Source organism: Leptolyngbya sp. NIES-2104, assembly GCF_001485215.1.
GTDB lineage: Bacteria > Cyanobacteriota > Cyanobacteriia > Leptolyngbyales > Leptolyngbyaceae > Leptolyngbya.
In genome coordinates this window covers 114486-167832 of the sequence record NZ_BBWW01000003.1, presented here as the reverse complement: position 1 = coordinate 167832, position 53347 = coordinate 114486, and the positions used below count along the sequence as shown (strand labels likewise).

The 53347-nt window shown below is 48.3% G+C and carries 75 protein-coding genes and 1 pseudogene (2 of these 76 only partly in view); 35 read left to right on the top strand and 41 right to left on the bottom strand.

Features of this window, described 5'->3' with window-relative positions:
- Positions 1–299, bottom strand: partial view of a cytochrome P450 gene (locus NIES2104_RS29690; RefSeq protein WP_059002596.1) — the beginning only. The gene continues 973 nt to the left of window position 1, outside the view; only the first 299 of its 1272 coding nucleotides appear in the window; it begins with the start codon at positions 297–299; its stop codon lies beyond the left edge, outside the window.
- A 266-nt stretch (positions 300–565) separates the two neighbouring features.
- Here NIES2104_RS29690 and NIES2104_RS29685 point away from each other — a divergent pair, with 266 nt between their 5' ends.
- From NIES2104_RS29685 to NIES2104_RS32790, 4 genes are all read left to right on the top strand, one after another.
- Positions 566–1183, top strand: coding sequence for a TetR/AcrR family transcriptional regulator (locus NIES2104_RS29685; protein ID WP_059002595.1), 618 nt, complete (start codon positions 566–568; stop codon positions 1181–1183).
- 71 nt (positions 1184–1254) lie between these two features.
- Positions 1255–2223 carry a proline dehydrogenase family protein gene (locus NIES2104_RS29680; RefSeq protein WP_059002594.1) on the top strand — a complete coding sequence of 323 codons (969 nt, stop codon included), beginning with the start codon at positions 1255–1257 and terminating at the stop codon, positions 2221–2223.
- Positions 2224–2247: 24 nt separating this feature from the next.
- Positions 2248–2610: a hypothetical protein gene (locus NIES2104_RS32795; protein ID WP_202815247.1), complete on the top strand. Its 363-nt coding sequence runs from the start codon at positions 2248–2250 to the stop codon at positions 2608–2610.
- Positions 2588–3154 carry a helix-turn-helix domain-containing protein gene (locus NIES2104_RS32790; protein ID WP_202815246.1) on the top strand — a complete coding sequence of 189 codons (567 nt, stop codon included), beginning with the start codon at positions 2588–2590 and terminating at the stop codon, positions 3152–3154. The genes NIES2104_RS32795 and NIES2104_RS32790 overlap by 23 nt, the downstream gene beginning before the upstream one ends.
- 33 nt (positions 3155–3187) lie before the next feature.
- On the opposite strand, the gene NIES2104_RS29670 is transcribed toward NIES2104_RS32790, so the two are convergent.
- On the bottom strand, positions 3188–4084 hold the full coding sequence (locus NIES2104_RS29670; RefSeq protein WP_059002593.1) for a LysR family transcriptional regulator: 897 nt from the start codon (positions 4082–4084) through the stop codon (positions 3188–3190).
- 128 nt (positions 4085–4212) lie between these two features.
- Between NIES2104_RS29670 and NIES2104_RS29665 the strand changes: the two genes are divergently transcribed.
- The 3 genes and pseudogenes from NIES2104_RS29665 (at position 4213) to NIES2104_RS29655 (ending at position 5562) form a co-directional block, all read left to right on the top strand.
- Entirely contained in the window at positions 4213–4776 is a 564-nt protein-coding gene (locus tag NIES2104_RS29665; protein WP_202815245.1) for an SDR family oxidoreductase, read from the top strand.
- A pseudogene (locus NIES2104_RS29660) lies at positions 4727–5077 on the top strand (ATP-binding cassette domain-containing protein); the annotation flags it as partial. The gene NIES2104_RS29665 and the pseudogene NIES2104_RS29660, both read left to right, overlap by 50 nt.
- A gap of 62 nt (positions 5078–5139) precedes the next feature.
- On the top strand, positions 5140–5562 hold the full coding sequence (locus tag NIES2104_RS29655) for a hypothetical protein (RefSeq protein ID WP_059002592.1): 423 nt from the start codon (positions 5140–5142) through the stop codon (positions 5560–5562).
- On the opposite strand, the gene NIES2104_RS32580 is transcribed toward NIES2104_RS29655, so the two are convergent.
- The gene (locus NIES2104_RS32580) at positions 5559–5867 is read right to left on the bottom strand and encodes a hypothetical protein (RefSeq protein WP_192843686.1); all 309 of its coding nucleotides are present in this window, start codon (positions 5865–5867) and stop codon (positions 5559–5561) included. The genes NIES2104_RS29655 and NIES2104_RS32580 overlap by 4 nt on opposite strands.
- Positions 5868–6002: 135 nt before the next feature.
- Positions 6003–6533 carry a MarR family winged helix-turn-helix transcriptional regulator gene (locus NIES2104_RS29650; protein ID WP_059002591.1) on the bottom strand — a complete coding sequence of 177 codons (531 nt, stop codon included), beginning with the start codon at positions 6531–6533 and terminating at the stop codon, positions 6003–6005.
- Between the two features lie 136 nt (positions 6534–6669).
- On the opposite strand from NIES2104_RS29650, the gene NIES2104_RS29645 reads away from it, so the two are divergent.
- The 6 genes from NIES2104_RS29645 (at position 6670) to NIES2104_RS29620 (ending at position 11920) form a co-directional block, all read left to right on the top strand.
- Positions 6670–7182, top strand: coding sequence for a DUF2269 family protein (locus tag NIES2104_RS29645; protein ID WP_059002590.1), 513 nt, complete (start codon positions 6670–6672; stop codon positions 7180–7182).
- A gap of 28 nt (positions 7183–7210) precedes the next feature.
- Positions 7211–8788, top strand: a complete 1578-nt coding sequence (locus NIES2104_RS29640) for an iron uptake porin (protein ID WP_059002589.1) — start codon at positions 7211–7213, stop codon at positions 8786–8788.
- Complete coding sequence (locus NIES2104_RS29635) at positions 8742–9113, top strand: DUF1348 family protein (protein ID WP_082690186.1); 372 nt, start codon at positions 8742–8744, stop codon at positions 9111–9113. Before NIES2104_RS29640 ends, NIES2104_RS29635 begins: the two co-directional genes overlap by 47 nt.
- Positions 9114–9191: 78 nt before the next feature.
- Positions 9192–9989 (top strand): class I SAM-dependent methyltransferase, encoded by a 798-nt coding sequence (locus NIES2104_RS29630; RefSeq protein ID WP_059002588.1) that lies wholly within the window; start codon positions 9192–9194, stop codon positions 9987–9989.
- 45 nt (positions 9990–10034) lie between these two features.
- On the top strand, positions 10035–10790 hold the full coding sequence (locus NIES2104_RS29625) for an SDR family oxidoreductase (protein ID WP_059002587.1): 756 nt from the start codon (positions 10035–10037) through the stop codon (positions 10788–10790).
- 182 nt (positions 10791–10972) lie between these two features.
- Positions 10973–11920 carry a GNAT family N-acetyltransferase gene (locus NIES2104_RS29620; RefSeq protein WP_059002586.1) on the top strand — a complete coding sequence of 316 codons (948 nt, stop codon included), beginning with the start codon at positions 10973–10975 and terminating at the stop codon, positions 11918–11920.
- 131 nt (positions 11921–12051) lie between these two features.
- On the opposite strand, the gene NIES2104_RS33675 is transcribed toward NIES2104_RS29620, so the two are convergent.
- The 3 genes from NIES2104_RS33675 to NIES2104_RS29610 all read right to left on the bottom strand — a co-directional run bounded on the left by NIES2104_RS33675 (position 12052) and on the right by NIES2104_RS29610 (position 13780).
- Positions 12052–12477 (bottom strand): zinc-binding dehydrogenase, encoded by a 426-nt coding sequence (locus NIES2104_RS33675; RefSeq protein WP_202815244.1) that lies wholly within the window; start codon positions 12475–12477, stop codon positions 12052–12054.
- Positions 12434–12982, bottom strand: coding sequence for an alcohol dehydrogenase catalytic domain-containing protein (locus NIES2104_RS33670; RefSeq protein WP_202815243.1), 549 nt, complete (start codon positions 12980–12982; stop codon positions 12434–12436). The genes NIES2104_RS33675 and NIES2104_RS33670 overlap by 44 nt, the downstream gene beginning before the upstream one ends.
- A gap of 159 nt (positions 12983–13141) precedes the next feature.
- Positions 13142–13780, bottom strand: coding sequence for a TetR/AcrR family transcriptional regulator (locus NIES2104_RS29610; RefSeq protein ID WP_059002585.1), 639 nt, complete (start codon positions 13778–13780; stop codon positions 13142–13144).
- A gap of 117 nt (positions 13781–13897) precedes the next feature.
- Between NIES2104_RS29610 and NIES2104_RS29605 the strand changes: the two genes are divergently transcribed.
- Positions 13898–15181, top strand: coding sequence for a glycosyltransferase (locus NIES2104_RS29605; protein ID WP_059002584.1), 1284 nt, complete (start codon positions 13898–13900; stop codon positions 15179–15181).
- 2 nt (positions 15182–15183) lie between these two features.
- Here NIES2104_RS29605 and NIES2104_RS29600 read toward each other — a convergent pair whose 3' ends face one another.
- On the bottom strand, positions 15184–15819 hold the full coding sequence (locus tag NIES2104_RS29600) for a TetR/AcrR family transcriptional regulator (protein WP_059002583.1): 636 nt from the start codon (positions 15817–15819) through the stop codon (positions 15184–15186).
- A gap of 104 nt (positions 15820–15923) precedes the next feature.
- On the opposite strand from NIES2104_RS29600, the gene NIES2104_RS29595 reads away from it, so the two are divergent.
- The gene (locus NIES2104_RS29595; RefSeq protein ID WP_059002582.1) at positions 15924–16367 is read left to right on the top strand and encodes a hypothetical protein; all 444 of its coding nucleotides are present in this window, start codon (positions 15924–15926) and stop codon (positions 16365–16367) included.
- Positions 16368–16578: 211 nt separating this feature from the next.
- Here the strand turns inward: NIES2104_RS29595 and katG are convergent, their stop codons facing one another.
- On the bottom strand, positions 16579–18774 hold the full coding sequence (katG, locus tag NIES2104_RS29590; RefSeq protein ID WP_059002581.1) for a catalase/peroxidase HPI: 2196 nt from the start codon (positions 18772–18774) through the stop codon (positions 16579–16581).
- Between the two features lie 260 nt (positions 18775–19034).
- On the opposite strand from katG, the gene NIES2104_RS29585 reads away from it, so the two are divergent.
- From NIES2104_RS29585 to NIES2104_RS29565, 5 genes are all read left to right on the top strand, one after another.
- Positions 19035–19379 (top strand): cupin domain-containing protein, encoded by a 345-nt coding sequence (locus NIES2104_RS29585; RefSeq protein ID WP_059002580.1) that lies wholly within the window; start codon positions 19035–19037, stop codon positions 19377–19379.
- 552 nt (positions 19380–19931) lie between these two features.
- Complete coding sequence (locus NIES2104_RS31435; RefSeq protein WP_059002579.1) at positions 19932–20834, top strand: element excision factor XisI family protein; 903 nt, start codon at positions 19932–19934, stop codon at positions 20832–20834.
- A gap of 53 nt (positions 20835–20887) precedes the next feature.
- Positions 20888–21754: a nucleotidyltransferase domain-containing protein gene (locus NIES2104_RS29575; protein ID WP_225895348.1), complete on the top strand. Its 867-nt coding sequence runs from the start codon at positions 20888–20890 to the stop codon at positions 21752–21754.
- On the top strand, positions 21742–22068 hold the full coding sequence (locus NIES2104_RS29570; RefSeq protein ID WP_156427167.1) for an O-methyltransferase: 327 nt from the start codon (positions 21742–21744) through the stop codon (positions 22066–22068). Before NIES2104_RS29575 ends, NIES2104_RS29570 begins: the two co-directional genes overlap by 13 nt.
- Positions 22034–22726: a trans-aconitate 2-methyltransferase gene (locus tag NIES2104_RS29565; protein ID WP_059002573.1), complete on the top strand. Its 693-nt coding sequence runs from the start codon at positions 22034–22036 to the stop codon at positions 22724–22726. The genes NIES2104_RS29570 and NIES2104_RS29565 overlap by 35 nt, the downstream gene beginning before the upstream one ends.
- 117 nt (positions 22727–22843) lie before the next feature.
- Here the strand turns inward: NIES2104_RS29565 and NIES2104_RS29560 are convergent, their stop codons facing one another.
- Both NIES2104_RS29560 and NIES2104_RS29555 read right to left on the bottom strand, forming a co-directional pair.
- Positions 22844–23332, bottom strand: coding sequence for a GNAT family N-acetyltransferase (locus tag NIES2104_RS29560; protein WP_059002570.1), 489 nt, complete (start codon positions 23330–23332; stop codon positions 22844–22846).
- 42 nt (positions 23333–23374) lie between these two features.
- Entirely contained in the window at positions 23375–23878 is a 504-nt protein-coding gene (locus NIES2104_RS29555) for a MarR family winged helix-turn-helix transcriptional regulator (protein ID WP_059002568.1), read from the bottom strand.
- Positions 23879–23986: 108 nt separating this feature from the next.
- On the opposite strand from NIES2104_RS29555, the gene NIES2104_RS29550 reads away from it, so the two are divergent.
- Positions 23987–24442: a DMT family transporter gene (locus tag NIES2104_RS29550; protein ID WP_059002565.1), complete on the top strand. Its 456-nt coding sequence runs from the start codon at positions 23987–23989 to the stop codon at positions 24440–24442.
- A 25-nt stretch (positions 24443–24467) separates the two neighbouring features.
- On the opposite strand, the gene NIES2104_RS32575 is transcribed toward NIES2104_RS29550, so the two are convergent.
- Positions 24468–24695, bottom strand: a complete 228-nt coding sequence (locus tag NIES2104_RS32575; protein WP_192843685.1) for an EamA family transporter — start codon at positions 24693–24695, stop codon at positions 24468–24470.
- Between the two features lie 6 nt (positions 24696–24701).
- On the opposite strand from NIES2104_RS32575, the gene NIES2104_RS31430 reads away from it, so the two are divergent.
- The 4 genes from NIES2104_RS31430 (at position 24702) to NIES2104_RS29530 (ending at position 26652) form a co-directional block, all read left to right on the top strand.
- Positions 24702–25112, top strand: coding sequence for an HlyD family secretion protein (locus NIES2104_RS31430; RefSeq protein WP_072218277.1), 411 nt, complete (start codon positions 24702–24704; stop codon positions 25110–25112).
- Positions 25113–25139: 27 nt separating this feature from the next.
- Positions 25140–25286 carry a hypothetical protein gene (locus tag NIES2104_RS32105; RefSeq protein WP_156427165.1) on the top strand — a complete coding sequence of 49 codons (147 nt, stop codon included), beginning with the start codon at positions 25140–25142 and terminating at the stop codon, positions 25284–25286.
- A complete protein-coding gene (locus tag NIES2104_RS29535) occupies positions 25273–25470 on the top strand; it encodes a hypothetical protein (protein ID WP_059002562.1) in 198 nt (65 codons plus the stop codon). Before NIES2104_RS32105 ends, NIES2104_RS29535 begins: the two co-directional genes overlap by 14 nt.
- Positions 25471–26085: 615 nt before the next feature.
- Positions 26086–26652: a hypothetical protein gene (locus NIES2104_RS29530; RefSeq protein WP_156427164.1), complete on the top strand. Its 567-nt coding sequence runs from the start codon at positions 26086–26088 to the stop codon at positions 26650–26652.
- 557 nt (positions 26653–27209) lie between these two features.
- On the opposite strand, the gene NIES2104_RS29525 is transcribed toward NIES2104_RS29530, so the two are convergent.
- The 3 genes from NIES2104_RS29525 to NIES2104_RS29515 form a co-directional block, all read right to left on the bottom strand.
- A complete protein-coding gene (locus NIES2104_RS29525; protein WP_059002558.1) occupies positions 27210–27578 on the bottom strand; it encodes a hypothetical protein in 369 nt (122 codons plus the stop codon).
- The gene (gene lexA, locus NIES2104_RS29520) at positions 27575–28243 is read right to left on the bottom strand and encodes a transcriptional repressor LexA (RefSeq protein WP_082690184.1); all 669 of its coding nucleotides are present in this window, start codon (positions 28241–28243) and stop codon (positions 27575–27577) included. Before lexA ends, NIES2104_RS29525 begins: the two co-directional genes overlap by 4 nt.
- Before the next feature lie 123 nt (positions 28244–28366).
- Positions 28367–28762, bottom strand: a complete 396-nt coding sequence (locus NIES2104_RS29515; RefSeq protein ID WP_059002554.1) for a hypothetical protein — start codon at positions 28760–28762, stop codon at positions 28367–28369.
- A gap of 161 nt (positions 28763–28923) precedes the next feature.
- Here NIES2104_RS29515 and NIES2104_RS29510 point away from each other — a divergent pair, with 161 nt between their 5' ends.
- The 3 genes from NIES2104_RS29510 to NIES2104_RS32775 all read left to right on the top strand — a co-directional run bounded on the left by NIES2104_RS29510 (position 28924) and on the right by NIES2104_RS32775 (position 30905).
- A complete protein-coding gene (locus tag NIES2104_RS29510; RefSeq protein ID WP_059002552.1) occupies positions 28924–29760 on the top strand; it encodes a hypothetical protein in 837 nt (278 codons plus the stop codon).
- 473 nt (positions 29761–30233) lie between these two features.
- Entirely contained in the window at positions 30234–30506 is a 273-nt protein-coding gene (locus NIES2104_RS29505) for a hypothetical protein (RefSeq protein WP_059002550.1), read from the top strand.
- A gap of 183 nt (positions 30507–30689) precedes the next feature.
- On the top strand, positions 30690–30905 hold the full coding sequence (locus NIES2104_RS32775; RefSeq protein ID WP_202815242.1) for a hypothetical protein: 216 nt from the start codon (positions 30690–30692) through the stop codon (positions 30903–30905).
- Positions 30906–31170: 265 nt separating this feature from the next.
- Here NIES2104_RS32775 and NIES2104_RS29495 read toward each other — a convergent pair whose 3' ends face one another.
- The 3 genes from NIES2104_RS29495 to NIES2104_RS32100 form a co-directional block, all read right to left on the bottom strand.
- A complete protein-coding gene (locus NIES2104_RS29495; protein ID WP_059002547.1) occupies positions 31171–31680 on the bottom strand; it encodes a hypothetical protein in 510 nt (169 codons plus the stop codon).
- Between the two features lie 82 nt (positions 31681–31762).
- On the bottom strand, positions 31763–32671 hold the full coding sequence (locus NIES2104_RS29490; protein WP_059002544.1) for a glycosyltransferase family 39 protein: 909 nt from the start codon (positions 32669–32671) through the stop codon (positions 31763–31765).
- A 192-nt stretch (positions 32672–32863) separates the two neighbouring features.
- Positions 32864–33034 carry a hypothetical protein gene (locus NIES2104_RS32100; RefSeq protein WP_156427163.1) on the bottom strand — a complete coding sequence of 57 codons (171 nt, stop codon included), beginning with the start codon at positions 33032–33034 and terminating at the stop codon, positions 32864–32866.
- Between the two features lie 227 nt (positions 33035–33261).
- Between NIES2104_RS32100 and NIES2104_RS29485 the strand changes: the two genes are divergently transcribed.
- Together NIES2104_RS29485 and NIES2104_RS29475 are read left to right on the top strand one after the other, a co-directional pair.
- Positions 33262–33519 carry a helix-turn-helix domain-containing protein gene (locus tag NIES2104_RS29485; protein WP_059002543.1) on the top strand — a complete coding sequence of 86 codons (258 nt, stop codon included), beginning with the start codon at positions 33262–33264 and terminating at the stop codon, positions 33517–33519.
- 420 nt (positions 33520–33939) lie between these two features.
- Positions 33940–34188, top strand: a complete 249-nt coding sequence (locus tag NIES2104_RS29475; RefSeq protein ID WP_059002541.1) for a hypothetical protein — start codon at positions 33940–33942, stop codon at positions 34186–34188.
- 77 nt (positions 34189–34265) lie between these two features.
- Here NIES2104_RS29475 and NIES2104_RS29470 read toward each other — a convergent pair whose 3' ends face one another.
- Positions 34266–34796 (bottom strand): hypothetical protein, encoded by a 531-nt coding sequence (locus NIES2104_RS29470; protein ID WP_192843684.1) that lies wholly within the window; start codon positions 34794–34796, stop codon positions 34266–34268.
- A 124-nt stretch (positions 34797–34920) separates the two neighbouring features.
- On the opposite strand from NIES2104_RS29470, the gene NIES2104_RS29465 reads away from it, so the two are divergent.
- The 5 genes from NIES2104_RS29465 to NIES2104_RS29450 all read left to right on the top strand — a co-directional run bounded on the left by NIES2104_RS29465 (position 34921) and on the right by NIES2104_RS29450 (position 37169).
- The gene (locus tag NIES2104_RS29465; protein WP_059002536.1) at positions 34921–35748 is read left to right on the top strand and encodes a hypothetical protein; all 828 of its coding nucleotides are present in this window, start codon (positions 34921–34923) and stop codon (positions 35746–35748) included.
- Positions 35749–35916: 168 nt separating this feature from the next.
- Positions 35917–36060, top strand: a complete 144-nt coding sequence (locus tag NIES2104_RS32570) for a hypothetical protein (protein ID WP_192843683.1) — start codon at positions 35917–35919, stop codon at positions 36058–36060.
- 34 nt (positions 36061–36094) lie between these two features.
- Entirely contained in the window at positions 36095–36355 is a 261-nt protein-coding gene (locus NIES2104_RS32565) for a helix-turn-helix domain-containing protein (protein WP_059002534.1), read from the top strand.
- The gene (locus NIES2104_RS32560; RefSeq protein ID WP_192843682.1) at positions 36316–36597 is read left to right on the top strand and encodes a winged helix-turn-helix domain-containing protein; all 282 of its coding nucleotides are present in this window, start codon (positions 36316–36318) and stop codon (positions 36595–36597) included. Before NIES2104_RS32565 ends, NIES2104_RS32560 begins: the two co-directional genes overlap by 40 nt.
- Positions 36594–37169: an IS630 family transposase gene (locus tag NIES2104_RS29450; protein ID WP_156427161.1), complete on the top strand. Its 576-nt coding sequence runs from the start codon at positions 36594–36596 to the stop codon at positions 37167–37169. The genes NIES2104_RS32560 and NIES2104_RS29450 overlap by 4 nt, the downstream gene beginning before the upstream one ends.
- Positions 37170–37515: 346 nt before the next feature.
- Here NIES2104_RS29450 and NIES2104_RS29445 read toward each other — a convergent pair whose 3' ends face one another.
- The 22 genes from NIES2104_RS29445 to NIES2104_RS29355 all read right to left on the bottom strand — a co-directional run.
- Complete coding sequence (locus tag NIES2104_RS29445) at positions 37516–38001, bottom strand: hypothetical protein (RefSeq protein WP_059002526.1); 486 nt, start codon at positions 37999–38001, stop codon at positions 37516–37518.
- A gap of 479 nt (positions 38002–38480) precedes the next feature.
- Positions 38481–38738, bottom strand: coding sequence for a hypothetical protein (locus NIES2104_RS29440; protein ID WP_059002525.1), 258 nt, complete (start codon positions 38736–38738; stop codon positions 38481–38483).
- Between the two features lie 6 nt (positions 38739–38744).
- Entirely contained in the window at positions 38745–39083 is a 339-nt protein-coding gene (locus tag NIES2104_RS29435) for a hypothetical protein (protein WP_059002524.1), read from the bottom strand.
- A gap of 2 nt (positions 39084–39085) precedes the next feature.
- Positions 39086–39373, bottom strand: a complete 288-nt coding sequence (locus tag NIES2104_RS29430; protein WP_059002522.1) for a hypothetical protein — start codon at positions 39371–39373, stop codon at positions 39086–39088.
- Positions 39374–39434: 61 nt separating this feature from the next.
- Positions 39435–40154 carry an AAA family ATPase gene (locus NIES2104_RS29425; RefSeq protein ID WP_059002521.1) on the bottom strand — a complete coding sequence of 240 codons (720 nt, stop codon included), beginning with the start codon at positions 40152–40154 and terminating at the stop codon, positions 39435–39437.
- 48 nt (positions 40155–40202) lie between these two features.
- Positions 40203–41219 (bottom strand): Mu transposase C-terminal domain-containing protein, encoded by a 1017-nt coding sequence (locus NIES2104_RS29420; RefSeq protein ID WP_192843681.1) that lies wholly within the window; start codon positions 41217–41219, stop codon positions 40203–40205.
- On the bottom strand, positions 41147–42886 hold the full coding sequence (locus NIES2104_RS29415; RefSeq protein ID WP_059002517.1) for a DDE-type integrase/transposase/recombinase: 1740 nt from the start codon (positions 42884–42886) through the stop codon (positions 41147–41149). Before NIES2104_RS29415 ends, NIES2104_RS29420 begins: the two co-directional genes overlap by 73 nt.
- A 15-nt stretch (positions 42887–42901) precedes the next feature.
- Positions 42902–43159, bottom strand: a complete 258-nt coding sequence (locus NIES2104_RS29410; protein WP_059002515.1) for a hypothetical protein — start codon at positions 43157–43159, stop codon at positions 42902–42904.
- A 40-nt stretch (positions 43160–43199) separates the two neighbouring features.
- The gene (locus NIES2104_RS29405) at positions 43200–43577 is read right to left on the bottom strand and encodes a hypothetical protein (RefSeq protein ID WP_059002513.1); all 378 of its coding nucleotides are present in this window, start codon (positions 43575–43577) and stop codon (positions 43200–43202) included.
- 261 nt (positions 43578–43838) lie between these two features.
- A complete protein-coding gene (locus tag NIES2104_RS33875; RefSeq protein ID WP_225895347.1) occupies positions 43839–43958 on the bottom strand; it encodes an AraC family transcriptional regulator in 120 nt (39 codons plus the stop codon).
- Between the two features lie 86 nt (positions 43959–44044).
- Positions 44045–44635: an FMN-dependent NADH-azoreductase gene (locus NIES2104_RS29400; RefSeq protein WP_263971079.1), complete on the bottom strand. Its 591-nt coding sequence runs from the start codon at positions 44633–44635 to the stop codon at positions 44045–44047.
- A 55-nt stretch (positions 44636–44690) separates the two neighbouring features.
- Positions 44691–44768 (bottom strand): SDR family oxidoreductase, encoded by a 78-nt coding sequence (locus NIES2104_RS33870; protein ID WP_072218286.1) that lies wholly within the window; start codon positions 44766–44768, stop codon positions 44691–44693.
- Between the two features lie 15 nt (positions 44769–44783).
- Positions 44784–45749 carry a zinc-dependent alcohol dehydrogenase family protein gene (locus NIES2104_RS29395; protein ID WP_059002511.1) on the bottom strand — a complete coding sequence of 322 codons (966 nt, stop codon included), beginning with the start codon at positions 45747–45749 and terminating at the stop codon, positions 44784–44786.
- 170 nt (positions 45750–45919) lie between these two features.
- On the bottom strand, positions 45920–46321 hold the full coding sequence (locus tag NIES2104_RS29390; RefSeq protein WP_059002509.1) for a RidA family protein: 402 nt from the start codon (positions 46319–46321) through the stop codon (positions 45920–45922).
- Positions 46322–46401: 80 nt separating this feature from the next.
- Positions 46402–47367 (bottom strand): MBL fold metallo-hydrolase, encoded by a 966-nt coding sequence (locus NIES2104_RS29385; RefSeq protein ID WP_059002507.1) that lies wholly within the window; start codon positions 47365–47367, stop codon positions 46402–46404.
- Positions 47368–47405: 38 nt separating this feature from the next.
- Complete coding sequence (locus NIES2104_RS29380; protein WP_059002506.1) at positions 47406–48239, bottom strand: alpha/beta fold hydrolase; 834 nt, start codon at positions 48237–48239, stop codon at positions 47406–47408.
- Positions 48240–48298: 59 nt separating this feature from the next.
- Positions 48299–49051: a glucose 1-dehydrogenase gene (locus tag NIES2104_RS29375; RefSeq protein ID WP_059002504.1), complete on the bottom strand. Its 753-nt coding sequence runs from the start codon at positions 49049–49051 to the stop codon at positions 48299–48301.
- Positions 49052–49089: 38 nt separating this feature from the next.
- Complete coding sequence (locus NIES2104_RS31130) at positions 49090–49263, bottom strand: BBE domain-containing protein (protein WP_082690182.1); 174 nt, start codon at positions 49261–49263, stop codon at positions 49090–49092.
- Complete coding sequence (locus NIES2104_RS29370; protein WP_058999241.1) at positions 49247–50563, bottom strand: IS4 family transposase; 1317 nt, start codon at positions 50561–50563, stop codon at positions 49247–49249. The genes NIES2104_RS31130 and NIES2104_RS29370 overlap by 17 nt, the downstream gene beginning before the upstream one ends.
- A 128-nt stretch (positions 50564–50691) precedes the next feature.
- Positions 50692–51957: an FAD-binding oxidoreductase gene (locus NIES2104_RS29365; protein ID WP_202815241.1), complete on the bottom strand. Its 1266-nt coding sequence runs from the start codon at positions 51955–51957 to the stop codon at positions 50692–50694.
- 75 nt (positions 51958–52032) lie between these two features.
- Positions 52033–52509, bottom strand: a complete 477-nt coding sequence (locus tag NIES2104_RS29360; RefSeq protein WP_059002502.1) for a VOC family protein — start codon at positions 52507–52509, stop codon at positions 52033–52035.
- 255 nt (positions 52510–52764) lie between these two features.
- Positions 52765–53347, bottom strand: the 3' portion of a protein-coding gene (locus tag NIES2104_RS29355; protein ID WP_059002501.1) for an NAD(P)H-dependent oxidoreductase. It continues 86 nt past the right edge of the window; the window shows 583 of its 669 coding nt (coding positions 87–669); its start codon lies beyond the right edge, outside the window; it ends in the stop codon at positions 52765–52767.

The following is a 53347-nucleotide window of genomic DNA, read 5'->3' as shown; positions in this document are numbered from 1 at the left end:
ATTGGGTGATCTAACCCTCCTAGCACTCGCAGCGCCTCCGGGGAAGCTAATGCACCCGACGAAAACGCTCCACCCGATGCAAACGTTCGATCGTCTTTCATGACTGTCTTCAAGTCATCATAGCGAGTCACCACCCATAGATTCATCACCGGACTGAAGAACACGGGTTGCTCTTGTCGCGCTGCTAGAAACGCAGCATGGGGGTTTTGATGAAATTGAGGTGTGAAGGGATTGAACTGATCCGGGGAGCGCAAATGCTCGATCGGACACTTTAGCGCTTCGGTATTTTCGGCAGACATGACAGGCTCCTAAAATTTAGACAAACGTTTTAACATTCAGCTTGAGTGACTCGCTTCAAGAAACTTCTCAAAATCCGTCTATACAATCGAAATCTCAAGAGTTAGACTGGAATCATTTATTGAATTCATTCAAACGAACGTTTGAAATGATTAAAACATACGTTTGAATTAATTGCAATGGGCGAATCTGATTTAGCTGATAAGCTGGATTCATTCGGCAACTGAGCCATTTTCGATTGATCAAATTTGCACCAACATAAGACACCGTGACTCCTTCAACCGATACCAAGACGCAAATTATTACTGTTGCCCAACGCCTATTTGCAGAACAAGGCTTTGCTGGAACCACGTTACGCAATGTGGTAAGTGAAGCGGGGGTGAACCTCGCAGCAGTTCACTACCATTTTGGGTCGAAGGAAGAGTTGTTTCGAGCCGTGGTCGCGCAATTGGCTCGTCCAGTCGTGGAGCGAGAGTTGAGTCTGTTAGCAGACCTGAAAGCAAAGCCTGAAGTGCCGTCAGTAGAGGACATTCTAACTGCGCTCTTGAAGCCGAATCTAGAAATGCTGTGCCAAGATGAAGAGACTCAATTCGTGCGATCGCAGTTTATGGGGCGATGTCGCACGGAACCGAAACCGATTCAGAGTATTGCTAACGAGGAATTTGCGGCGGCGACTGAGGCATTTTTAGACGTGCTGCAACGGGTGCTGCCGGAGCAGTCGCGATCGCACCTGAGATGGAAATTCGATTTGGTGATTGCTGTGTTAGTTCGAGTTCAGACTGAAGCGGGACAACCCCATGCGTTACTGAAAAGCAGCGACCCATCTGAGATTCAAGCTACGACCGAACAACTGGTTAAGTTTCTCAGTCCGGGGATGCGATCGTGAATGAATCTAATCAGTCGTTTGATTGAAGAAGAAATGTGAGAATCAATTGAGATGTTAATCGAGGAGATCTTATGACAATCGAGCATGAAGTCGCAGAAATCCTGAAGCAAATCGCATTGAACGAGGAGATCAAAGCTTACGTTCTTCAGCATCCCTCGCTTTATCAACCTTTGCTTCATGCCGCTCGGCGTTTTATTGGTGGAGAAACGTTAATCGAGTGCGTAGAAACTGCAAGATCACTCAATCAGCAAGGATTTGCTGTCACAATCGATTACATGGGCGAAAGTACTCGCGACAGCGACATAGCACAGCAAGCGACACAAGAATTTCTGAGAGTTATAGATGCGATCGCAACTCAAAATTTAGACTCGTCGATTTCTCTCGATCTGTCGCATATTGGTTTGGTAATTGATCCTGAGTTGGCATACCAGAACGCTTGCATTTTAGCTGAAGCAGCCGAGAGCGCAGGACTCGAAATGATGATTAGTATGGAAGGTGTCGATCGTACAAGCTTGATTCTAGAAATTCATCAGCGACTCTGCAAAACGTTTAACAATGTTGGCATCACGCTCCAAGCTTATCTTCATCGCACTGCGGACGATTTAGAAGCGGTGTTGCAGCGTCCTGGCAAAATTCGATTGGTCAAAGGCGCTTATGTGGCTCCGACTGAAGTTGCAAAACCTCGTGGGGCTGAACTTGACGAGTCTTACCGACAATTGATGGAACGACTGTTGACGAGTAGGCATCCTTGCTCGATCGCGACACATGACCCCGCATTGCTCGATCCACTCCCGCTCGAACACGCGCACCGATTGATTCAAGATCAGAAATTAGCTCAAAGCAGCATTGAGTTTGAAATGCTCAAAGGAGTTGCTCAGGAACGATTAGCAGCGATGCGGAATCAGGGGTATCGAACTCGTGTGTACTTGCCGTATGGTCAAGAATGGCATCTGTATCTGTGCAATCGGTTAGCGGAATACCCACCGAACATTTATCAAGCGATCGTTGATGCTGCAAAGCTAAATTTTGTAAGCTCCTAAACCATCTAATAAACTAACAAGCGTATGGAACCCAATTCAGCAGTAACGGATTTTGTCAAAGAGAAAGAGAGCGCTTACCAGCGAGTTTTTTCTCAACTACCGCGTTTGACCAGTCTAGAGGCGGGTTGGAGCGGGATTCATTTGGTGTACGATCGCTTACCGCCAAGCGTCATCCCAGAAGTTGCAGCAGAACAGCATGGCATTGCAATCTACACCGAAGTTTCTCCCTCAACTCAGATGGAGCATCGAGCGGAGCAGCATCAGCAAGCACAATTAAAGCCAAGTGACATTATCATTACGCCTGCACGATCGAGAACTCGTTCTCAGTGGGATGCCCCTGTCGAAGTGATTTTTCTAGAATTTGATGCGATTTGCACAAACGGCTGAAGAATCGTTTGGTGTGAAGTCGGTTGAACTGCGGCAGCAGTTCGCAATGACTGATCCCTTAATTCATCAAATAAGAATTGCACTGAGAGCTTCACTGCAACAGGACAAGCATGAGAGTCGGCTCTATGCTGAAACAATGGCAAATGCTTTGATTGTTCATCTCCTACAGCGCTATACCGCTCAACAGGCAATTACACTGATCTCGCTCGGTGGGCTATCGCATTACAAACAAAGACAAGTGATTGACTATATCCAAGCTCACTTAGAGAAAAACTTGGGATTAGAAGAACTTGCAACACTAGTTCAACTCAGTTCACATCATTTCTGTGAATGCTTTAAACACTCGATCGGGATGAGTCCGCGACAGTTCGTGATTCACTGTCGAATTGAACGGGCGAAAGAACTTCTGCTGCAACGAAAACAGTCGATCGCAGAAATTGCTCAAACGGTGGGATTTCTGGATCAAAGTCATCTCCATCGGCACTTTAAGCGTCTCGTCGGCGTGACCCCTAGACAATTTCAACAGGGCGCATCTATCAATTGAGAAAGTACAAGCGTCTCGCTCAGCCTCAACAGCTTAGTGTGTTGTACTCAATCGTGCAGCGGCTCTTGATTGCGCTAGAAATTGGTGGAGCACGGGCGAGGTGTTTGCACTTTGCCAAACCACTGCCAACTTGACATCGAGTGTTTGGTCTTCAAGCGGTTTGTAAACGATCCCGGCTCGTTGCAAAGTCTGGAGCGAAGATGGCACAAGCGCAACCCCTAATTCCGCTGCCACTAAGCTGATAATCGTTTGCATCTGAATCGCTTCCTGAGCGACCTGGGGACTAAATCCTGCTTGTTGACATAACCGGATAATCTGATTATGAAAGCCGCTTCCTAGATGACGCGGAGATAAAATGAAGGACTCCTCGGCGAGCGATGCTAATGACAGTTGGGTTTGGGTCGCGAGCGGATGTGCCTCTGGCAAGACCGCCACGAACGATTCTTGTAAAACCGTTTCTACGCTGAGTTCGTCATCACTGATGGGCGGACAGAGAAAGCCAAGTTGAATGCGATCGTCATGCAGTGCTGCAACTTGCTCGCTCGTGGTCATTTCATGCAGCAGCAACCGGACATCAGGAAACTGACGGCGAAATGACCGCACGACATCAGGTAGTAGGCTACACGTGGCAGATCCCACAAACCCGATCGCTAACCGACCCACTTCACCGCGACTGGCACGTTGGGCGATCTCGATCGCTTGCTCAGATTGCACGAGAATCTGTCGCGCCTGCTGTAAGAAGGCGAGTCCTGCTTCAGTCAGTCGGACGGTTCGCTTCGTTCGATACAACAACTCGACACCGAGTTCTTGTTCGAGTTGACGAATTTGCTGGCTGAGCGGCGGCTGGGCGATTTGGAGTCGTTGGGCAGCGCGACCAAAATGAAGTTCCTCAGCTACCGTCACGAAGTAACGCAAGTGTCGAAGTTCCATTGTTGATTAATAGGTTTTAAGTCTTAGTCTAAGACAAAAATCGTATTGGACATATTTATTGAAGCTGCTTAACGTGGAAAGTAAGTTACAGAATCACAGTCGTGCTTTAACTGCATTGGAGGAAACAAATGAACTTAGATAAAAATCGCGTCGCTTCTAAAGTTTGGTTGATTACAGGATGCTCAAGCGGATTCGGGCGTGCCCTAGCAGAAGCGGTGTTGAAGCAGGGCGACTTCCTACTTGCGACTGCTCGTGAACCAGAGCAACTTCGTGCTTTGATTGAACCCTATCCGGAAACCGCAAAGGCGGTTCGTCTAGATGTTACATCGCCTCAAGAGATTCAAGCAGCCGTTGATACTGCGATCGCGACCTTTGGTCGAATTGATGTGCTAGTCAACAATGCTGGACACGGACTTATTGCCGCACTCGAAGAAGTGAGTGATGATCAGATGCACCAATTTTTTGAAACCAACTTCTTTGGGGCACTTCGTCTGATGCGAACAGTCTTGCCTGTGATGCGTCAGCAAGGCAACGGTCACATTGTAAATATGTCATCTACAGCAGGATTAGTCGGATTTGGGGGAAGCAGCCTCTACTGTGGCGCTAAATTTGCCCTGGAAGGGACATCTGAAGCTCTGGCTAATGCTGCAAGCGGTAGGGCTACAGCAGCGAGTCGATTATTATGCGGATAGCTTATCAGGTGGACAAAAACAGAGAGTTGCGATCGCTCGTGCATTGGTAAGCCAGCCCAAAATTGTCTTAGCGGATGAGCCGACCGCAGCACTCGATAAGAAGTCTGGACGTGATGCGGTCGAACTCATGCAAAAGCTCGCTAAAGAGCAGGGCTGCACGATTTTGCTGGTGACACATGATAACTGAATTTTAGATATTGCCGCACCCGCAGGGACCAGCTTCGCTGCACGCATTGTGTACATGGAGGATGGGCGGCTTGTTAACGATGGGAGCGTTGATGCCATTGCCAAAGTTCACTGAATCAAGCTGAAGTCTAGCAATGGGATCTTACTTTGGAGATTTGGATTTCTCACAGAACCGTTATGGACGCAAAACTTAGTACACCATACAACTTAGAATATCCATGTATCAGAAATGAACTGCTCAGAACTTTTCATCAGATAGCGAACGCCGAAACCCAGTTGCAGGATTGGCTTGATCAGGAAACTTTGCCACGAACAGACGCGAATCGTTTAAGCGCATTACTTCAATGTGTTTATGTCAGTGCTGGTTTAGCCACAGAACCTTATTCTACGATCGGTCTTTTTCTCATGGATATAGCTGAAGTGCATTCTGTATGGGCTGTCTTCTATGCCGTTGACCAAGTATTTCAGATTGCAGGAGTGGATGCACCTTGTGAGCGATACATTGCTTGCTCTAAGTGGAGAAATCTTGTAGAAGCAGTTGATCGTGCTTTGCAAACGATGCAAAACCGCTGCAAGTTTTCTGAGTTTGTTGGAGCTTAGTTTTGGGGATATGTAGGATGGGCAATCAATGGCACAACTCTTGGCTTAGCAACAAACTCAGAATATTGTGGCAAGTACTCACAGATCGGCATGAACAGTGGCTTGAATTGGATGTCTTGCTGTTTTGCTGCATCCAACTTCCGCGATCGCTGCCAGGAAGATTTCTTTCGTCTACAGCCTGTTAGACTTTTCGATTTCACGGGAAAAGGACGCACATCTACACGAACAGAACTATTTCGCGGAAACTTATCTATCAGATTCACCGATCGCCAAGTTCTCTCTACAAGCCTCGTATGCTCGGTCAATAAGTGAATCTCCGCTACCGTTGAAGGTAATACGATCGCTCACTATTCCTCAAACTGCGATCGCTCAATTTTGTCCCTATCCCACGATGCGTCACAGCCGATGAGCAGAACAACTAGAGATAGTGCTTGCGATCGCTACTTTGATTCTGTTTCGTCTGCTTCAGAAGTATGCGGTTCAGAAAATGCTGAAGTCCCATCACAAAGTTTCTTTAGCAGCTTCACGAAGGTCTTCTTCTCAGTCTCGGACAGATTTGACATCAACTTCTTTGTGCGACAAAAATGGTCTGGCAACATCCGTTGAATCAAGTTGCGTCCTTTTTGTGTGAGGTGAACCGTCAACATTCGGCGATCGTTCGGATGCGGTTTGCGCTTCACTAATCCTTCCCGTTCCAGTCCATCCAGTAAACCCGTAATCGTGGCACGAGTCACGTTCGCACGTTCAGCAAACTCGGAGGGTGGAATGTCTTGATTGGCGCTGTAGAGCTGCATCAATATCGTGAATTTTCCCGCTGATAATCCATAGCGGTCGAAGTGAGCATCAAACGCTGCATAGACCTCTGCTGTCGCATTCAGAAACCCCAGACAGGTCTCGATCGAGGCTGCATCAAAGTCGGCAAACTCGCGCTCAAGCGACTCAAAAGAGTCTCGTTCGGGAAAGACTTGCATTGCATTTTCAGTAGTTAGCCACCTTATTGTAAGGCGCTAAAAAAAGATTGCCAACCCCTTGACAGCAACAAATGGGTTGCGCTTTGATTTTAATTAGGTAACTAACTATCAGGCGGTTAACTTTGGGGGATTAACAATGAAATTAAACGTCAAGCAACGTAACTGGCTGCTCAGCCTCCACATTGCTTCAGGCGGATTGTGGTTTGGAACCGCACTATGCTCGGTTGTTTTAGCGCTGAGTTTTCGCAGTCTGAACGATGGTGATGGAATCTACGGAATTAACACGGCTCGTAATCTGCTGGGCGAGTTCGTGATCGTTCCGTCCGCGATTCTGTCGGTGGTGACTGGGGCGCTGCTGTGTGCTTTTACGAATTGGGGATTCTTCAAGCACTTCTGGGTCATGGCAAAACAACTTGTGACGCTGATTCTGATCGTCGTAGGTTCCGTTTGGCTCGGTCCTTGGACAAAGGAAATGACTGCAATTTCAGAAGTGGCGCGATCGCAGGCTTTACAAAATCCGAGCTACCTATCGCTGCAAAGTGTCGTCGCGATCGGTGGAGCTTTACAGACACTCGCATTGTTAATCATCATTGCCATTTCAACAGTGAAACCTTGGGGTAAGCGCAAGACGACACGGACGACAACTTAACTTCTTAAACTCAAAATGAGATGTACCAATGAAGCAAACTTCTAGCTGGATTGCTCTAATCGCTTTGCTTTGGGTGCAGCCTGCGATCGCGCAATCTAATCGAATGGAACAAGCGAGTGAGCCGACTTTGACGGGACAAGTGACTTCGGTGAATCAGCTTGCGGATGTGCGATCAACGGATTGGGCATTTGAAGCACTGCGATCGCTAATTGAACGTTATGGCTGCATTACGGGTGACGCTGGTCGCGCAGCGCTGCCAGAGGCAGAACGTACCTTTCGCGGGAATCGTGCGTTGACTCGATACGAATTTGCGGCAGGTCTGAATGCTTGTCTAAATCGCATGGCTGAACTAATTGCAAGCTCAACTGCTAATGTTGTGAGTTTCGACGATCGCACAAGACTCGAACGATTACAGCAAGAATTTGCAGCAGAGCTATCCACGTTACGCGGACGAATCGATTCTCTTGAAGCTCGAACGACTCAACTTGAGAAGCAGCAATTTTCAACTACAACAAAATTGCGTGGACAAATTATCATGGCGCCCAACGCAGGGGGCTTTGAAGGGGAACAGATTGTCGATGCTCAAGGACGCAGGATTACAGAGCAGCAACCGAATGCAACAGTTCTATCACGGGTGGCGTTGGACTTAAATACAAGCTTTACCGGGACAGATTCGCTCAGGGTCTTGCTCGAAACCGGGAGCGGTGGACGAACGACGAATGCAACCGGATTTTTAGAACCCACATTTGGTAGTGTGTTAGATTTCTCGGTGAAGCCGCCGACTCGCGGTACGCTTGAAATGGGTCGCTTAGTTTACTCGTTCAATCCCACTTCGGATTTACGAGTGTCGATCGGTCCTGAAATCCGCACCAGTGATTATGTCGATCGCAATCGTTACGCCAATGTTAGTTTCCGCGACTTTAGCACCCAAGCATTTGTAAATAATTTACTTCTGTTATCCACGGATGGACCGAGCGCGGGGGGTGCAATCAATTGGAATCCGGGGGGTGGAGCTTTTAGCTTGCGGGCTGTGTACTCAGCGGTCGATGCCGCGAATCCGAGTAATCAGGGCATCATTCGGGGTGGGGCTTCATTTCTGCCGTTGCTTTACGCGAGTCAAGGCGGCGATCGCGGCATCTTTGGAGACACTTACCAATACACGGCTGAATTCGAGTATGCTCCTTCGAGAGCTTTTGCAGTTCGATTGCAGTACGCAGGCGGAGAGGTTTACAACAATCGCTTTGATGTATTTGGAGTGAACTTTGAATATCAAATTGCTCCGAACCTTGCTGTATTCGGACGGTATGGATCTGGCAGCTATGACCGTACAATCTTTGGCAAGATCAATCCGCATTATTGGATGGCAGGTGTTGCTTTTCCCGATGTTTTACGTCCAGGCAATCTTGCGGGCATTGCAGTCGGACAACCCTTTATTGCAGATGAAATTGGAAATGCAACTCAGACGAATTTCGAGGCATTTGTCAGCATTCCGATTAATCACAACATTCGAGTCACCCCATTACTTCAAGTTGTCACCAGTGCAGGCAATCAGAACAGCAATGGCACAATTTTTACTGGCACTCTGCGAACAGTATTCTCTTTCTAGCATTCTGGCAACCTCTTTCACAGTTTCTTTGCCGAATCAGTTTCTCGCCCGCAAGTGGAGCAAGGAGCTAGATTACCGTCTGATCAAAGAGCTATGGGCTTTTCATGACAATCGTATTGCTGTTCGATTTGCCTATGAGTGGCATGATGACTCTGGGCACTGGTATCGTTCTTACGGCAACGAGAACTGGGAGTTTGACGAACACGGCTTTATGCGTCGCCGGATTGCTAGCATCAACGATCTCCCGATCGCGGAAGCTGACCGGAAATATCACTGGTCGCTAGGTCGCCGCCCAGATGACCATCCAAGCCTTTCCGACCTATGACTTTAAAATTTTTTACTGAAAAGAGATCAGTCAAGCAGCGTTAAGGTAGTTTGAGAGTGCTATAAGAGGTTTGGCAGAATGGCAAAACGCAACTACTATGACATGATTGCTGATATCTACGATCAAACTCGCTGGTTGACAGAGTCAGTTGCTGAAGAAGTTGCGGACTTTATTATTGAATTAGTGAGTGCATCGCCTGAAACATCGTTTTTGGAAACAGGTGTCGGTACTGGCTTGAATGTCCTACCGTTCGTCAGACGGGGCTACAGTGTTACTGGCATTGATGTATCTCAAGAAATGCTGGATCAGCTTCGCCAAAAATTGCCAGAAGTTCCTCGAAATCTGAGCCTGATCCATGCTGATGCTTCGGAATTGCCGTTTCCAGATCAGAGTTTTGATGTCGTGTTAACAGTTCACATGGTTCATACCGTCTCTGATTGGAAGACCTTTCTCGATGAGATCGATCGCGTTCTGAAAATAGGAGGCTTTTATCTGAATGCACAATGGATTACGCCCCCTGCTCGGATGGAATTTGAGCAATATTTCCGAACGATTCTATCTAAGTATGAAGGGTTGCAAGAATCAAAGCCTGTAAACAAAGTAACCGAGGAGATCAATGTTGAGGAGTATTTTCATAGCAAAGGTTATCGATCGACTTGTAGAGTTGCAAAAAAATGGACGGTGAGCAACACGGTTGAGGAACTTCTAGGTTTTTTCAAATTGCGGGCATATGGACTTTGTTGGCGAGTAACCGATGAAGTCTTCGCTCTGGTCATGAAAGAGTTTGAAGCATTTTGTGCTGAACATTACGATTCGCTCGAAACTGAGTTATCGTCTGAAGCGAAGTTTGAGATCTGGTCGTATTCCGCCAGCTAACTTTATCATTAGACTGCCTCTTAATTCTTGCTCGTGGAGAAATGTATGACTCAACGACCAATTGTTCTTGTGACGGGTGCAAGTAGGAATATTGGCATTGGGTCTTCGATCGCCAAAGAATTAGCACAATCAGGTTGGGATGTCGCCCTGACCTATTGGCAGCCCTATGATGTGTCAATGCCTTGGGGCAGCAACCCAAAAGAAGTTCAGTTACTTCGCAACAAAGTTGAGAGCTTTGGTGTGCGCTCCACAGCGATCGAGGTTGATTTGTCCTTAGTCGATTCTGCTGAACAGATATTCAATGCGATTGAGCGTGATTTGGGAACGGTCAGCGCATTGGTCATGTCTCATTGCCATTCTGTGGATAGCGATATTCTGTCTACTTCGGTGGAGAGCTTTGATTTACATTTTGCGATCAATGCCCGTGCAACCTGGTTATTGGTGAGAGAGTTTGGTAAACGGTTCCAAGGAGAATTCGGAACTGGGCGGATTGTTGCCATTACCAGCGACCATACGGCGGGCAATCTTCCCTATGGTGCAAGCAAGGGTGCGATGGATCGAATCGTGCTGGCTTCGGCTCAGGAGTTCAGAGCGTTGGGCATCGCAGCGAACGTAATTAATCCAGGTGCAACAGATACGGGCTGGATGTCCACAGACCTCAAAACTGAAATGCAATCTAGAACTTTGTTAAATCGCGTCGGGATGCCGCAAGACTGTGCAAATCTGGTCAAATTTCTGTGTTCCAAAGAAGGAGGATGGATCAATGGACAACTGCTGTACAGTAATGGTGGTTTTCAGTAACCTACTCAATCTGGCGTTGGAGCTTTTTTAGCTCGGTCAGCAATAAGGCTTGATTTCCCTGACCCAACAACTCTGCTAAGTGCGAGAAGCTGTTTGCGGTGGGTGGGTCGGGACGCTAGCCTGCAATTTTTCCTAAACCCTTATGATAATATGTAAGTATTTACGTAATTGCTTACATAAATATGAATCTCTACTCTCAGATTGGTAAAGTAGCGCTAGGTAGTCGTTTGCGGCGATTGAGCGATCGATTGACCGAGGATGCCGCAAAAATCTACACGCTTTATAATGTTGCGCTCGATCCAAAATGGTTTCCTGTTTTCTACGTGTTGTCGCAGCAGGAGAGTGCAGCAGTGACCGAAATCGCTCAACTGATTGGACACTCTCATGCTTCTGTCAGCCAGATTGTGAAGGAGATGAGCAACCGAGGATTTGCAATCACTGAAAAGCACAGTCGGGACGCGCGAGTGAGCATTGTTAGACTCTCTGATGCTGGAAAGCAATTGATTCCTCACCTTGAACAGCAGTGTGTTGACGTGAACCAGGCGGTTGAGGAACTTTCGTTGGAATCACAACACGATCTCTGGAATGCGATCGCAGAGACTGAATTTCTACTGACTAACCAAAGCTTTTTCGATCGTGTCCAAGCAGTGCGAAAAGCGCGTGAACAGAAATCTGTTGAGATTATCGAGTATCTGCCAGAATTTCACCATGATTTCCAACGTTTGAACTACGAATGGATTGAAAAATACTTTCAGCTAGAAGAAGCAGATCACCAATCTCTCGATCGCCCAGATGAAAAGATTTTAAAGCCGGGTGGACACATCTTCATGGCACGGCATCACGACGAAATTGTTGGGACTTGTGCCTTAATTAAGCTGGATGAGAATCGCTACGAATTGGCAAAAATGGCAGTCACAGAAAAAGCTAAAGGCAAGGGGATCGGTTGGCTTTTGGGGCAAGCAGCGATCAATAAAGCGCGTGAACTAAGAGCAGAAACAGTCTTTCTAGAGAGCAATACAATCTTGGAGCCTGCAATTAAGCTTTACCAAAAGCTAGGGTTTCGGAAAATAGTCGGTCAACCTTCACCCTATCAGCGCTGTAATATTCAGATGGAGTTAAAGCTTGTTTAGGTTGATTTCAAGAAGCAATTGTACTAATAACCTGTCAATGCCCGTGAATGCTACCATTGACAGGCTATTGGTTGAGTCCGAGAACTATTCGCGGCGGGTTACGGGCATTGCTAGATTGCAATCCCAAGCATCTAAGCAGTTAATGTTACTTTGCCCGCTGCATTCCCAGATTCAGCGTGTCGATGTGCTTCAGCAACTTCGGCAAAACTAAACTCTTTAGGATCAAGCAACGGGTATAGTTTTTCTTCATCAACAAGCTGTGTCAATTCTGTCAATATTTGACCATGACGCTTTCTACCAATCCCAAGCAACATCGGGATCAACATATAGACAAGGTGCAACGTCAGCCCTTTCGCGTGCAGCAATGTGAGATCTTGCGATGATAAAGACACCACTGAGACGACTATGCCATTTAACTTTGCTGCCCTGAAAGCGTTTTGCAGTTTGTTGTTGCCAACCGTGTCGAAAACCACATCGAATCCCTCACCATTGGTCTGTTCTGCAACGTACTCTTCAACGGGTTGCCTTTGGTAATTGATGGTAACATCTGCCCCCAAGCTTTTTGCGAGTTGGCTTTCTCATCCGATGAAACTGTTGCAAAGACCTTTGCACCCGCCAGTTCCTCAAGTTGCATCCCCATGTGAGCCACACCCCCTGTGCCACCATAGACCAGAACACTCTGACAGATTGAATTGAAGTGCGATCGCGTAATCCTTCCCAGGCAGTAATGGCAACTAGAGGTAATGCTGCGGCTTCTCTCATGCCCAGCGATCGCGGCTTCTTCGCAATCAAATCAGCATCAGCCAGCATGAATTCTGCCAATGTGCCTCCCATACCTCTAACACCACCCGCACAACCATAGACTTCATCGCCAACGCTAAAACGCTGAACGCCTTCCCCAACTGCTTCGACCACTCCAGCAACGTCTCCATGCAGAATCGCAGGGAATTCAGGTGAAATATCCGGCACAGCACCTTGGCGAATTTTGCAATCCACTGGATTCACACTGGTTGCTTTGACTCGAATCAGAACATGATTTGGCAAGACTTCTGGCGGCGGCATATTGATTTCCTGAAAAATGTGTGGATAACAGTCGCTACAGTGCATAACGTGGAATCTAGATATGCCCTCATGTGCTCGATGCCATAGCTCACATGATAGGTTATGCTCAAAGCGATAAAAAATAAACCACCTGCTTAGAAAACCTTCAATTGCGCCTCGTCACCTTTTGACTAAATAAACTAACAACATACGCAGCAGTTCTTGTTCAAATTCCTCAGTTTTGAGTAACTCAGGACGATCGATCATCGCCCCATGAATCAAAGCTCGGATCGTGCGCTCCACCATAAAAACGGCTAATTCTAGATTTTTCGGTTGAAGCTGATCGGAGCGTTGCGCGAGAAACGATCGCAATAGATTCTCCATTTTTGCTTGATCTAGGCGTTGCATTATCTCGCTATGCGGAATCTGTTCGTGCAGCACGCGATGAAGTTTTGGATTGACGGCATGAGCTGCTAATGCTGCTTTGACGATCTGACTTAGTACCCCTGGAATCGTGCGATCTCTTCGAGATACCCGTAAGGGGTCGCTCAGCCCTTCTAAATGCTGTTGCGCCAACTGCATCATTGCATTGGCATGATGCTCTGCCAATGCAAAAATCAAAGCTTGCTTATTCGGAAAGTATTGGTACAGCGAACCGATACTCACCCCTGCTCGTTCCGCCACTCGATTCGTCGTCAATTGGTCATACCCCTGTTCCGTCAAAATGTGAGTTGTTGCGGTGAGAATCGCTTCAACCGTGAAGTGCGATCGCTCTTGTTTTGGAAGTTTGCGCGGGATTGCTGAGGGTTTAGAAGGCATGGGGAAGTCTCGTAGAAATGCGAGTTGTGGAGGGAAGCGATCGTGCTTAAAATGTGAGTAATAATTCATATCTTAGTCGCAAGTTCCACAGCGAGCAATCAAGAGGGAGTATCGTTCATGCGAATTGCAATCATTGCAATGGGAAGTCGAGGAGATGTTCAGCCTTACATTGCTCTAGGCAAGGGCTTGAAAGCAGTCGGTCATCAGGTACGACTGATCACGCATGAGAATTTTGAAGAGCTAGTCACTGCTTACGGGCTAGAGTTCTGTCCCGTGAAAGGGAATGTTCAAGCCTTCATGGAAGACCCAGAAAATCGTAAGTTGCTTGAGAGTGGAAATTTTCTTGCGATTAATGCTCGTACAGCAAAAGCGTCTCAACAAGCCGCCGTCGATTGGGCAGAGGGTGGTTTAGCTGCTTGTCAAAGCATGGAGTTACTGGTTGCGGGTGTCGGAGGACTCTTTCTTAGTCTTGCCCTTGCCGAAAAGCTGAAGATCCCTTTGCTTCAGGCATATATCTTTCCCTTTACACCGACAAACGCTTTTCCTGCGATTCTGTTTCCTCAGTCGATCGCGAAACTGGGTGGGGTTGTCAATCGATTATCCCATCACTTGTTTCGACAAATCATGTGGCAGGGTTCTCGTGCAGGCGACGAATTAGCTCGACAGCAAGTGCTCGATTTGCCGATCGCTCCATTTTGGGGATCTTACGATTCGGCTCAGTTTCAGCGTTATCCGATTCTGTATGGATTGAGTTCATCTGTGATTGCAAAACCCTCGGATTGGCAGCATACTCACATCACAGGCTACTGGTTCTTAGACGAAGCACCCGATTGGACTCCGCCCCCTGCCTTGCTAGAATTTCTACAGCGAGGGTCTCCGCCGGTGTTTATCGGGTTTGGGAGTATGGTCAGTCGCGACCCAGAAGAAACAGCAGAGCTAGTCTTACAAGCGATCCAACTCACCGGGCAACGCGCCCTCTTGCAGTCGGGGTGGAATGGTCTGAGAAAGAGTGACCTACCGGATACGGTTTTTATGGTCGATTCAATTCCGCATTCTTGGCTCTTTCCTCGTGTTGCAGCAGTGGTGCATCATGGGGGTGCAGGAACGACCGCTGTTGGACTTAGAGCAGGAATTCCGATCGTTGTGATTCCCTTCTTTGGCGATCAGCCCTTTTGGGGGCAGCGCGTTGCAGAATTAGGAGTCGGGACAGCCCCGATTCCCCGTAAAAAACTCACGGCTGAAAGATTGGCAGAAGCCATTCATCAGGCTGTAAGTGATCGAGCAATGCGTCAACGTGCTACCGAACTCGGAGCAAAAATCCAAGCCGAAGATGGGGTCGCGAATGCGGTTGCGATCGTACAAGAACTGGAGAAGTGTGGAGCTTTTTGCAACGAAAACTAGCATCAAGAGCGATCTGGAAAATACTGTCCTAAATAAGCAATGAGTAACTTCTTAGTTTCTATCAGGACTTGGTGTTGAAAGGTGCTATCGCGCGATACAGCGAGGATATCTAGCGTACAGGCAACTTCAACACTGATAGTCGCAATTAGCTCTCGATGACTTGGCTCTAAAGTCGGATTACGAACCGCAAAATAAACCGTGAACTGTTGTGCAAGCTCTTGATAGAAGGCTGCACTCATTGCGATCGTGGTCGGAATCAAGCGAGACTGAACAAACACGGTACGGAACCCAGGATTGGCACTGACAAACTGATCAAAGGCATCCACTAATTGATTCACATACACATCGAGCGTGACCTGCATCGCTTCTTCTGTGTGGAGCGCTGCCGATAGTTCTCTCAATTGGGTGAGATAGCGATCGAGCAACGCATGAAAAACAGCGAGTTTGTCCGGAAAGAATCGATATAGCCCGCCAACAGAGGTATTGGCTCTTGCCGCAATTTCGTCAGTTGTGACGGATTCATAGCCGATCTCGGTAAACAACTCAGCCGCTGCGTCGAGAATGCGATGGAAGCGTTCCCAGCTACGGGCTTGTTGAGGAACGCGCCAGATTGGAGTGGATTGGGGGCTGTCGGTCATTCGTTCAAATTGTGGGTTGACAAACGCGAGGTAGTTCTCGTATTTTATGAATGCGAGGTAATTCTCGTATTTATAGATTACAGGAGTTTTAAGGAGGAAGAACTATGACTCAGATGCTTCCAGCAACAAAGCCACTCAATTTAGCCTGGATGACAGGATGGTGTGTAGCGGCAGGCTTATTTGGAATGATTCTTGCCGGAGGTGGTTTTGAAGCCACAAGCGCTCCAGTGCGTATCTTGTTTGACGTGCTGAACGGTCCGGGAGAACTTGATCTCGACCCCTATATGCGCTTTAGCCTTGCAGTCCTGGGAGCCGTGACGATAGGTTGGAGTTTGACGGTGATGGCAGTGGTTCAAGTGGCAAATCAGCTTGAAAAGCAGGTCAGTCAACGGATTTGGCTTGGGATGACGGCATCGATCGTTATTTGGTACGTGATCGATAGCGGTTTGTCGATCGCTACAGGTTTCTGGCTTAATGCTGTTTCAAATACAGTCTTTAGTGCAACCTTCTTGATTCCAGTGATCCGCAGTGGTGTACTTCGTAGCTAAAGCTAAGGCGGTGTTTCAAGATAGTTGAAACACCGCCCTCATCTCTATGACTAGTTTCTACCCGCGTCAAGGGTTTCTACAAGTCTGTACCGCCTTAACCTGAGATCGTGAGACGATCGATCTCTCAGTTGGGCATCAGCGCTATGTTTCTACAAGTCTGTACCGCCTTAACCTGAGATCGTCCAATGACCATCGTCTTCACACGCTGAGGTTAGGCGAGATCGAAGCGATCGAGGTTCATCACCTTGTTCCACACACCCACAAAGTCATGCACAAATTTTGGCTGTGAGTTCTCAGAGCCGTAGACTTCTGCAAGTGCCCGGAGTTGGGAGTTCGAGCCGAAGATCAGGTCAACACGGGTCGCCGTCCACTTCTGTTCGCCGGTCTTGCGACTGCTGCCCTCGAACTCATATTCATCTTCAGTCGTCGCCTTCCACGTCGTACCCAAGTCGAGCAGGTTCACGAAGAAGTCATTCGTCAGTGTTTCTGGGCGATCGGTGAAGACACCGTGCTTAGACCCGCCAAAGTTCGTACTCAGGACGCGCATTCCGCCCAAGAGGACCGTCATTTCAGGAGCTGATAGGGTGAGCAATTGCGCCTGATCGACCAGCAACTCTTCGAGCGATTCGCTGTGCTTGCCGCTGGTGTAGTTGCGGAACCCGTCTGTGACTGGTTCGAGTACAGCAAAGGACTCAACATCGGTTTTCTCTTGCAACGCATCCGCACGTCCTGGATGGAAGGGAACCTTGACTTCAGAGCCAGCATTCTTCGCGGCTTGTTCGACTCCTGCACAACCACCGAGAACGATCAAATCCGCGATCGACACCTGCTTGCCGCCAGACTGCGAACTGTTGAACTCCTGTTGAATTCCTTCCAGGGTTTGCAGTACCGTTGCCAACTGAGTCGGCTGGTTGACTTCCCAATCCTTCTGCGGTGCCAGCCGAATGCGTCCTCCGTTCGCACCCCCGCGCTTGTCAGACCCCCGGAACGTCGATGCTGATGCCCAAGCGGTTGAAACGAGTTGAGAAACAGACAGTCCCGATGTCAGAATCTTCTCTTTAAGCGCGGCAATGTCCTGCTCATCAATCAATTCATGGTTGACTGCGGGAATGGGATCTTGCCACAAGAACTCTTCTGCGGGGACTTCTGAACCAAGATAGCGCGATCGCGGTCCCATGTCGCGATGCGTCAGCTTGAACCATGCCTTGGCGAATGCCTCAGCGAACTCATCCGGGTTGTCGCGGTAATGCCGCGCAATCGGCTCGTAGATCGGGTCCATCTTCATCGCCATGTCTGCGGTCGTCATCATCGGGGCATGGCGTTTCGACGGATCGTGAGCATCGGGAACGGTTCCCACGCCAGCACCGTTCTTCGGTCTCCATTGCCATGCACCCGCAGGACTCTTGGTTAGCTCCCAATCATAGTTGAACAGGGTTTCGAGATAGCTGTTGTCCCACTGCGTTGGTGTGGGAGTCCATGCGCCTTCGATGCCGCTAGTGATCGCATCGACCCCAACCCCTGTGTTAAAGGCGTTCTTCCAGCCGAGTCCTTGATCGACGATCGTCGCACCCCCAGGATCAGCCCCGACATGCGACGATTCGCCAGCACCATGACATTTACCAAAGGTATGCCCACCTGCGGTAAGCGCAACCGTTTCTGCGTCGTTCATCGCCATCCGACCAAAGGTCTCGCGAATATCGCGCCCTGAGCCAACCGGATCAGGTTCGCCGTCTGGTCCTTCCGGGTTGACGTAAATCAGTCCCATTTGAACGGCAGCGAGCGGATTCGAGAGCACTCGATCGCCACTGTACCGCTCATTGCCGAGCCAGGCTTTCTCAGACCCCCAGTAGATATCTTCTTCGGGTGCCCAAATGTCCTCACGTCCGCCCGCAAAGCCGATCGTCTTGAAGCCCATCGACTCCAGCGCACAGTTGCCCGCAAAAATCATCAGGTCAGCCCACGAGATTTTGTTGCCGTATTTCTGCTTAATGGGCCAAAGCAACATCCGCGCTTTGTCGAGGTTGGCATTGTCGGGCCAACTATTGAGCGGCTCAAATCGCTGGCTTCCTGATCCTGCGCCGCCGCGACCGTCGCCCGTTCGATACGTGCCTGCGCTGTGCCACGCCATGCGGATAAAGAGTGGACCATAGTGCCCGTAGTCAGCAGGCCACCAGTCCTGGGAGGTGGTCATCAACTCGAAGACATCTGCTCTCAAGGCAGCTAAGTCAAGGCTCTTGAACGCTTCAGCGTAGTTAAACGCTTCACTCATCGGATTAGACTGCGGGGAATGCTGATGAAGCACGCTCAGATTCAAATACTTCGGCCACCAGTCTCGGTTTGACGGCTTGTGGCGGGCGGTCAAAACCTGACCGCCGCTCGAAAATGGGCATCCGCTTGCACTGCTCATATAAACTCCTGTCTTTTCAAAAACGCTAATTTACGGTTGCGAATGAGAGCGACCGGGAAAAAGGTTTGAATTAGCGTGAAGTGGTTATGAGCTTAATCATAGTCGGTATGACTTTACTTTAGGTGTTTTTTAAGCAATTGTAACAAATGCGATCGTACTTACCACCTTTCCGAAGCCCAGATGCGAATTTGGATTGAACAGCGGTCTCGATCGTAAAGTGCCAAAAGATTACAATGAGCGCAGGGTAGAACTGAGGTCGCATGAACATTGTCGATGTGACGAATGCAGAGCAGTATCCTTGGGGCGAGGGATGTCGCGGGTGGCATTTATTAAAGCGCGACGACTTCAGCATCATTGAGGAATGTGTGCCGCCGGGTCAATCTGAGCAGCGCCATTTTCACGAGCATTCTCGTCAGTTCTTCTACATTTTGCAGGGTGAAGCGGTGCTTGAGATCGAGGGACACTGCTATCGATTGCGATCACATCAAGGTATTGAGATCCCGCCCAATGTTGCACATCAGTTCCGCAACGAATCGGAGTCAGAGGTGCGGTTTTTGGTGATTTCAGTGCCGAAAGCACAGGGCGATCGTATATCGAGGCAGTGAGGCAGTCTTCATGCAACTTCAATTCTGGCACAACGCAAATTTTGGTAAGCTTTGGGTCGGGCAAAGATGAGGAATCGCCAATTTCTCATCAACGGAGCGAGAAAAACTGATAGACTACTCATGAGGTCGCTGACCTACCTAGCCTCTCGAACAGACAGGTTACAGTAGCAGTCATATGCTTACCACAGCGAGATTGTCGCTAGGGAAGCCGAGTTGTCACTGGGAGCCATGAGCAAGCCATACGACAAGGACGAATAGAACTTAACTCCTTGGGGCGCAGGGAGTCTGCCCGGATCGTGCTTCGGTACGATGAGAGTCAAGACAGGATGGCTTGTCAAACCTCCGGACGCTGCGTAAGACCAACACCATTCTCGGATGGTAGAGGCAGCGGCGGATGAAATGGGAAGCCCGCTTCTATATGCGTAGCATCAGAGTCGGGTACGTCACAAACCATCTTTGGGCGCAGCGTTGATGTATTGGTCAAACCCCTGATCGAGCAAAGCGAAAACTGAATTCGACGCAAAGAAATTCTATCAACTGCACAAGTGATTTATGTCGAGAGATAGTGCTTCGCTGCTGGATATTTTCAAGGCGGCAGAGCAGGTCTTGCAGTTCGCTGAAGGTTTAACGCTCCAACCGCAACAAACGCAAGCCTGCATCACTCGCGCTCAGGAATTAGCCAAACAAGGACTAAGCGAAGCCCGTCGATCCGTTTGGTTGCTTTATCATACAGATTCTGCCGCCAATAGCCTACCAGATGCGATCGCCCGATTGATCGAACAAATGACGACTGGAACCACAGTTCAGATTGCGCTGAACGTAGAGGGAATGCCTTACTATTTAGATGCGCCCATCAGTTTGAATCTATTGCGGATTGCTCAAGAATCGCTCACGAATGCGTTGCGTCATGCCAATGCTCAAACGGTTCAAATCAATCTTAGCTACGCCCCTGAGCAAGTTCAGATTAGCGTCCGAGACAATGGCTGTGGCTTCGATCCTCAGACCATCCGACCAGGGTTAGGGCTGACGGGAATTCGCGATCGCGATGATTCCGATCGTCGCTCTCAAGCGCGGCATTGCCAAACCATAGAATCTTTCACTCATTCAATGGATACCCGAAGTGTATTAGATCAGTATCAGCAAGCTCTAAACCCGATTTTGCAAAGCTACTGTGAAATTCTGAATCGCGCCAATGACGGCACCACCAGCAAAGTCATTGTCAGCGACAATCACACCCGTTATCTGATCATCACCGAGGGGTGGAGCGGTAAAAAACGGATTCATGCGCTGGTGTTCGACGCTGAAATCCGTGGCGATAAACTCTGGCTCCACCACGATGGACTTGACCACGGCATCACGCCTGAACTTGTCGCCGCAGAGATTCCCAAATCCTCGATCGTGCTTGCCTTTCACCCGCCCCATGTGCGTGAGCATACAGAGTACGCGCTCTCCTAGTCATTCGCACAGCATCGGCTTTCTGCCCTCGCTAGTTCAGAAGCTTATTTCTTATGGATACTATGCCGAATCGAACTCAGTACTTATTGGAATTAGCCAAAGGCAATGTCAAAGCCTACATCGCGAACCCAAAAACGAAAGCAGTAATGGTGACAGGCTCGGTTGCAGAAGGGCTATGCGATGAATACTCGGATTGTGACGTGTGCCTTTACTATGACGAGTTACCTTTTGAAGCTGAACTACAGCTTGCGCGTCAGCAGAATCAAGGGGCAGAACTGATCGAGATTTTGGGAAATCGACAAGACGGTGCGTTTGGCGAGAGTTTTCTGATGAACGGCATCGAATTCCAATTTGCTCACGCCACGATCGCGCAATGGGAAGCGGAGATATCGAGCGTTTTAGAGCGGTTTGAGGTTCCTTCTCCAATTATGAAAATGCTACACGGAACCTTGATTGGGATTCCGCTACACGGTGAAACTTTGATTGAACAGTGGAAAGCGAAAGTCGCCAACTATCCCGATCAACTCGCGCAAACAATGGTGGAGAAGCATCTAAAATTCTTCGCTGTTTGGGGAATGCAAGAAAAACTTGCCAAGCGGGATACAACGCTCTGGTATCACCAAATTTTAGTTGATTCAGCCCAAAATCTGCTCGGTGTGCTGTCTGGGTTGAACCGCTTATATTATTCAACGTTCCAGTTCAAACGGATGAGTAGGTTTATCGAGCAGATGGAGATTGCTCCCGAGAATCTTGGCAGTCGTCTCGAAAGCTTGTTTCACGACGAGCCTTTTATTGCAGTGGATCAGCTTGAAGTATTAGTTCGAGAAACGGTGGAACTGGTCGAGATCCAGATGCCGCAAGTCGATACTGCCTCAGCAAAACGAAAATTAGGATGGAGACAACAACCGTGGAAACTTTAGACCAACAGAAAGATATTAAAATTCCCAAGACGATCGAGAAGACTTTAGCAGACACGAGTGCGATCGATTTTCAGATGACCTCTGAGCCACTCACAGGTGTTTTGTTGAGAACATTAGCAGCGAGTAAGCCTGCGGGACGTTTTCTGGAACTAGGTACGGGTACAGGCGTTTCTACAGCTTGGTTACTCGACGGCATGGATCAGGACTCAGAGATGATCACGGTTGAGCGCGATCGCAGCTTCCAAGTGCAGCATTCCAAAGCTATAATTGGGTTTTACAATGCGATGCCCTCGTTGCTTACAAAATGTCAATGAAACGGCTCAACGCTGTCACTGTGGGTTCGTGTTTGATGCAGTGACCCCATCAGAGCTAGGAGCTTGGTTCGATGAGCTTCAGCAAATTCTAGAGTGCGCCTACACAACTGCATCGACTCCTTGGCAGCAATCTGGAAAAAGCGGCACATTTGAGGAATGGACACAACTGCGAGTGGCAAACCTAGCAGCAGTTGACCGACCCGGACAGTATCTCGATATGGGTTGTGCAAATGGATACTTGCTGGAATGTTTAGTCGCCTGGTCACACTTGAAGGGAGTGGAATTAGTTCCTTACGGGCTTGATTACTCAGCGGAACTCGTTGCTCTAGCTCAGAAACGTCTACCCACCTATGCGAATAACTTCTATGTTGGGAATGCCTGGAATTGGACACCACCACACCGATTCGACTATGTGCGGACAGAACTTGACTATGTGCCACGCAACTATCAACAGCAATTTGTCGATCGACTGGTCAGAGAGTTTGTTGCCCAAAATGGACGGTTGATGATTTCTCAGTACCGCAATCGCGACGATGATTTGACCCAGGGTTGGATCGATCAAAATTTGGCTGTCTGGGGCTTTGAAGTGACGGCAGTACACTCAGGGTATAGCTCAGAGGGTTTAGAACTTTGTAGAGTCGCAGTCTTGCAGGTATGAGTCTTGCAATGAGTTGTTTTGCGATGAAATGCGAAAATCGAGTGCGATCGCAAAACGACATGGCAAATCCAGCACAGCTTTTTTGAACCACAGCGACGAACTTTTATTTTTCGTTTGTCATCTCTGCACTTCTCTCCATTCAAGCCGTAGAACACTGTAGATATAGTCGTCCCAAAGCTTTCCATCTAATTCATGATGTTCTCGCAACACTCCATCTCGGTGGAAATTTAGTTTTTCAAGCAGCTTGATCGATGCCAAATTGAACTCAGCCGTTTGACAATATAACTTGTTCAGTGTCGTTGTCGAAAACAAATGCGTGATGGCGATGTCTAGCATCTGTGCTCCGATTCCTCGTCGCCGCAATTTCGGATTGACCATGTAGCCAAACTCAGCCGATCGATTCCGGCAGTTGATATCAAAATAGGCAAACCGTCCGACTAATTCATCGATTCCATCCATCCTGAACGAAAATGTGATCACTTCATGGTCTGGAGGAACTCGCTTTCCATTCAGAATTGGGCGACAAGTTCGTTCTTCAAGACGACTGACTTGGTTCCATTCAGCGAATATACGCTTATGTTGATCGGATGCGAGTTCAAACTGCATACCTTTACCACTCCCTGTAAACGACTGCTCTGCCAATTCGCTTCAATCATCTTGCTGTACTTCAAACGAAATTAATAGCTTACGCAGCAGACCCGCGAGGGCTTCACGTTCCGACTGCTCTAAAGCACTCAGGGCAAGATGCTCGTTCGTCACGTGAGCTTCAACCGCTTTCTCAATCACATCAAAGCCTTTATTGGTTAGTTGAATCAGCGTTCCTCGTCGATCGTTTGGATCAGGAATCCGCTGAACTAGCTCAACTTTCTCTAAGCGATCGATCCGATGCGTCATCGTTCCAGAAGTAACCATCAGCGTCTGAAATAACTCAGTTGGCGAAAGTTGATAAGGCTGACCAGAACGCCGTAATGCTGCCAGCACATCGAATTCTGCGATCGTCAATCCAAATTCTGAAAACGTAACTTGAATCGCTCGTTCTAAATGCTTCGATAACCGTCCCATGCGTCCAATGATGCCCATTGGAGAAACATCCAAATCCGGACGCTCCCGCTGCCACTGCGCCAAAATTTGGTCAACCGGGTCAAGTTGCATCGTCTGCTTCCTGTGAATCTCTCGACATTCAATATCTTGACATCAAACTACTTGATCATAATCTTGATATTGAGTATCTTGATATCAAGATATACAAGAGGATTTTGTATGGAAGGACGATCCATTTACCTGCTGGCAGCACTTGCAGGCGGGGCAATTCTACCTGTTCAAGTCGCGCTGAACACGTTGCTGCGTCGATATGTTGGCGAACCGATGCAAGTGACGTTTGTTTCTTATTTGGCGGGGACTCTGGCATCGCTTGTGATTTGCTTGCTGTCGCGGTACTCACTGCCTGCAACGACTTCTTTGGCACAAACCTCGTGGTGGATGTGGATTGGGGGGTGCTTGGGCACGTTGTATGTTTGGTCAACGATTTTCGCCACACCGAGAATTGGAGCCGCACTTGCCTTGGCATTAACGATCGCAGGTCAGATGATTGCGGCTCTGTTTCTCGATCATTACGGTGCGATCGGGCTGACGAAATACGCTGCCAGTCCGACTCGAATTGCTGGAGTAGTGTTCGTTGTGTTAGGTGTTTCCCTAGTCGCTTATGTTAAGCGATGATGGATTAAGGATAGTTAGGGCTTTCTCATGCGGATGAGGAGCGCAGGCGATTCGCACAGTAAGAGGATGCGATCACAAACACAGCGCCAATCCATTGAACAAAACTTGGCTGTTCACCCATTAAGATCATTGCACTCGCAACACCAAAAACGGGAACTAACGCGACGTAAAACGCAGCATAGTCAATCAGCGACAGTATCAAGCTGCGATCGCTGCCGTCAAACAAGCTCAGGCACAAGTCGAAAACGCTCAACTGCAATTGTCCTACACCACGGTTACCACCCCGGTTGCTGGTCAGATTGGCAATAAAACGGCTCAGGTTAGGCAACGAGTTCAACCCGGTCAAACACTAATGTCTGTGGTCTCAACACAGCCTTGGATTGTCGCAAATTTCAAAGAAGCACAACTCGCAAAGATGCAGCCGGGACAGGAAGTCGAAATTAAGCTCGATGCCTTTCCCGATCAACTCTTCAAAGGCAAAATCGATAGTCTTTCTCCAGCCTCTGGAGCCAAGTTTGCGTTACTCCCTCCCGACAATGCGACTGGAAACTTTACTAAAATCGTCCAGCGCGTTCCGGTGAAGCTCGTGTTTGAACCGGACAGCATTCGAGGCGTGGAATCGCGCCTCATGCCGGGAATGTCCGCTATCGTTACGGTAGCTACTCGTTGAAGTTCATCATGATGCGCTCTCCTGCTGATGTCGATCGCTGTCTCGAAAACTGACAAGACGAAATCGGGCATTGCTTTTCTCTACCGAGCGCTGTCTCAAGCTGAGAAACAACCTGCCCTGGCTGAAGTTTATCGTCGCCTTGCGTTGACTGAACAAGCTCATGCCGAAGTTTAGGAAGAAAAACTACGACGTGCAGGTTATCCGATTCCACAGCGTCGAATTGGCTGGAGAACGCGGTGCCTTCGGCTCTCGCTTTGCGAGTCTGCTAGCATTGTTAGCCAAATGGTTTAGTCCACAATTTGTCTTGCCGACCATCAACGCAATGGAGCAGGTGGATAGTCATAGCTATGATGTTTAGCCTGATACTCATAGCACACGACTCTCGATCGAAGAACGCTCTCATGCTCGACGACTACAAGCGATTAGCAACAATTCATCGCAAGGCATCGAAGGCAGTACGATAGCTCCGCTACACGGGTACGTGCTCGCCCAGATCGAAGGAGACATCGTACTGCTGGAGGCAATACTCTCAGAGCGGCTGTGTTAGGAGCAAATGATGGCTTGATGTCCAATCTTAGTTTAGTTATGGAATCGAGCTAAGTGGAGAAAGCAAGCTCTGAACTATGTGTATTCTTCAAACACAGTTACTAAACAAGAGAAGCTCAATCAAGCTCTTGGTCGATTAGCGTGTCGTGCTTTAGATGAGGAAGCATCACCATTCCGTCTATCGTATGAGTTGGTATTTTCTGAACTCGGTGATCCTGATAAGGAGGGTTCTAATTTCTGGTTGGCTCTCAATCTTGGCTGGCTACAAGTCGCTAGAAATTCTGATAAGTTCTCTGAAAAAGTCTATACATTCTTTCACCCAACATTTTAGGAGTATTTTGCAGCACTAGCGATCGACGATTGGAGCTTTTTTCTAAATCATGTTCCTCATAATCCTCGCAAAGGAACTTATCAAATTTTTGATTCATTGTGGAAAGAAGTGATTTTATTATGGATGGGAAAAACAGAGATGCGGTCGAGCCAAGATGAGCAAGTGCGGCAATTTCAAGAAAGACTCATTGAATCTTTGATTGAATTTGAAGATGGATGTAATAGCTTCTATTCTTATCAGATATATCTTTTATTAGCTTATGCCTTGAATGAGTGGAAAAGTACTCATGATGGTCAACTTATTGAATACCTCTTGGAGATAGCTTTTGGGAAATTTGATGCAATAGGTGAAGTTGATAGTGTTTTCTCAAGAGAAGCGAGGAAGGTACTTAAGGAGTCTAATCTCAATAGAATTACAGAAACAATACTCAACATCCTTGAAACTATACGAGGCGAAAGAGCTTGCTTGAAGCTTGCTGATGCTTTATTAGAAGTAAATCCTGCTGCTCAAGACGCTGCCATGATTATTCTGGGGTCTAGTCTCGGTAGCAAGGATGATTATCTTACAGGCTATGCAAATCTAATTTTAGGAAAAACGGCGCGGACCAAACAACAAAAGGAAGTCGAGCAAAATCCTGAGAAGAAAGTTAAGCTTTTTCACTAAGGAAACGCCATTGAAGTAGAAGATTTCTTGATCAATGAGATTAAACAAAGTGTCGAAGAATTTTTACAGCAATCAACTTCATCTGTAGGTAATCAATTCAAGAGCCAATTGCTAACTCAAGATTTAGAATACATACTAAGCCACTACAGTCAGAACTGAACCTTTCGCTATCCAATTGTAAAAGTCTTCCGACAAATCTTCTACGGTGATTCAGATGTAGTATTTAGCCTAGCAGACATATTATGCCAAGGAGATATGAAACTATTTGAAGCAGTCACTCTCAGTCTGATGGAAATTACAATTACTGTGGATCAGTGCTCGCAATTGGTAAACAAATTAAAGTCATGTATGATTTGCCAGGACGATACTTTAACCTCTTATGAAAGAAGAAAATATGCCTGTGAAGTTCTCTGTTCTGTTGAATGGCTCGTTTGAAGAAATGCTGCTAGTTTGACTGTAATTCTTCAGTTTCTCGTGAAGCTATATTCTTGGTGAGAGCGGAGAGTGGAAGCGCGATCGATTTCATTTTCGTGTTCAAAGCTCTCTGCAAGCCTTTCCTACTCATCTAGCCACAAAGCATTCAGTTGTTGTGCAACTTGAATTACAGTTGATCGCTCGACAACGACAACTAAGACCGATATGCCCACCAGCAGCACTGTACTGCGCGACCAGCATCCAGGCTCTACTTCTGCCATCACTGTATCTCCAGGCAAAAAGCCGCCGCGTGCCTGAAACTCGTAATCGCTCACGATGCGATCGTGCCGTAATGCTAGTTCATCATCTGAAACCTGCTGGTAATACTCTGCAAGCTCAGAGTACTGCTCGGTCATCCAGTCATCATACTCAGCACAATCCCAATCTTCACGATCGTCTTCCAGCTCTACTTCGGATAGCTCTAAATCTACATTGCAAGTACTATACGTCATCGATAACTGTCCTCCCACAATTTCCGCACCAATCCTACATACACTCCTTGAATCTCGACTTCGTCAGCAGGAACAATCGTCGGAGGATAAGCAGCATTGGCAGGTTGTAGCGTCACCTGATCGCCCTGTCGATAAAAATACTTCAAAGTCGTTCGTGTTCTTTCCCTCGCAGCCACGATCGTCCCTGCTTTGAGGGTTCGAGCATTCGGTTCTGGACGTATGATAATCAAATCATTGTGGTCGATCAAAGCACCGATCATACTATCGCCGCGAACTTGTAGCACGTACCACGCATCGCTTCCCTTCGGTTTACGTCCAGGCAACTCTAGCCATTCAATCGGTGCATCTGGAAAAATTTCCACCAAGCGATGCGCCGAGATCGTTCCCAGAATCGGGAGCCGAAAGTTAGGAACGGTAAGACCATACCTTTCGCCGTTCTCGTGTCGCCATGCTTCAGTAAATCGAATCGTTCGCGAGATCTGTCCAACTTGAACCAACACGCCTTTTCTCACCAGGATTGCGACCAGCGATTGAACTGGATCTGGCGAGGTATAGTCCAACCCCACGATCATCTCCCGAACGACGGGACTGCATTGGAATCGGCGCAAATAGTTTGCCAACCAATCGACAAGACGCTGTTGCGCGGGTGTGAGAGGAACCATCATGTTCTCATATAGTAGTACAAATACTCTACAAGAAAAAAGCAGCTTGTCAAGCTCAGAAATTCGTGACGTGTGAGAGTGATCAGAAAGGATTCATTGCTCACTGAGCGATCGCGCTTCTGACACTTACGGAGTTTCCGGCAACAAGCGAATAGTCCAGAGGTCAGCTAAAGTGCCTCCGCCAGCAGTCACGCTCCCATTCAAAGCCGGGTCAGCACCAATGCCGATGCTCAACGAGCGTCCCAATGGAAGCTGTCCGACTTGTCCATACCCAATTATATTATTGGGGTCGCGAATGATCGGCTGACTCAGCCGAATGACGAGTTGACCGCCATTCACGAAGTAAATCGTTGCCCAATCTCGCTGGAACTTGACTTGAGCTTCAAACACGCCACCCGTCGCAGAGGAATAAACTTTGGCAGGGAGTTTTCTGCCGTCGATCGTTTTACCGTCGTATTCAGCTGCATGTGTAGGCGGCATCATTGCAATCAAAATGGATGCAGCGAAAGTCAATAATTTCATAGCTCAATCTTGTGCTGTTCCTTCTAGGGTAGTTCAGCGGACGAGAAGTGAGTCGGCTGTTGCCTGCTGCTAGCAATTTGAGGACTATCTATGGATTTTGTCTTCATTCATCGTTAGTTTTGCGTGAAAATAGACATGACAGGTTCATTTCTCTCTCACTCATGCCGCTGATTCCTGCGCTCTCACTTCCCCCTGGATATCGCGCTCAGTCCGAAGATACCAGTCCTGAAATTGACTGGATTCTGTTTGAGCGGTTGCGGCAACTCTCTTTGACCGAACGAGTCGATCGCTATTGTGCCTTTAACATTGCAATGCGATCGCTTGGAGTCACACCCCGAACTTGTCGAGCCGTCGCACTGAAAAGACTTGGTGCCGAGTGGATCAATTGTTTGAAATATCCAGAGGCAGAACCGATGATTCTTGACCCGATCGCGTTTAGCCGCAAAGTCATTGCGATTCTTGATGCTTTACAGATCGAGTACTACGTGGGTGGCTCATTTGCCAGTTCAATCTATGGCGAAAGTCGCAATACTCGCGACATCGATTTCGTGATTGAGATCAATCGTCCCCAAGTACCACCACTAGTCGATGCGTTTCTGGCTGAAGATTTCTACATTAGCGAAACTGCCGTGATCGAGGCGATTACAGACCCTGATCCCCGCAAGTCATTTAATGTGCTCGACCATCGCAGTATTGAAAAAGCAGATCTATTTATTCTCAAGAACGAACCCTTCGCCTACAGTCAGATGCAGCGGCGACAACTGCTCGACCTTCCAGGCATGCCGATCTTTGTCTGCTCTGCCGAAGACATTGTGCTGCAAAAGCTGGTTTGGCGATCCAGTACCAATTCAACTCAGCAGTGGCAGGACATCTTGGGTGTGTTGAAAGTTCAAGGCAACGCTTTGGATCAAGACTATCTCGCAACCTGGGCGACTCAACTGGGGGTCTTGCCCGAATTGAACCGTGCCCTGCAAGAAGCAGGATTCGGTTCGACATAATCAAGGCAACTCGTGATTTGCGATCGCACGAATTGCTTCAACCCGTTCGCCTCAAGATGGCTGGAGGCGAGTGATCACAATGATGAAACTGCACTACTAGGATCTAATTATCATGCAGCCGACGATCGGAGTATGCGCGAGACAAAAGAAGATTGACCTGACGCAGCTTTAAGTCATTTTGCTGCTTGCTATTGCTAGATCATCTATCGTTACGATCGCTCCTGCTTTGTTCCAATCCGATAGGACATCTGCGAGTCTCGAATTTTGGCGTTTTGCTCATTTTGGTGTCGAGAGTCTTAAACCATTCTGAACCTCAGCATTTTTCCTGAAAAGACTCATGTTAGACTCGCTCCACGTCGTGTTTGCAACTGCACTCGAACAACGAAAAAACCCATTTTTTGCCCTGTTCAACAATTGAATAATCTGGAAGACAATAGAATCACGTCACCTCATTCATCGCTGATCCCAATCCTATGCTGAATCGTCTCAAACAAACGGTCGTCGTTCAACCTGGTGGACTCATTCAAGTCCAATCTCCTGACCTTCCCGTCGGGATGACGGTCGAAGTGATTATCCTGATCCAACCCTCTCCGCAATCGGCTGAAGTTCCTCTTGCTGCATCTCGTAGCCAGTTTCAACATCGGCGGGATCAGATTATTGCAGCAGGCATTCCACTCCTTACAGATGAACAAATTGAACAAGAAGTCGCTGAGCGGCGGGGTGGTTACCGTGAGGATGCCCGATGATTCGCACCTTTATCGATACAGGGGTTTTCGGGTCTCAGCCAGCAACAGTCGATCAACCTCCTCAGAGACCCCAATCGTGAATTCTGCTGTAGCCCGTTTCTCAGACTAGAACTGCTTCCCAAAGCAGTCTATAACCCACAACAAGCGGAGGTCACGTTTTACGAGGCTTACTTTGCGGGCACGTTGTGTAGCGAAGCTATCGTTTCGCATTGGGCGATGGATCTCGATGCGATGCTACAAGCGGCTGAACGCGAGGTCGCTCAGTTCGGTTTGGGCGCGATGGATGCCCTGCATATCGCCGCTGCTGTTGCGCTGCAAGCAGATCAATTTATCACGAATGAAAAACCGGAAAAATCCATCCATCGCACTCCTAGCATTCCCATCCTCTCCCTCCGCTGAAATCCAAATTGAAATCGCGTCAAGCAACAGAAAGGACAGCTTGATTCTCAAACACACTCTAATGATCACGATGTAGACGACTCTCATGCAACTGAATCTAGCACAACAGACGTGGGCAATTTGACGCTTCATCATTTTCTCCGAGACACCTCCCTCGATCACCAAATGTGGACAAGTTCCTGTCATTGACGGGAGACAACTTTTAGCTTGCAGAATTCTATGATGTCGATCTTCACTGTTGTCGATCGCGCAAGGGACGACTCTATCAATGCGTTGAAGTCACAAACCATTCATCGCGGTTTAAGCTGCCACAACTCTCCTTGCAAACTCGCTTGTAAGCGCGACCATATTTTCGCCGCAACGACTCTAGCAAGGACTCAGACGGATTGTACAGAAAATACTGATAGCCCTCAGGCAGGATTGGAACTTGTGGCTCGACGACAAGCTGAACCCAGGTGGATGGCTCTAGCCGATGCAAGAGTGTGAACAGTACGCCGAGCGATCCATCTGTACCAGGAAGGCGATTGGGAGCGCGATTGATACTTCCGATCAACAGCGGATGCGGTGCTGCATTAATGATTTGGGCAATTCGGGGATGCTCTAGTTCCCGGTAGTAATTTAGACCCCCTTCGACTTGTACGTGAACTGCTCCCGTCACTACAGCAAACAAGAGTAAGCCAGAAATCAGACCGCACCTGTGGCGCGGTCGTCGTTTTGTCGCACTGAGCTTCACCGCCATCAAGTAGGCAATGGCAAGATGTAGCCCAGATAACAAGGCATCAGATAGCGATAAGCCGTGGATCGACGTGAATCGGTGAGAACATCGGGTAGAAAGAGGGCGACAAACGTGACTCCTATCAGAGACAACAGGAACCAGCGGGCGGTGCTTTGATCATTAGGAAATACAAGGCATCAGCACTGATCCAAATCGTTGCCAGGACGACGGGTGGAATGGTGAGCCATAGCCTGATCGCAATCTCAGCGTGAGGCAGCTTAGAAAAGGCATGCGGAATTGCCACAAAGGAGAGTGCCAGATTAAACCCATAATTGCCCCAGCGCTCAATCAGGGTCATTGGATAGCTCGACCAGAGATTCGTGTCGATAATCTGCTGCCGCGACTGCCAGATCACGAGTGCCCAGGGCAAAAACGCGATCGCAGCGCCACCGATGGCGAGCAGAAATGCTTTAACCGTTTTGCTTAGCTGGAAAGCTTCCATTTTCCCTAGATACAGGGCATGGCTGACTATAACGAAAACGGTCATGGGAAAGGTGTACAACCCGATTGTGCAACTGAAAGCATACGAGATCCAAGTTTGTCGCTGCGGGCGGCGCATTGCTCGCAGTAAGAGCAGCGACGAAAGTAAAATGGTCACCGTCCAGAATCCATATTCTCGAACTTCTTGAGCAGTGAGAACGTGAAGCGGAGATACACAGACCAGTGCCACTGCAAACCACGCAGCCAGGGGGAGCGCGAATAGTTCAAGGCTCAGCCAGTAAACGGCAGGCAACACCAAGAGGCTTAGGAGACTGGAGAAACTGCGAATCGCGGCGATGGAGTCTCTGAAGCGTTCGCTCCAGAAGCGTAGGAGAACATAATACAGCGACGGATGCTGAGCATCTTCGATCGCTAAACTTCGCACGGTATCGAGCCACGTCCTGTCATTGTGAACGCTTTGATAAAGGTTCAGATCCCAAATCTGCATCAGCGTCCCAGTAAACACATTGCTAATCAGTTCGCGTTGAGTGTAGCCGGAAAGTCGCAGCAACGAGAAGAATTCGTCGCCCCAGTAGGATGATGATCGAGGTTGAAAAAGCGGAAACAGATGCCCAGGATGATCAGTATCGCAAAGCCAGCGCGCCGATCAATGAGAAACTTCCAAAGCTGTCGCATTGTTGAAAGCGTTGATGATGTGAACTCAAAAGTCGCTGCACCCCCCGAACGAGTGTGAAAGGGTTTGTCAGAAGTCTCGTCGTCCACAATTTGGTTGTCGAATGTCAAAGTGATCCGCATCGTTGCGAGATTCACCCACTAGCACTCCATAAATCGTGAGAGCTTTGGCATCAACCCAGACTTTGCGATCGCTGAGCGGTTCTCGCTTTTCAGACAGGTCACTCACGGGCAAACTCATGCCATGCTCCTCAAAGGTTCAAGATCTGATGATTGCTCAACGCTAACCGGGATTGGACAAGTTGAAGGATCGACTCAGCACGACGGGTTTAAGCCAAGTGAGATCGATTGATCGTCCAGTCGGCAGCTCCAACTTAAGATTGCTGGGTATGGAAATCAGTCAGGAATGCCGTCCTCCTAAAATATCCGATTTTGGGATATTATGCTAGACCCTGTAGCTTGCTCGTCATGAGCGGCTCCGTGTATTCTGACCAGTATCAAGCCTTTTTACAACGACTGAAAGCGGCACGTCGCGCTGCTGGGCTAACGCAGCGGGATGTCGCCACCTGTCTGAACGTCCCACAATCTTACGTCTCGAAATGCGAATCGGGCGAGCGTCGGATCGATGTGATTGAGTTGACGAAATTTGCTGAGCTTTACCAGCAGTCTTTGGATTATTTTGCGTATGGGCACAACGATGCTGCGGATTCCCAAAAGCGGGATTGAATTCAACGAGGGGAGCAATGGATCAAGGATTGCTTTGCTCATGCCCATCGCCATTTGATTTAAATGTAACCTCCAAATTGTTCCGCTGATTGCAGCGATCGTTGCCAGATGAGCGACAACCCAATTCACAACTTGTCTCATACCCGATTTGCAGACAGATGATGTTCTCAATTGAGCCAGACTCGATGAATGAGTGCAAGCGATACTGCTCAATCGATGTCGTGACGACATGGATTTTGAAGGCTAGAGATCCTAGCTCATGGGTCATGCTATATTCGCAGCACAAGGAGCAAAGTTGCGCCCAAGCGTTCGCAAAGCGCCACGTAAACAAGCAGTGGAGGGAAGTTCGCGACAGCGATCGATTCCTGGTTGCTCCTAACAATAACCTGATGATTTTTGACAGATAACGAGGGAAGAACAATGGCATGTCAAGGAGCTATCCCGCCTACTGAGGCGGAGGTCAAACAAGTGGTGGCAGACGTAATGGCGCTACTGTCCTCGAAGTATCATCTCTATCGAGAACCATTCGAGCAGTACAAGGCACGAATGATGCCAACTTTGAGGAAGGAAGAAGTCCAACGACGGCAACAACAGCGCCAAGCTACAGATGAGGCACTGGAACGAGGGATTTATGAAGTGCTGTGGCAAGACCGCTTTGAGGCGTTTTAGCCCGCCTTTCAGAACGGCGCGACGTGAGTTGTTCCGGCTCATTGAACCCTGATGACCTCGATTTTACCGACACGCCATCAGGCACGAGCGAACCGATCGGGTTTGCCCTGAATTTTCTGCAATAGACCTTTGCGAACAGCATGATTTGCAGCAATCGCGACGCTCATTCTCGCTTTTTTTAGGTCAGCCGTATCGAATGGCTCATAGAGATCCTCAAGCAGTTGGTCGATCGATTTTGACTGTTTCGGTTTGATCGCTTTGACGATCGCATTCATCAGTTTCGAGGACTGGAAGGCTGGCTTAATCTTTGCGGCATCAAATCCAGCTAGCTCAGTTGACTTGGGTGCAGGTTGGGAAGGTTTGGCAGTAGAAGGCTTCGATTTTGGTTGAGCCGATTGAGCCTTGGAAGTTGGCTCGATCTGCGTCGGGACTCCGAGCAGGTGATCAATGTGCTGCACGAGCTGATCAATAGTGGCGGCAGTTTGCGAGGTCACAGTCTCAGTCAGACGATCGCGTTCTTGCTGTAAGCGAGTATGTTCTTGTTGTAACTGGACTTTAACGGCAGAAGTAAGCGGCATAATCGTTGAAGTGCAAGAATGACGGCTCATTGTACGTTAAATTCTGCAATGGGAACAGTTTTAGTTCAAATCTCTTCGATCAAACACTTTATCTTGCCTTGACGGCAACTCGCTTTAGCATTAGAAGTAGTAACACTGACTGCGAGGTTTGATCATGTCACGCCCATCCTTTACTCGCTTTGCTCAACACTACTGGGCGACCTTACTTGCCGAGTTTGGAACTGTCTACCTCGATGAACCCGTCCCCCGCGCTCCGACTCTGAGAGTGCATAAATATCCTTCGCGCTCCAATTTCGGGACGACGGTCTTAGAGACATTGACTGCAAATCAGCCCTCAGTGTGGGTCAGTCCTGAAATCGTTGCAGAAGCAGAACTAGTCGATGTGCTATTTGAACCTAATTTAGAGCAATCCAGAACAGCACTGGGACTTTTGGGAGCATTGATCACTGCACCGTGCATCATCGAGACGCTGCGCTCCATCCCCACGACTCGAAACTTCAGAAAATGTTTTGGCAACGGGTTGCGCTGGCAAGTCGAATCCGATGGTGGCATCCTTCCCATCGATGCAATGTCTGGCGATGACTCCATGATCGAGGACTCCAGTGAGGATGAAACTGAGGAACTCGAAAAGCAATTGATCGTAGTGGTTCCCAGTATGACCGAAAAGCAATTAGCAGGTTGGGGTGCGGAACCTAATCATCGCAATGTTGCAGGACTGTATGAGCTAGCACCAATTTGGTGTACGACGATCGTGCTAACCCGCGAACTTCCCCCCACTGCGGAGACATTGTGGTTGAGATTACTCAGTCGAGGAGCAGCCCAACGTGCGGCGATTCAAGAACTGATGCAGCTTGATTCCAGTCATCCATTCCGAGATGTAGTCCTCCGATCGTTGCAGCACTGGTATCAGCAGATGGGACGAGAACAGACTGGACGAGAAAGTCTGGAAACGATGCGGCTCCTCAGTCAGATTGAGATCTAATATTCAGGAGGAATCAGCGAAAGCTTTTTCAGTAGATCTGCATCGAATGCCCATAAATCTGATCTCGTGATTGATTGCGATCGGGCAGAGCCTCTACAAGTGTCATTTCAATCTATGCTGCTATGAAATACCCCTAAGATCTCGATCGCAGAATCCACCCCTTCGGTCATGACGCTGGTGACTAAAAATAACGGCATGATTTTGCTGACCTCGATTGATAGAATGTGGAATCGAACGACAATGACAAGTCTCCCACAACCGCGATCGCTGCATGGTGCTCATACCAAATTGAAAAAAGAGAGTGACAAATGAGATACTGAGTTCTGCCCTATAGAGAAAAGCAGCAATGGCAGGTGTTACCCGCATCGAAATCCGAGAAACCGTAGCAGAACTCGAAGCCTTAATTCAACAGCAACGCAATCCAAATCTAAAAGAGCGATTGCAAGTGTTGTACTTGCTGAAGTTACCAAATGCGATAAGCATTCGCGAAATTGCAAAAGTCGTCGGACGGAATCGAGGCAGCGTCCAACGCTGGTTGAGCCAGTACCGCAGAACGGACTCGCAGGCTTGCTCGAAACTCGGCACAGTCCGGGACGACCCCAAGTGATTCCGGCTTGGGCAGTGGACAGCTTAAAACGGCGCTTGGATGATCCGGAGACAGGCTTCGGCAGTTACACGCAAGTGCAGCAGTGGTTGTCCGAAACCTTGAACGTGGAAGCCGAGTATGCGACAGTGCATCATCTGGTGCGATATCGCTTGGGCGCAAAGTTGAAAGCCGCCCGTCCGGTTCATGCCAAGCAGAATTCTGAAGCCCTTGAGGCATTTAAGCAAACCTCAGCGACGACCTGATCCTGCTCAAACAGTATGCAGCAATTGTAAAACCGGAATTTAAGCAACTTCGCTACTTTGCCCAGGACGAAAGTCGGTTTGGGTTAAAGACGACAGTTGGACGCTTGATCACAAGTTTAGGCGTGAAACCATTGGGTATCTGGCAATGGCAGTTCAACGCCTTTTGGATCTATGGGGCAGTAGAACCAATCACTGGACAGCAGTTCTTCCTGCAATTCACGCATGTTGATAGCGAGTGCTACCAATTGTTTCTTGAACAATTCTCTCAAGCCTATCCCGATAGTCTCAACATTCTCCAAGTCGATAACGGGGCTTTCCATAAAGCCAAGGATCTGGTCATCCCTGACAACATTATTTTGCTCTTTCAACCGCCTTATTGTCCTGAATTGAATCCAATCGAACGGTTGTGGCAGCACTTGAAGAAGGATTTGCGCTGGGCACTGTTTCAGAACCTGATTCAACTGCAAAATAAAGTGGACGAACTCATTGCCGATTTAACTACGCATACCGTTGCTTCTGTAACTGGTTTTAGCTTTATCATAGATGCACTATCTGTCGCAGGTATCAGTTGATTTGGTAGCACAGGCAGACCAAGGGTTAGCTTTCGCTTGGGCAGTGGAGCGGTTGAAACAGCGATTAGCAGAGCCAATTAAGTTCAAATGCTATGGAGCTTGCAACAGTAGTTGAGCAAGACACTGGGGATTCAGGCGGAGTACGCTACAGTGCATCAAATCTATTATTGAACTGTTCTCTAATTACTTCAACAGTTTTGCTGGAGATTTTCTAGGGATTATTTGACATTAGAGTTAGTAAGTTCTGTGCCACCAGTAAACGTAATCTTCCCATCCAAGATAGGGAAAGTAGCCATAATAGCTCTCCCAAATTTCAGGATTCGGTTCCTTGAACTGAATAATCATGTTATACGAGTAGCCACCCTTTCTTTGTACCTGTTTCTGTTTTTCCTTCATCTCGAAATTTTGGTGAATCGCAAGTTCCCTGCACACCGCTGTAGAAAGTAGGACGGGTATAGCTATTCCCATAGCTACCTAGAAAAGCCGCGTAATATTTTGTTAAGTGAAAACCGTTACTCGTTAGCCAACCAGCCGGATTACTCATTTGATAATAGTTATACGGTGGATTGACATTAGGCTTTGGATAATTGTAAGTACCACACGCTTCTGCTGTATTTGCAGCATACAAGTTTGTGTCATAGGTAACAGTTGTTTCAGATTTTGCGCTCGGTTTGTCGCCGAGCGCCTTAGTCTTTTTTGCGCGTTCACTAGCACGATCACGAAACTTTCTGAATCGAGGGTATTTTTGCGGCTCAACTTCAAATTTTCTGTCACCAAAATAAGTTTTTTTACTCATTAAAGCTTCAGTCAGTTCATTCTGATGAGCCACCATCTCTGTAGAGATCGATGTAATTCGAGATCTCGATCTATGTCAAACCCTATCTTTGACCTCGCTTACAATTTCCAAGTCTCAATCGCTATAACCTAGACGGGGCAGAATTTTGAGAATTTCTTGATTGTTCACTTTATATCCTTTCAAGCTCAACCGAGAAGGCTGGAAAGGCTTGATTTCTTGTTCGGTGTGAAATAGTTTTGACCCCTTGTGGCACGATCTCAGGTCGCTCAATCCCCTACGATGTCTAGCTCTTCAAGCACATTCAACTGGAACGTAGACCCAAAAGAGATCGAACTCTATCCCGAACTCTATCTGTTCGTTTCTAAGACTATCCCGAACCCTATCTTTCTCTATCTTGTGCGCTTTCTTGAACAGATAGACAGCTACGATTGCACTGATCGGATCACGATCGATCACCGAATGTGTCGCAGATGCTGATCCTTATTTTGATCACAGCTTGCTAACCCGTTCAAAGTTTATCCTTTTGCTTGATAGATTTGGTGCGTATTCGGATCGTAAAGAACTCCAGACGCGAACAGCAATGGCGCTTTCGCTCCAGTATTGCGGACCAGGCAATAGACATCTTCATTGCCTGCAAAATACGGATGGTACTGCTGTTGCAGCCGCAAATAGTCGAATCGATAAAGCTGTGACACAATTCGTCGAGCTAGCTCATTGCTCGTGTTGGAGCAGGCTTGCAGTTGACCAATGCTAGACGTTTGCAAGATTCGCATACTCGTTCACATCCGCCCCACCGTATTGCGAAAAGGCAGCGTGTTCTGATATCGTTTTACCGTTTTCACACTTGGAACTGGCGGCTTTAAGTCAACACGGTACAACCTAAGACTCTGATAGTAAGTCGGATGAACCCGGAAATGTGGCGGAGTACGATCGCCAAGCCGAGTCACAAAGCCTGCTTGCTCAAGGAGGGATAGCAGAACCAACGCATCAAACTCATCAAATCGACTCCAGAACTCCAGTTGCGTGGTACTGCATTGGTCAAGCCAGATATCGAGCCAGCAGGGTTGCTGATAAAATTGCTCTGGCGACTTAGAGTTGGAAGTAATCAGACTGCTCATAGTTACGATTCCATGGATGAGCTATATTCATCGATCGTTCTCCACTCGACTGCTTCAACGCCTTCAAATCCGAGCGATGCAAGATAAACAGGTAAAACGTTGAGCCATTCGCTCGACTGTTCGAGTAAGCTCTGAATGTGTTCGTCGTCCCAATCGAATTGTCCCCAGTACCCAGGCTCTACGATGCGCCTCTCGATCGTGATCCAGGTGGGAATCTCACTCGGCAATTGCGTGCATAAAAACACACCAATCAGGGATTGATCGATCAACGTTTGACGTTCGATATTCATGATGTTGCAGTGGCGAAGAGAATGCGGTTCCCTTGGAAAAGCGCTCTGCGCTTAACGCGCCTTAGTCGTCTTGATAGTCCACTTGCCGGGTAAAGAAGAAGGGCAGCCCTGCCCATTGCGTGGAATTGATGCTGTCCCATTTGTGGATGCGGGCAAAGGCTTCAATGCGGCTGAGTCCCACCGTGATTAAACGAATGCTTCCTTTGGCTGCTTTGTGTAGTTGTTCAAGCAAATCCGCTTGTACTTCAATCAGACACAGTTCCTGAGCAATCTTTTGGGTATCTTCGAGATCACAGGGCAAGAAGTTCACCCACTGTGAGATGCGTCCGGCAATAATCTTGCGTCGGGCAAGCTGCTTTTCGAGTTTGTGTGACCCAATCAACCACACTGGTAGCCCAGTCAAATCGTGAATATCTCGTACCGCATCGATCATGCGCGAGTTTTGAAACAGGTAGTCAGCTTCATCAATAAAAAGCGGACGCTGGCTCAGCTTTAATTGATCAACGATCGCTTGTAACATCTGGGCTGGATACCGTGGGGGTGCGATCGACAATTCTGCCAGCATTGCCATCAGCATGGTTGAGGGCGACCAGAGCGAAACGGCTCGCACATACACCCCATTTTCGCGATTGACTAGCCAAGCAGCGGCAGTGGTTTTGCCAAAGCCTGTGGGCGCGTAAATCAAACCCATTCTTGGAATTCCAACTTCGCGTTTGTGTGATTCCTGAAAGCCGCTCGACAAGCTGACAATGTTTTTCGTAGTAACAATTTTGTAGCGCATAGTTCTCATTTGAAATGATGTTTGATTGCAACGAACAACTCTAAACTTTCACTCTGATGCACTCAGCCAAATCTGAAACTGGTATTCTTCTGAGGAATTGGTATACGCTCTCAGAACACCCAATCCTTCAGGTTCACGAATGTAGTCGAGTAGCATTTGTTTATCCTGATTAGGAATTGCTTGATCATTACGCCATTGTTTGAGTGCCGCTTCGAGTAAAGGACGACGATCGATGATCGAACTTGTTGTAATTGTTTTCCCGTTGAGCCAATCCCAAAATCGCTGCTCTTCAAGTGGAGAAGCCGTCACCGCAGCCAGAAAGCCCTTCCCTTCAGTCGAATTGAACCGTTGTTTCACGATTTCTAATTCACTCGGTTCTAATTCTGGGCAAGGTTGCTGTTGTTGCCACCGCTCGACCCATTGCTCTAGTCCATAGCGCAACGATCTCTGCTGTTCCTGTTGAATCGCTTGCTGCTGAGATTGGGCTTCTAATCGCTTGAGTTCTTGATGGTAAGCTTCAAGGTCTATCATTGGTGGTTCACTATTTGAGGTAGGGTCAGCCGCTGAGATCGCCGCTGTTACTGCTTGAATTGCAGGATAATCGTGGAGTTGGGCGTTGATTGTTTGCTCTAATGCTTCGGCTGTCTGATCAATCAGTAGGTATGGGTCAGCCGCTAATTTGCGAAGAAGTGCTTTTCCACGCTTGCGAATTTGGTTGACCGATCGCAGTAGAACTTCATACAGATGTCTCGCTCGACTCGCAACCTGAGCTAAATCCACGTCATCTGCTTCCCGCCAGACGGTACAACAGATGAATTGACTCAGTTCAGCACTGGTGTACAGATAAACAGTGCGCGGCTCTCGTGGATTGAAGCAAACATAGACACTCTTGCCAATCCAAGTTGCCAGTTCTGCCGCAACATAAAGCCGTCCTCCGACCGAAATCCCTTGTCGCCCAACTTTTCGTAGTCCCGATTTCCCAGGTGCTGCCATCATGAGGAAATCGAGTTCACGCGGATTTTGGATGGTGCGCTGTGTCCAACCTTGACTCGTTGCTTCTGCCAACACTTCGAGCGGAGATTTGCCTTCAAGTCCAATTCCGGGTCGTCCGTGTGGACGTTGTTCATACTCAATGCACCAGAGATTGCACCAGCGCTGGAATTCGTCGATCGACATTGCGAGTTCAATGGCAGGACGATTCTCTGACGATCGTAGCGTTTGACGAGCAGCTTTGCTGTGCCAAAGGCAACGCTCACACTACGCCCGACAAAGAAGGGATTTTTAACCAAATCCCGATGCTGGAAAGTGCGATTGAAGCGTTCCACAAACGGCTTTTGCTCTGGATGTCCGGGCAGGCAGCGTAAATCTTCGGTTTCTACTCGTAAGTTCGCTAGAAAGCGCTGCACCCGACGACTGAGATACTCTTTGCCGTGGTCGGTGCGAATGTGGTCAGGCACGCCCCACTTGAGAATCGCGGAAGCGATCAGTAAACAAACCGCTTCCGCATCGGAGTGATGGGTGACATGTAGCATCACACGTCGAGTAAAGACATCAACGCAAGCAATCACAAAGGCGCGAGTTAACTGCACTGTTCCAGCAACTTCAGTCTTACAATTGATATCTACCCGCATCGAGTCAAGTTCCCAGACGTGATTGGGGTAGAACACCGATTGCGATCGCGATCCAAATGCGGGGCTGACTAATCCCTTAGCGCGGTCTGGAGCCATGAACAATGCCCACTCCTGCGGACGTTTCAGACGAAATCGTCGTAGCCAATCGCGTAATTGACCGAGTGAAATCTCACCGGGGTCTAACCCAAACTCAAGCTGCAAGATTTCATAGATTTGGCTTGCGCCCCAATGTTTTCCGCCTGCGGCAAGACAGGTTTTAATGGCAGCTTGAAGGTCAGAGTCTGCATCAATTCTGCCTGTGCCGCGACGATGCCCGTACTTGCCGCCGAGAGCTGTGATTTGATCGGCGGTACGACGTAGTTTCTGCTTGGCTTTGAGTGAACTGCGGGAGAGTTTGGGCAGAACCGCATAAACCCAATCGGGTAAGTCTAACTGTTGTTGATTATAAGCATCAACAAATGCAACATCTTGCTCTAACTTGGTTTTGGAGCGGGCAGGGTTGAACTCAGTTTCGTACAATCTCAGGATTGCTAACCAAGCATCAGTGCGATCGCTGATAGTTGTTTCAGGTCTCAATCCAAACCGAGATGATTGGGCTGTTGAGATCGGGTAAGATGTGGCAGAATTCTGCTCCTTTTGATCGTTACTCTCAGCTAAAGCAGTTTGTGTGATCGCAGGCAGACTGCTAAGCGCGTACTCATTACCACCTCCGCGCCCCTGACGTGGACGCGATTGCCAGCCTTCGAGTTTAGCTTTGCGAGTGACATTGTGTGGCGCAGTGGGCAGTCCAAGCAACCCAGCTAGATCAGTAGCGGAATACCATTGTTGCGCCTGCTGACGACGATCTCTGAACCGCTTCATGACACCCATAATGCTAGGATAGAGAATGACAACTGTACCTAATCGAGCGGTTGTAACCCAAGCTGTTGACCGCGTTCTTCCATTGACACACTGAACAGTTACATACAGCCGCACCCATGAGATCGCATTTTCTCTCAGCCCCACAACAACGTCTCGCATATCGAGTTCTGTGCGATTGAGATGATTTCTCTGCCAGTGCCGCTCCGACCAATCCAGATCATCTGCGATCGTATGAGTCATTAATTTTGCTTGAAGTTACTTCTGAAGACTGGAAAAGGGCTTACACTGAATCGTCTTCACATTCCGCAGATAGTTCAACTCAGGCTCGAAGTCAGTGGGACAGAGGACGTACACATCGTCTTGAGGTCGGCTAATGACCAAACGGTAAGCAGTTTTGATCACTTCGACTCTGGGAATCACTTGCGGATAGACTTGAGCCAAGGACGGAAAATTGAACAGTAAGAGTACGCCGAACAGAATTGTCGCTGAGATTGAAAAAAGCTTCCGATTCATTGGGAACCCCCTGATAAGTGTTTTAGTAAGCAAAGTCGAACTAACGTTGCATACACGCATATTGCCGTTGAATCCTGTTGTTTTTGTACACTTCTAGTGTTCCAGCTTGCTGACTATTCAGTGTTCCATCCCAAACCCAATATTCATAGTTGCTATTCTGAAACTTGTAAACTCGAACGCCTTCCGTGGCTCGGCTTGTTCCTCTTCCCAAGCTCAAATTTCCATTGGAACTGGTTGCGCGATAAAGGAGTTCTCCTGATGTTCTAGTTTTCCAGATGTTGACGTTGTATCCGCCTTCGCATTGCAAACTGAGAAGCAAACTAGCTGTGGAATCGGCTGATGCAGAGAGGGCGAAATGAGCGGTCGTGCTAGTTACCAAAGCCAGAAGAATTGCGGAACGAGTGAGGAATGCTTTCATGATGTTCTCTCTCAATATTTGAGTTGATAGGTTGAGTGATCGTCTTAGCTAAATCGTCAATGAAAGTTTTGAAGAGGAGTTTGGAATTTTCAGGGGTTGCAGCCCTAAAAATGCGTCCTCAATTATTGCCGGAGTAATCGTTTGCGATCGCTTGCCAATCTTTGTTGTTGTCCGTCTGATGGAAGCTGTATTGAATTCTTGTCTGATCTAACTTGAGCGTAATGATGGTCAACGCTCAACTTCTTTCAGATCCTTATGGGGTTAGCGAACCTGCTTGGAGGTCATTTCAGTGAGGTACTTGAACTGTTGCGTCAGATGGTTTTGACTGAAGAAACCGACTTGTAAGGCAATGTCTATGGTTTGCGAAGCAAGTTCCCCCAAAGTAATCGCTAAGTCCGTTTTCCGATAACATCAATATCGACTGATTCGCTGACTAGTGCTACCAGCCATTAACTAGCGCTTGAATTTTAGATTGTGCTTCGTCTAGCCCCCGTTTTCGCGCCTCCTCCCATATCTAGACCATTGGCGTGAATGAACTGAATGTCGCTCACACCGATGTATTGAAAAGCATACCGGAGCGCAGGTTCCTGACTATCCCATCCTTCGTAAGGAGACCCTGCTTCAAACTCAACACCTCGCGAGGTGATGAACAACACTTTTTTACCGTTCGCAAGTCCTTTGACTTGACCATCTTCCTCCGTGAATGTGCGACCCACACGAACCACTTGATCAATGTAGGCTTTGAAATTGGACGGAATGCTGAAGTTGTACATTGGCACACTGAAAACACACCGATCGGCTGCCAAAAACTCATTCACTAACTCATCAGAAAACTTCAGCAGTTCAGTCATTTCTGGAGTCAGTGCTTCTGGCGCAGTAAAAGAAGCCGCAATCCAGTCTTCGGTGACGTGAGGAACTGGCGTTTGTCTTAAATCACGATAGGTGATCACGTCATCACGATGTAGGTCTTGCCACGCATCGATAAACTTCTTTGCCAACTGGCGAGATTTGGAGCGATCTCCCCGTGGACTTGGATCAACATGCAGAATGCTTGCCATATTGCCTTAACCAGAAATTTCAATTGCCATCTAGACAGTAAGCCAGCAACTTAAGCTAACTCGCTGTATGTCCGCCATCGATTGCTAAAGACTGACCTGTGATGTAGCTCGTAGCATCAGAACATAGAAAAATAGCAGCGCGTTTTTATCACTCAGTCAATTGCAGGACAATCTTGCCTCGCATTCCTCCCTTTTCTAAACGTTGATGAGCTTGAACGATGTCGCTCCAAGGCAGAACTGAATCAATGACGGGTCGAATCTGGTCGCGTTCTATCAGGTTCCTCAGTGTGTCCAATTTGTCCCTATACTGAGGGCTGAACACGAAGTGAATCGTCAAATTCTTACCCCAAGCATCAAGCAGTGTTTGAGGAGTTGCAATATCGACGATTGTGACAAGTTTGCCAAATGGACGAATCACCTCTGAGCTACGTCCAATCGTATCGCCGCCAACTGTGTCTAAAACCAAATCAACACCGCGACCATTCGTTTCTCGCCCAATCACTTCGATATAATTTTCATGCTTGTAGTCGATGGGATAGTCTGCACCCAGCTTCTTAACGAAGTCAAAGTTTTCGGCACTGCATGTCGTAAATACATAAGCACCCATTGCTTTCGCCAGTTGAATTGCGATCGAACCAACGCCACCTGCTCCAGCATGAATGAGAACCGTCTCACCGACTTGTAAATTTCCTCTGGTTATCAGGCAGTCCCAGGCGGTTCCTCCTGCCAACGGCAAGCAAGCTGCCTCAACATGGGTCAAATTAATCGGCTTAACTGCAACAATGCTTTCCTCTTCAACGTGGTATTGAGCATAACTACCAAACTCGCCAAAAATCTGGGGTGAGTAGTAAACTTCATCTCCAACCTGGAAATGGGTGACTGCCTCTCCAATCGCTTCAATCACACCCGAAACGTCCACTCCGATAATTGCAGGGAGACGAACTAAATCTTTGTAGTCACCTCGACGAGTTTGATAATCAATGGGATTGAGCGAGGTTGCATATACTCTCACCAGAACTTGGGTCGCTTTTGGAACTGGCTTCGGGATGGTTTGAAATTCAAACACCTCAGCGCTACCAAAAGCGGTCAGTACCGCAGCTTTCATGTACTCCATATCAGCCTCCTTGGGGACACTTTGTTTTGCTAAAATACATCCTGATTTTTGCAGATCATTTACGCCGCGCTGCTGGTTTCATCCTTCATAGTTGTCTGAGCGCGATCGCCGCGTTTGCCTCTAATAAAATTGCTTTATTTTGCTCTGACATCTGAGTCTCTCCATCGGTTTTAGCTCGTGATTGCAGTCACGCGGATCTCAATCCGCATTGTTGGGAGTCCAAGCGCTGCAACTCCTACCTGTGTCCAAATTGGGGCGTGGTTAGGCATGTAATGACGAAATAGCTTGACCATCACATCGTTAACCTCCGAAGGAAACCCGCCAACATGGTAAGAATTAACGTGGACAACATGCTCCCAACCCGCATCAGCAGTCGCCAAGGTTCGCTCTACGTTCCGAAATGCCTGAGCAATTTCGTCCGCAAGCAATTCGGGAATTTGTAGATCGTCATCCCAGCCGCCTTGTCCTGATGTCTCCACTCGATCGCCAATTTTTACGGCTTGCGAGAAATGCAATTCATTCAGCATGTATTCGCCATAACCGGGAGTAACAAAAAACTTGGGCTGATTCATGGTGTTCCTTTATATAGTACGTTTGACTGTGGTGCGATCGCAACTATCATCAAGTTGCTAAAATGATTGCTATGAATCCTTTAGGGTTCACGCCAGCGGTAATCCACTGGCACCCAGGCATAACCTTGATCTGCTGCTCGAAGGTGTCCAACGCCAGGAAAGGGCAAATGTGCGCCTGCTATCAAAATTCGGGATGCTTCTGCTCTCGCAAACTGTTTTTTGCGTTGTGCCGCAGCAGCATTGGCATCGACATCATAAGCAACTGTAACTTCTGGCTTGGGAAATTGTACCGAAGCAAAGTGAACAATATCGCCCCAAAACTCGATGCTCTCGCCCTTGCTTGCCGCCACGTAGCAGCTATGACCAGGAGTGTGTCCGGGTGTGGGATGCGCGGTGATTCCCGGTAGCAGGGCTGTCTTGCCAGAAAACGATTTCACCTTGCCTGCATCTAAATAAGGTTTGACCGTTTTCGCGGCTTCGTCAAAGTACTTTTTGGCAACGTTGAAGCGCGTGGCATTCGCTCGATCAAACCAGAAATCGACATCTGGCTTGCCAACATAGAGCGTGGCGGCAGGAAACACCCGTTGACCCGCTTCGACCAGCCCCCCACTATGATCCGTATGAATATGAGTCAGGAGGATTGCATCAATCTCGTTAGGCGTGTAGCCTGCTGCCTTTAACGATGTTTGAAGCTTGCCGCCCAGTTTTGGACCAAAAAAGGTTCCGGCTCCCGTGTCCACGAGTACTTGTCGATCTCCAGTGTCGATCAAGAAAGCATTAATCGATGCCTCGACAGGATTAGTCAGAAAGTTTTTCTGAAGCAGGCGATCGGTTTCTGTTGGGTTCGTATTCGACAGCAGCGTATGGAGATCCTGGGGGAGTGTGCCGTCGCTCAGGACTGTAATTGTGAAATCACCTAACTTGAATGGATAGACACCTGGCACTTGAGCGATCTCACTTTTTCCCAATGATACTGCTGGAAAAAGACAAGAGGTCACAATCGTTAGCACTGTGGTTGCAACCGCTATCATCAGTCTAGAAAACATATGAGAACCCTCTTAGCAATAAAGGACTCGATAGATAATCACCCCTGAAGAAAGTTCAATAACAAGGGATTGACCTGATCAGCGTGAGTCCAGTTAATAGCGTGCGGTCCGTCAGGAATGACCACAAGTTGACTGTTTTTAATCAGCTTCGGGAGTCTTGCTGCGGTGGACTCAAGTGGCAAAATGCGATCGGCATCACCATGAATGATCAGAGTTGGAACATCAATGCGGGGCAGATCATTGCGGAAATCGGTGAGCCAGGACGGGACACAATCTAAAGTCGCTTTCGCAGAAGACCCTACCGCCACATTCCAACTTGCCTGAATTGCTTCATTGCTAATCCGCTTACCCAGCAACACATCCACATTGAAGAACGCTTTGAAAAATTCAGAAAAGTAAGCGGGACGGTCTTCAATGATCGCTTTCATAATGTCATCGAAAACGCTTCGATCGACACCTTCAGGATTCTCGTCGGTCTTCAGTAGGAAGGGCGGCACTGGAGCCATCAGTACGGCTTTCTGCACCCGCTCTGAGCCATATTTGCCAAGATAGCGCGTGACTTCGCCTGTTCCCATTGAGAAGCCGACTAACACAGCGTCATGCAAGTCAAGTTTGGTTATCAGCACGTTCAAATCTGCTGCAAAGGTATCGTAGTCATAGCCGAATGAGGGTTGGCTAGAAGCACCAAATCCTCTGCGATCGTAGGTAATCACTCGATACCCCGCATTTAGCAGCACTAAGACCTGTTTTTCCCAGGAATGACCGTTGAGGGGAAATCCATGAATCAGAACAAGCGGTTGACCTGTCCCAAGATCTTCGTAGTAGAGATCAATCGTTGCAGAATTTTCTTGACCGACAGTAACGTAAGGCATTGCAATCTCCTATGAATGTTGAATTTGAATGGTTAGCTGGCTGTGGACACAGCACTCATTTAGATTTGTGCCATGCCACCATCGACGAATAGCTCAATGCCGTTGACAAAGCTGCTGTCATCGGAAGCGAGAAAGACAACGGCTTTGGCGATCTCGTCGGGCGTACCAACTCGTCCCAATGGAATATTTTTAGCTTGGCTCTCCACAAATTCTTTCGCCTGCTCTTCACTGAATCCAAATTGATCGTAACCAGGAGTCGGAGTGACACCAGGACTGATCGCATTCACCCGGATTTTGCGGTCTTTAAGGTCGAGTGTCCAGCTGCGGGCAAACGATCGCACGGCAGCTTTAGTCGCGCCATACACGCTGAAGGCTGGGGTACCCATGATGGAATTAGTTGAGGCATTCAAGATGATGGAAGCGCCTTCTGGTATCAGCGGCAGTGCCTTCTGCACCGTGAAAAGTAGACCTTTGACATTGATGTTGAAGGTTTTATCAAAGTGTTCTTCGGTGATCGATCCGAGCGGGAGGGGTTGTCCAACGCCAGCATTCGCAAAGATTACATCCAGGCGACCTTGCTCTTGCTTGATCGTGGCGTAAAGTCGATCGAGGTCTGCCAGATTTGAGACATCGCCCTGAATGCCCATGACGTTCTTACCAATCTCGTTGACAGCCGCATCCAGTTCAGTCTGACGACGACCCGTGATAAAGACATAGGCACCTTCGGCAACAAATTGCTTAGCAGTGGCAAGCCCAATACCACTGTTGCCACCCGTAACGAGGGCAACTTTTCCTGAGAGTTTTTGTGACATGGTGTTCTCCTGGTTCAGTTTAGGGATGACAAATTTGATTACGGTGCGAGATGTCCCATCGTCGATCGGAAGACATCATCTGGATCGTATTTATGCTTAAGATCGAGCAAGCGCTCATAGTTCGACCCGAAGGCAAGCCGAACGCGCTCCTGTTCTTGCTCATCTAGAAGATTGATGTATCCCCCTTTGAAAGCGCTACCCTGTACACACATCTTGTGCTAACCTCCATCCTTGAAAAATCGATTCAAACTGTTGGAGTCCGCGTAGCATCGTGGCAATTCCAGGCGGGGACTGGCTTTGATAGCCTGACCATCCTCCCAAACGGGCAATGCACCACGCTGCCCAAGCCAGCGTCATCGGTGGATGCGGATTTTGCTGCTTGGCTGTGTGTCCAGAAAGCTTGGGTGCAATCTGAGCTAAACACTGCTGCTGTGGCTCCGACAGTACGCGATGAGCAGGCTGAGTTTGGTCTTGGCGACCTTCGACTAACTGAAGCACTCGCAGCGCCACAGAGAGCGCCATCACGCACAAACACTGGATCGCTTTGCCCGATTCGAGTTGAGTCTCTTCGATCTGGAGTCCGGGTTGTTTGAGTACCGTAAAGAGTTGTTCAATCCACCAGCGCCACCGATACCACTCAATGATTTGTAAGGCTTGCTCAAAGCAAACCACCGGATGCGTGGTGAGTAAGCGCCAGTGGATAGCAGATTGTCCAGCAGGCGGTTGGATTTCTTGAGCTTCCACCGCATACAAGCGAGTGGAAGGTGGGTACTCGCTACCGTGTAATCGGGCAGGTCGTTGCAGATGTACCGAAGCACACCGCACGGCGATCCAGGCTTCTCGCGCTTTGCGCCCTTGTCGCGGATCAGCAGCAATCTTTAGATTGTACGTGCCTTCACACGGTTGCTGACTCAAGTAGTCAAACAACATCAACTCCTGATTCGCAAGGGTGCGATCTTGGCAAGCCCGAATTAACAAATGCGTCTTTTCGGTTGTAACCGTACTCCACACCTCATAGATATCGGATTCACTGTCGCCGATATCCGTCACCTCGGTGGCAGTTTGCAGCGCTGACTTGCTTGCTGTCGCGGCTTTGACCCACTTGTACGATTCCTTGTCCTCAATCGCTAACTGTTTGTACTTGCGACTGCGCTTATCGAGTCGTTCAGTCGGACGATGCCAGACTTGCACCGCACTGAGTCCGAGTGGAAATCCACTTCCCGCATTTAACACTAAGGTCGGATGGATATAGAATCCGAGTTCTTCGTGATTGCCCACCCACCCGATGTCATCGGGTTTCAGTCGTCCCGCGTTCGCGCTTAAGTTAATCTCACTCGTGTCACTGATGGCGAGGACATGCTGCCCTTCAACTTGCTGCTCACACTGTTCAGCAAGGCTTTTGACTAACTCTCCAACACTCACCGCTTCATTCTCCAAAAATCGGTAGTATCCCACCTGTTCCGCTCGACTTGCACTAATCTGCCGGATGTTCACCGATTCGTGGGCGCACATCGATTCGTACAATGCCGCCCCCTTTTTTCCAACCGCACATCGCCAAATGCGGCTCCTCGTGTCTGTCGAGCATGAATCAGAATTGGGTTCTCCATTAGTCTTCTCGCTGAAATTTGATCATTTGTAGTTTAAGCCGAGTTGTGTGTACAGGGTAGTTTGAAAGCGTAGGGTGCTAGTGCCTGTGAGATGTGCTGTACCCATTGGATATACCGCTGCTCGTCGTCCTGTGGCTCCCAAGCTGCAATTAGCTCAACCATCAGATGATCCTGCCGCAGTGCAAAAGCAGTCTCGGACACACCAACGCGACTTGCAGCCCCATGAAAGTGATGGATGTTAATCGCTGAGAATGGAGAGGGTAATGGTAGCCCCTGTTCAATCAGTGCCTCGATCGTCTCTGTTTGTAGACCTTGAAGTGATCGGGTTTGGAGGTAGCCATGGCGACCTTTCGGGGTATACGCATCTTGGCTGTGAATCAGTTCGTAATACGAGATGGGTTGCATCTGATCGACCAGTACGGTGCCAAAGGTTCGCAGGGGTGCGATAGCTTGTTCACCCGCTTCAATAGAACCACAGTAGGTGGGTGAGAGAAACAGCATCGTCTGACCATCGGGTGTCTGAAGGAACCCAGACCGAATTGTCAATTCATCGGGTGCTGTTGCGATGAACTCGTTGAAACGGTGTAGCACTTCTCTCACCTGCTCCAAAGGATAGAGCAGTAAACCCGATAACACGGTTGTGAGCGGATGCAGGCGAAACTCCAGGGAAACAACGACACCAAAATTGCCACCACCACCGCGCAGTCCCCAGAGTAGGTCGGCGTTTTCCTCGGCGTTTGCGGTGATAAGCTGCCCATCAGCAGTGACCACTTGTGCCGACAGCAAATTATCAGCAGCCAGTCCATAAGCACCGTTGAGAGGACCATAGCTGCCCCCCAGAGTCAGTCCGGTCATGCCCACGCTAGAGATTGTTCCTGTGGCGGTTGCTAACCCGTATTGCTGTGCTGCTTCAATCAGGTCGCTAGCTGTTGCTCCAGCTTGAATCTGAGCTGTGCGCGTATCTGGGTCAACGGTGACGGCTCGCATCTGGGACAGATCGATCACCACACCATTCTCGATCAGCGATCGTCCAAAAATCTCATGTCCAGCACCTCGAACCGAGAGAGGTAGATTATGCGATCGTGTCCAGCGAATCGTATGAATCACATCTTGTACCGTGAGACACTGAGCGACCCTTGCGGTATCTGCGGAGCAGCGCGCAGCGGGTTGTGTCTTCACCTTGCCATTCCAGAGTTGACGCACCGGTTCATAATCAGCATCTTGAGGGAGAAAAAGCTGTCCTGTGAGCAGTGCTGCGAGATCGTTGAAAGCAGCACTGTGACGGTATGTAGTTGTCATGATTTCTCCTTTTCAGTGGTATTGGCGATCGCAGGTCTTGTAGACTCGTGAGCCATGATGGATTTCCTCCAGGAATCACTGTGCAGAATCTTTCAAAGGAGTGACAAATTCAATGAGATTGCCGTTATTGTCCTTCACCAAACAGAGCCGAATTCCAGGACCAGGGTAGCTGCCCAATTCAACAAAGGTTGGCACACCCCGTCGATTCAATTCAGCCAGTAACGCATCCACGTCATCAACACGGAAACAAAAATGTCCAATGCCACTCGCGCGCAATCCTTCACCCAGGTCTTTAGCTTCGGGCATCCCAGAGCGTGACTGAGTGCTGCCGATAATTTCGATCCGAAATCCGTAGACTTGCAAATAAGCCAGTTTCATGTCGGGGAAGACATCAAAAAATGTCCATTCTCGCTCGATCGTCGCATCTAGCTTTTCTTGATACCACTGAAGCGTTTCCTCATAGTTCGGTACATTCAAGCAAACATGATCGATTTGCATCGAATTCAGAGGATTTGAGCCTAGAGTTGAAGATGTTTGAGTTGAAATTGTCATTTGAATCTCCTGTAATTGTGAATGTTCCAGATACCTCAGAGTCTTACCGTGTGAGCGAACGGGGTGCGAGATGTCCGATCGTCGATCGAAAAGACACGATCAGGCAGCTTCAGAGGCAACTTCCTGTAGCATTTCAGCGATTTTTGATCAAAATCCTTGAAATACAGTTGATGTAAGCATTTCAGCGATTTTTCTCGTTATTTCCCAACAGGTCTAGTATTAGCTGGCTCTAAATTGATTTGTCAGAAAGCGGATCTAATACTTACCAACAGCGATCGGCAACTCATTCTCAATAGCTTGCAGCCGTCGAGAAAAATTATCCAAAATTTCCTGGCGAACTTCATCAGTTTGTTGGACGGGGGCATAAATGATATGAGGGGCAAGAACATCAAAACCAGTAAACTGAAAGATGCCACGTTGGATAGGGCGCAGGATAGCCTGGATATCGCCATTGAAGCCATCCTTGAGATAATGCTCCTTTGTTCCGCCTAGCGTCAACGAAAGCATTGCTTTCTTGCCTTGAAACCGTCCTGTTTCATAAATATACCCGCCACCGTACACCCGCCCCATTGCGAAGACGCGATCGACCCATCCCTTCAAAACAGCGGGCACACTAAACCACCATAAAGGAAACTGCCAAATCATCAAATCACACCATTCTAGTTTTTGGAGTTCAATTTCAAGTTCTGGGACAAAACCTTCAACTTCAGTCGCGTACATTTCTTCAATCTGCTGTTTGAAGTAGTTAGGATCTTTCATTGAGGTGAAGTTGCGACGATCGGATACGGGGTCAAACTTCATAGCATAAAGATCGGTACACTGTACATCATGTCCAAGC

Coding starts and splice junctions, on each gene's coding strand:
- NIES2104_RS29680 (WP_059002594.1), top strand. CDS start 1,255: ATGACAATCGAGCATGAAGTCGCAGAAATCCTGAAGCAAATCGCATTG.
- NIES2104_RS32795 (WP_202815247.1), top strand. CDS start 2,248: ATGGAACCCAATTCAGCAGTAACGGATTTTGTCAAAGAGAAAGAGAGC.
- NIES2104_RS32790 (WP_202815246.1), top strand. CDS start 2,588: ATGCGATTTGCACAAACGGCTGAAGAATCGTTTGGTGTGAAGTCGGTT.
- NIES2104_RS29670 (WP_059002593.1), bottom strand. CDS start 4,084: ATGGAACTTCGACACTTGCGTTACTTCGTGACGGTAGCTGAGGAACTT.
- NIES2104_RS29665 (WP_202815245.1), top strand. CDS start 4,213: ATGAACTTAGATAAAAATCGCGTCGCTTCTAAAGTTTGGTTGATTACA.
- NIES2104_RS29655 (WP_059002592.1), top strand. CDS start 5,140: ATGGACGCAAAACTTAGTACACCATACAACTTAGAATATCCATGTATC.
- NIES2104_RS29650 (WP_059002591.1), bottom strand. CDS start 6,533: ATGCAAGTCTTTCCCGAACGAGACTCTTTTGAGTCGCTTGAGCGCGAG.
- NIES2104_RS29645 (WP_059002590.1), top strand. CDS start 6,670: ATGAAATTAAACGTCAAGCAACGTAACTGGCTGCTCAGCCTCCACATT.
- NIES2104_RS29640 (WP_059002589.1), top strand. CDS start 7,211: ATGAAGCAAACTTCTAGCTGGATTGCTCTAATCGCTTTGCTTTGGGTG.
- NIES2104_RS29635 (WP_082690186.1), top strand. CDS start 8,742: ATGGCACAATTTTTACTGGCACTCTGCGAACAGTATTCTCTTTCTAGC.
- NIES2104_RS29630 (WP_059002588.1), top strand. CDS start 9,192: ATGGCAAAACGCAACTACTATGACATGATTGCTGATATCTACGATCAA.
- NIES2104_RS29625 (WP_059002587.1), top strand. CDS start 10,035: ATGACTCAACGACCAATTGTTCTTGTGACGGGTGCAAGTAGGAATATT.
- NIES2104_RS29620 (WP_059002586.1), top strand. CDS start 10,973: ATGAATCTCTACTCTCAGATTGGTAAAGTAGCGCTAGGTAGTCGTTTG.
- NIES2104_RS33670 (WP_202815243.1), bottom strand. CDS start 12,982: ATGCCGCCGCCAGAAGTCTTGCCAAATCATGTTCTGATTCGAGTCAAA.
- NIES2104_RS29610 (WP_059002585.1), bottom strand. CDS start 13,780: ATGCCTTCTAAACCCTCAGCAATCCCGCGCAAACTTCCAAAACAAGAG.
- NIES2104_RS29605 (WP_059002584.1), top strand. CDS start 13,898: ATGCGAATTGCAATCATTGCAATGGGAAGTCGAGGAGATGTTCAGCCT.
- NIES2104_RS29600 (WP_059002583.1), bottom strand. CDS start 15,819: ATGACCGACAGCCCCCAATCCACTCCAATCTGGCGCGTTCCTCAACAA.
- NIES2104_RS29595 (WP_059002582.1), top strand. CDS start 15,924: ATGACTCAGATGCTTCCAGCAACAAAGCCACTCAATTTAGCCTGGATG.
- katG (WP_059002581.1), bottom strand. CDS start 18,774: ATGAGCAGTGCAAGCGGATGCCCATTTTCGAGCGGCGGTCAGGTTTTG.
- NIES2104_RS29585 (WP_059002580.1), top strand. CDS start 19,035: ATGAACATTGTCGATGTGACGAATGCAGAGCAGTATCCTTGGGGCGAG.
- NIES2104_RS31435 (WP_059002579.1), top strand. CDS start 19,932: ATGTCGAGAGATAGTGCTTCGCTGCTGGATATTTTCAAGGCGGCAGAG.
- NIES2104_RS29575 (WP_225895348.1), top strand. CDS start 20,888: ATGGATACTATGCCGAATCGAACTCAGTACTTATTGGAATTAGCCAAA.
- NIES2104_RS29565 (WP_059002573.1), top strand. CDS start 22,034: ATGCGATGCCCTCGTTGCTTACAAAATGTCAATGAAACGGCTCAACGC.
- NIES2104_RS29560 (WP_059002570.1), bottom strand. CDS start 23,332: ATGCAGTTTGAACTCGCATCCGATCAACATAAGCGTATATTCGCTGAA.
- NIES2104_RS29555 (WP_059002568.1), bottom strand. CDS start 23,878: ATGCAACTTGACCCGGTTGACCAAATTTTGGCGCAGTGGCAGCGGGAG.
- NIES2104_RS29550 (WP_059002565.1), top strand. CDS start 23,987: ATGGAAGGACGATCCATTTACCTGCTGGCAGCACTTGCAGGCGGGGCA.
- NIES2104_RS32105 (WP_156427165.1), top strand. CDS start 25,140: ATGTCGATCGCTGTCTCGAAAACTGACAAGACGAAATCGGGCATTGCT.
- NIES2104_RS29535 (WP_059002562.1), top strand. CDS start 25,273: ATGCCGAAGTTTAGGAAGAAAAACTACGACGTGCAGGTTATCCGATTC.
- NIES2104_RS29525 (WP_059002558.1), bottom strand. CDS start 27,578: ATGACGTATAGTACTTGCAATGTAGATTTAGAGCTATCCGAAGTAGAG.
- lexA (WP_082690184.1), bottom strand. CDS start 28,243: ATGATGGTTCCTCTCACACCCGCGCAACAGCGTCTTGTCGATTGGTTG.
- NIES2104_RS29515 (WP_059002554.1), bottom strand. CDS start 28,762: ATGAAATTATTGACTTTCGCTGCATCCATTTTGATTGCAATGATGCCG.
- NIES2104_RS29510 (WP_059002552.1), top strand. CDS start 28,924: ATGCCGCTGATTCCTGCGCTCTCACTTCCCCCTGGATATCGCGCTCAG.
- NIES2104_RS29505 (WP_059002550.1), top strand. CDS start 30,234: ATGCTGAATCGTCTCAAACAAACGGTCGTCGTTCAACCTGGTGGACTC.
- NIES2104_RS32100 (WP_156427163.1), bottom strand. CDS start 33,034: ATGAGTTTGCCCGTGAGTGACCTGTCTGAAAAGCGAGAACCGCTCAGC.
- NIES2104_RS29485 (WP_059002543.1), top strand. CDS start 33,262: ATGAGCGGCTCCGTGTATTCTGACCAGTATCAAGCCTTTTTACAACGA.
- NIES2104_RS29475 (WP_059002541.1), top strand. CDS start 33,940: ATGGCATGTCAAGGAGCTATCCCGCCTACTGAGGCGGAGGTCAAACAA.
- NIES2104_RS29470 (WP_192843684.1), bottom strand. CDS start 34,796: ATGAGCCGTCATTCTTGCACTTCAACGATTATGCCGCTTACTTCTGCC.
- NIES2104_RS29465 (WP_059002536.1), top strand. CDS start 34,921: ATGTCACGCCCATCCTTTACTCGCTTTGCTCAACACTACTGGGCGACC.
- NIES2104_RS32570 (WP_192843683.1), top strand. CDS start 35,917: ATGACGCTGGTGACTAAAAATAACGGCATGATTTTGCTGACCTCGATT.
- NIES2104_RS32565 (WP_059002534.1), top strand. CDS start 36,095: ATGGCAGGTGTTACCCGCATCGAAATCCGAGAAACCGTAGCAGAACTC.
- NIES2104_RS29445 (WP_059002526.1), bottom strand. CDS start 38,001: ATGGTGGCTCATCAGAATGAACTGACTGAAGCTTTAATGAGTAAAAAA.
- NIES2104_RS29440 (WP_059002525.1), bottom strand. CDS start 38,738: ATGCGAATCTTGCAAACGTCTAGCATTGGTCAACTGCAAGCCTGCTCC.
- NIES2104_RS29435 (WP_059002524.1), bottom strand. CDS start 39,083: ATGAGCAGTCTGATTACTTCCAACTCTAAGTCGCCAGAGCAATTTTAT.
- NIES2104_RS29430 (WP_059002522.1), bottom strand. CDS start 39,373: ATGAATATCGAACGTCAAACGTTGATCGATCAATCCCTGATTGGTGTG.
- NIES2104_RS29425 (WP_059002521.1), bottom strand. CDS start 40,154: ATGCGCTACAAAATTGTTACTACGAAAAACATTGTCAGCTTGTCGAGC.
- NIES2104_RS29415 (WP_059002517.1), bottom strand. CDS start 42,886: ATGACTCATACGATCGCAGATGATCTGGATTGGTCGGAGCGGCACTGG.
- NIES2104_RS29410 (WP_059002515.1), bottom strand. CDS start 43,159: ATGAATCGGAAGCTTTTTTCAATCTCAGCGACAATTCTGTTCGGCGTA.
- NIES2104_RS29405 (WP_059002513.1), bottom strand. CDS start 43,577: ATGAAAGCATTCCTCACTCGTTCCGCAATTCTTCTGGCTTTGGTAACT.
- NIES2104_RS29400 (WP_263971079.1), bottom strand. CDS start 44,635: ATGGCAAGCATTCTGCATGTTGATCCAAGTCCACGGGGAGATCGCTCC.
- NIES2104_RS29395 (WP_059002511.1), bottom strand. CDS start 45,749: ATGGAGTACATGAAAGCTGCGGTACTGACCGCTTTTGGTAGCGCTGAG.
- NIES2104_RS29390 (WP_059002509.1), bottom strand. CDS start 46,321: ATGAATCAGCCCAAGTTTTTTGTTACTCCCGGTTATGGCGAATACATG.
- NIES2104_RS29385 (WP_059002507.1), bottom strand. CDS start 47,367: ATGTTTTCTAGACTGATGATAGCGGTTGCAACCACAGTGCTAACGATT.
- NIES2104_RS29380 (WP_059002506.1), bottom strand. CDS start 48,239: ATGCCTTACGTTACTGTCGGTCAAGAAAATTCTGCAACGATTGATCTC.
- NIES2104_RS29375 (WP_059002504.1), bottom strand. CDS start 49,051: ATGTCACAAAAACTCTCAGGAAAAGTTGCCCTCGTTACGGGTGGCAAC.
- NIES2104_RS31130 (WP_082690182.1), bottom strand. CDS start 49,263: ATGTGTGTACAGGGTAGCGCTTTCAAAGGGGGATACATCAATCTTCTA.
- NIES2104_RS29370 (WP_058999241.1), bottom strand. CDS start 50,563: ATGTGCGCCCACGAATCGGTGAACATCCGGCAGATTAGTGCAAGTCGA.
- NIES2104_RS29365 (WP_202815241.1), bottom strand. CDS start 51,957: ATGACAACTACATACCGTCACAGTGCTGCTTTCAACGATCTCGCAGCA.
- NIES2104_RS29360 (WP_059002502.1), bottom strand. CDS start 52,509: ATGACAATTTCAACTCAAACATCTTCAACTCTAGGCTCAAATCCTCTG.